The organism is Salinicola endophyticus (genome assembly GCF_040536835.1).
Classification (GTDB): Bacteria; Pseudomonadota; Gammaproteobacteria; order Pseudomonadales; family Halomonadaceae; genus Salinicola; species Salinicola endophyticus_A.
This window is the reverse complement of sequence record NZ_CP159578.1, coordinates 115,343-171,197: the sequence shown is the minus strand read 5'-3', so window position 1 is coordinate 171,197 and position 55,855 is coordinate 115,343. Positions and strand designations below refer to the sequence as shown.

At 66.9% G+C, this 55,855-nt stretch carries 53 protein-coding genes (2 of these 53 cut by a window edge); 26 read left to right on the top strand and 27 right to left on the bottom strand.

The window, feature by feature from the left end:
* The 3 genes in view from ABV408_RS00750 to ABV408_RS00740 are tightly spaced (at most 18 nt apart) and all read right to left on the bottom strand, a layout consistent with a single transcriptional unit that may run on beyond the window.
* Positions 1 to 1,949 carry the 5' portion of a 1-deoxy-D-xylulose-5-phosphate synthase gene (locus ABV408_RS00750; RefSeq protein WP_353980653.1) on the bottom strand. It extends 64 nt beyond the left edge of the window, so 1,949 of the gene's 2,013 nt are visible here — the first part of the coding sequence; its start codon is at positions 1,947 to 1,949; its stop codon lies beyond the left edge, outside the window.
* Positions 1,950 to 1,967: 18 nt separating this feature from the next.
* On the bottom strand, positions 1,968 to 2,870 hold the full coding sequence (locus tag ABV408_RS00745) for a farnesyl diphosphate synthase (protein ID WP_353980652.1): 903 nt from the start codon (positions 2,868 to 2,870) through the stop codon (positions 1,968 to 1,970).
* Positions 2,860 to 3,129, bottom strand: coding sequence for an exodeoxyribonuclease VII small subunit (locus ABV408_RS00740; RefSeq protein ID WP_353980651.1), 270 nt, complete (start codon positions 3,127 to 3,129; stop codon positions 2,860 to 2,862). The genes ABV408_RS00745 and ABV408_RS00740 overlap by 11 nt, the downstream gene beginning before the upstream one ends.
* Positions 3,130 to 3,536: 407 nt before the next feature.
* Between ABV408_RS00740 and serA the strand changes: the two genes are divergently transcribed.
* Positions 3,537 to 4,787, top strand: coding sequence for a phosphoglycerate dehydrogenase (gene serA / locus ABV408_RS00735; protein ID WP_353980649.1), 1,251 nt, complete (start codon positions 3,537 to 3,539; stop codon positions 4,785 to 4,787).
* Positions 4,788 to 4,917: 130 nt separating this feature from the next.
* Here the strand turns inward: serA and ABV408_RS00730 are convergent, their stop codons facing one another.
* From ABV408_RS00730 to ABV408_RS00705, 6 genes are all read right to left on the bottom strand, one after another.
* Positions 4,918 to 5,364 carry a group 1 truncated hemoglobin gene (locus tag ABV408_RS00730; protein WP_353980648.1) on the bottom strand — a complete coding sequence of 149 codons (447 nt, stop codon included), beginning with the start codon at positions 5,362 to 5,364 and terminating at the stop codon, positions 4,918 to 4,920.
* Between the two features lie 13 nt (positions 5,365 to 5,377).
* On the bottom strand, positions 5,378 to 6,247 hold the full coding sequence (locus ABV408_RS00725) for a DUF3034 family protein (RefSeq protein WP_353980647.1): 870 nt from the start codon (positions 6,245 to 6,247) through the stop codon (positions 5,378 to 5,380).
* A 19-nt stretch (positions 6,248 to 6,266) separates the two neighbouring features.
* Complete coding sequence (locus ABV408_RS00720) at positions 6,267 to 8,660, bottom strand: EAL domain-containing protein (RefSeq protein WP_353980646.1); 2,394 nt, start codon at positions 8,658 to 8,660, stop codon at positions 6,267 to 6,269.
* Positions 8,661 to 9,359 carry a Cupredoxin gene (locus tag ABV408_RS00715; RefSeq protein ID WP_353980645.1) on the bottom strand — a complete coding sequence of 233 codons (699 nt, stop codon included), beginning with the start codon at positions 9,357 to 9,359 and terminating at the stop codon, positions 8,661 to 8,663.
* A gap of 327 nt (positions 9,360 to 9,686) precedes the next feature.
* Positions 9,687 to 9,866, bottom strand: coding sequence for a hypothetical protein (locus ABV408_RS00710; protein WP_106418905.1), 180 nt, complete (start codon positions 9,864 to 9,866; stop codon positions 9,687 to 9,689).
* Positions 9,867 to 9,990: 124 nt separating this feature from the next.
* Positions 9,991 to 12,057, bottom strand: coding sequence for a TonB-dependent receptor (locus tag ABV408_RS00705; protein WP_353980644.1), 2,067 nt, complete (start codon positions 12,055 to 12,057; stop codon positions 9,991 to 9,993).
* 265 nt (positions 12,058 to 12,322) lie between these two features.
* Between ABV408_RS00705 and ABV408_RS00700 the strand changes: the two genes are divergently transcribed.
* Entirely contained in the window at positions 12,323 to 13,120 is a 798-nt protein-coding gene (locus ABV408_RS00700; protein ID WP_353980642.1) for an SDR family oxidoreductase, read from the top strand.
* Positions 13,121 to 13,334: 214 nt separating this feature from the next.
* On the opposite strand, the gene ABV408_RS00695 is transcribed toward ABV408_RS00700, so the two are convergent.
* The 3 genes from ABV408_RS00695 to ABV408_RS00685 all read right to left on the bottom strand — a co-directional run bounded on the left by ABV408_RS00695 (position 13,335) and on the right by ABV408_RS00685 (position 16,687).
* Positions 13,335 to 14,114: a DUF481 domain-containing protein gene (locus ABV408_RS00695; RefSeq protein ID WP_353980641.1), complete on the bottom strand. Its 780-nt coding sequence runs from the start codon at positions 14,112 to 14,114 to the stop codon at positions 13,335 to 13,337.
* Positions 14,115 to 14,595: 481 nt separating this feature from the next.
* Positions 14,596 to 15,834: an amino acid deaminase gene (locus tag ABV408_RS00690; protein WP_353980640.1), complete on the bottom strand. Its 1,239-nt coding sequence runs from the start codon at positions 15,832 to 15,834 to the stop codon at positions 14,596 to 14,598.
* Positions 15,835 to 15,928: 94 nt separating this feature from the next.
* Positions 15,929 to 16,687 (bottom strand): IclR family transcriptional regulator, encoded by a 759-nt coding sequence (locus ABV408_RS00685; RefSeq protein ID WP_035476299.1) that lies wholly within the window; start codon positions 16,685 to 16,687, stop codon positions 15,929 to 15,931.
* A 272-nt stretch (positions 16,688 to 16,959) separates the two neighbouring features.
* Here ABV408_RS00685 and ABV408_RS00680 point away from each other — a divergent pair, with 272 nt between their 5' ends.
* From ABV408_RS00680 to ABV408_RS00645, 8 genes are all read left to right on the top strand, one after another.
* Complete coding sequence (locus ABV408_RS00680; protein ID WP_207036388.1) at positions 16,960 to 17,796, top strand: transporter substrate-binding domain-containing protein; 837 nt, start codon at positions 16,960 to 16,962, stop codon at positions 17,794 to 17,796.
* Positions 17,797 to 17,867: 71 nt separating this feature from the next.
* Positions 17,868 to 18,533, top strand: a complete 666-nt coding sequence (locus ABV408_RS00675) for an amino acid ABC transporter permease (RefSeq protein ID WP_353980639.1) — start codon at positions 17,868 to 17,870, stop codon at positions 18,531 to 18,533.
* 1 nt (position 18,534) lies between these two features.
* The gene (locus ABV408_RS00670) at positions 18,535 to 19,209 is read left to right on the top strand and encodes an amino acid ABC transporter permease (protein ID WP_353980638.1); all 675 of its coding nucleotides are present in this window, start codon (positions 18,535 to 18,537) and stop codon (positions 19,207 to 19,209) included.
* Positions 19,206 to 19,970 (top strand): amino acid ABC transporter ATP-binding protein, encoded by a 765-nt coding sequence (locus tag ABV408_RS00665; protein ID WP_353980637.1) that lies wholly within the window; start codon positions 19,206 to 19,208, stop codon positions 19,968 to 19,970. Before ABV408_RS00670 ends, ABV408_RS00665 begins: the two co-directional genes overlap by 4 nt.
* Positions 19,971 to 20,120: 150 nt before the next feature.
* Positions 20,121 to 20,984, top strand: coding sequence for a MurR/RpiR family transcriptional regulator (locus ABV408_RS00660; protein ID WP_353980636.1), 864 nt, complete (start codon positions 20,121 to 20,123; stop codon positions 20,982 to 20,984).
* A gap of 16 nt (positions 20,985 to 21,000) precedes the next feature.
* Positions 21,001 to 22,476, top strand: a complete 1,476-nt coding sequence (locus ABV408_RS00655; protein ID WP_353980635.1) for a D-aminoacylase — start codon at positions 21,001 to 21,003, stop codon at positions 22,474 to 22,476.
* A gap of 61 nt (positions 22,477 to 22,537) precedes the next feature.
* Entirely contained in the window at positions 22,538 to 22,930 is a 393-nt protein-coding gene (locus tag ABV408_RS00650; protein ID WP_110650929.1) for a RidA family protein, read from the top strand.
* A gap of 174 nt (positions 22,931 to 23,104) precedes the next feature.
* A complete protein-coding gene (locus tag ABV408_RS00645; RefSeq protein WP_353980634.1) occupies positions 23,105 to 24,595 on the top strand; it encodes a sodium:solute symporter family protein in 1,491 nt (496 codons plus the stop codon).
* Positions 24,596 to 24,649: 54 nt separating this feature from the next.
* Here ABV408_RS00645 and ABV408_RS00640 read toward each other — a convergent pair whose 3' ends face one another.
* Positions 24,650 to 25,132 carry an ureidoglycolate lyase gene (locus tag ABV408_RS00640; protein ID WP_353980633.1) on the bottom strand — a complete coding sequence of 161 codons (483 nt, stop codon included), beginning with the start codon at positions 25,130 to 25,132 and terminating at the stop codon, positions 24,650 to 24,652.
* Positions 25,133 to 25,435: 303 nt separating this feature from the next.
* On the opposite strand from ABV408_RS00640, the gene ABV408_RS00635 reads away from it, so the two are divergent.
* The 8 genes from ABV408_RS00635 to ABV408_RS00600 all read left to right on the top strand — a co-directional run bounded on the left by ABV408_RS00635 (position 25,436) and on the right by ABV408_RS00600 (position 35,006).
* Positions 25,436 to 26,380, top strand: coding sequence for a 4-hydroxyproline epimerase (locus ABV408_RS00635; RefSeq protein WP_353980632.1), 945 nt, complete (start codon positions 25,436 to 25,438; stop codon positions 26,378 to 26,380).
* Between the two features lie 200 nt (positions 26,381 to 26,580).
* Positions 26,581 to 27,525, top strand: a complete 945-nt coding sequence (locus ABV408_RS00630) for a dihydrodipicolinate synthase family protein (RefSeq protein WP_353980631.1) — start codon at positions 26,581 to 26,583, stop codon at positions 27,523 to 27,525.
* A gap of 543 nt (positions 27,526 to 28,068) precedes the next feature.
* Entirely contained in the window at positions 28,069 to 29,019 is a 951-nt protein-coding gene (gene ytfQ / locus ABV408_RS00625; RefSeq protein ID WP_353980630.1) for a galactofuranose ABC transporter, galactofuranose-binding protein YtfQ, read from the top strand.
* Between the two features lie 97 nt (positions 29,020 to 29,116).
* Positions 29,117 to 30,655, top strand: a complete 1,539-nt coding sequence (locus ABV408_RS00620) for a sugar ABC transporter ATP-binding protein (RefSeq protein WP_353980629.1) — start codon at positions 29,117 to 29,119, stop codon at positions 30,653 to 30,655.
* Positions 30,652 to 31,686, top strand: coding sequence for an ABC transporter permease (locus ABV408_RS00615; protein WP_353980628.1), 1,035 nt, complete (start codon positions 30,652 to 30,654; stop codon positions 31,684 to 31,686). The genes ABV408_RS00620 and ABV408_RS00615 overlap by 4 nt, the downstream gene beginning before the upstream one ends.
* Positions 31,683 to 32,657 carry a galactofuranose ABC transporter, permease protein YjfF gene (gene yjfF, locus ABV408_RS00610; protein ID WP_353980627.1) on the top strand — a complete coding sequence of 325 codons (975 nt, stop codon included), beginning with the start codon at positions 31,683 to 31,685 and terminating at the stop codon, positions 32,655 to 32,657. Before ABV408_RS00615 ends, yjfF begins: the two co-directional genes overlap by 4 nt.
* Positions 32,658 to 32,793: 136 nt before the next feature.
* Positions 32,794 to 33,456, top strand: coding sequence for a GntR family transcriptional regulator (locus ABV408_RS00605; RefSeq protein ID WP_353980626.1), 663 nt, complete (start codon positions 32,794 to 32,796; stop codon positions 33,454 to 33,456).
* A gap of 215 nt (positions 33,457 to 33,671) precedes the next feature.
* Positions 33,672 to 35,006, top strand: a complete 1,335-nt coding sequence (locus ABV408_RS00600; RefSeq protein WP_353980625.1) for an FAD-dependent oxidoreductase — start codon at positions 33,672 to 33,674, stop codon at positions 35,004 to 35,006.
* Positions 35,007 to 35,093: 87 nt separating this feature from the next.
* Here ABV408_RS00600 and ABV408_RS00595 read toward each other — a convergent pair whose 3' ends face one another.
* Positions 35,094 to 35,957, bottom strand: coding sequence for a bifunctional allantoicase/(S)-ureidoglycine aminohydrolase (locus ABV408_RS00595; RefSeq protein ID WP_353980623.1), 864 nt, complete (start codon positions 35,955 to 35,957; stop codon positions 35,094 to 35,096).
* Positions 35,958 to 36,266: 309 nt separating this feature from the next.
* On the opposite strand from ABV408_RS00595, the gene ABV408_RS00590 reads away from it, so the two are divergent.
* Positions 36,267 to 37,706 (top strand): TIGR00366 family protein, encoded by a 1,440-nt coding sequence (locus tag ABV408_RS00590; RefSeq protein WP_353980622.1) that lies wholly within the window; start codon positions 36,267 to 36,269, stop codon positions 37,704 to 37,706.
* Positions 37,707 to 37,755: 49 nt separating this feature from the next.
* Here the strand turns inward: ABV408_RS00590 and ABV408_RS00585 are convergent, their stop codons facing one another.
* The 6 genes from ABV408_RS00585 to puuE all read right to left on the bottom strand — a co-directional run bounded on the left by ABV408_RS00585 (position 37,756) and on the right by puuE (position 42,864).
* Positions 37,756 to 38,598, bottom strand: a complete 843-nt coding sequence (locus tag ABV408_RS00585) for a MurR/RpiR family transcriptional regulator (protein ID WP_353980621.1) — start codon at positions 38,596 to 38,598, stop codon at positions 37,756 to 37,758.
* Between the two features lie 138 nt (positions 38,599 to 38,736).
* Positions 38,737 to 39,465 carry an amino acid ABC transporter ATP-binding protein gene (locus ABV408_RS00580; RefSeq protein WP_353980620.1) on the bottom strand — a complete coding sequence of 243 codons (729 nt, stop codon included), beginning with the start codon at positions 39,463 to 39,465 and terminating at the stop codon, positions 38,737 to 38,739.
* A complete protein-coding gene (locus ABV408_RS00575) occupies positions 39,446 to 40,102 on the bottom strand; it encodes an amino acid ABC transporter permease (protein WP_353980619.1) in 657 nt (218 codons plus the stop codon). The genes ABV408_RS00580 and ABV408_RS00575 overlap by 20 nt, the downstream gene beginning before the upstream one ends.
* The gene (locus ABV408_RS00570) at positions 40,099 to 40,782 is read right to left on the bottom strand and encodes an amino acid ABC transporter permease (protein WP_353980618.1); all 684 of its coding nucleotides are present in this window, start codon (positions 40,780 to 40,782) and stop codon (positions 40,099 to 40,101) included. Before ABV408_RS00570 ends, ABV408_RS00575 begins: the two co-directional genes overlap by 4 nt.
* A 14-nt stretch (positions 40,783 to 40,796) precedes the next feature.
* Positions 40,797 to 41,612 (bottom strand): transporter substrate-binding domain-containing protein, encoded by an 816-nt coding sequence (locus tag ABV408_RS00565; RefSeq protein ID WP_353980617.1) that lies wholly within the window; start codon positions 41,610 to 41,612, stop codon positions 40,797 to 40,799.
* Positions 41,613 to 41,931: 319 nt separating this feature from the next.
* Complete coding sequence (puuE, locus tag ABV408_RS00560; RefSeq protein ID WP_353980616.1) at positions 41,932 to 42,864, bottom strand: allantoinase PuuE; 933 nt, start codon at positions 42,862 to 42,864, stop codon at positions 41,932 to 41,934.
* Positions 42,865 to 43,308: 444 nt separating this feature from the next.
* Here puuE and ABV408_RS00555 point away from each other — a divergent pair, with 444 nt between their 5' ends.
* From ABV408_RS00555 to ABV408_RS00545, 3 genes are all read left to right on the top strand, one after another.
* Complete coding sequence (locus ABV408_RS00555; RefSeq protein WP_353980614.1) at positions 43,309 to 44,052, top strand: aspartate/glutamate racemase family protein; 744 nt, start codon at positions 43,309 to 43,311, stop codon at positions 44,050 to 44,052.
* A gap of 255 nt (positions 44,053 to 44,307) precedes the next feature.
* The gene (locus ABV408_RS00550) at positions 44,308 to 45,672 is read left to right on the top strand and encodes an NCS1 family transporter (RefSeq protein ID WP_353980612.1); all 1,365 of its coding nucleotides are present in this window, start codon (positions 44,308 to 44,310) and stop codon (positions 45,670 to 45,672) included.
* A gap of 107 nt (positions 45,673 to 45,779) precedes the next feature.
* Positions 45,780 to 47,231 carry an NCS1 family nucleobase:cation symporter-1 gene (locus ABV408_RS00545; protein WP_353980611.1) on the top strand — a complete coding sequence of 484 codons (1,452 nt, stop codon included), beginning with the start codon at positions 45,780 to 45,782 and terminating at the stop codon, positions 47,229 to 47,231.
* Between the two features lie 108 nt (positions 47,232 to 47,339).
* Here the strand turns inward: ABV408_RS00545 and ABV408_RS00540 are convergent, their stop codons facing one another.
* Positions 47,340 to 48,098, bottom strand: a complete 759-nt coding sequence (locus ABV408_RS00540; protein WP_353980610.1) for a GntR family transcriptional regulator — start codon at positions 48,096 to 48,098, stop codon at positions 47,340 to 47,342.
* Between the two features lie 71 nt (positions 48,099 to 48,169).
* Positions 48,170 to 48,529 (bottom strand): hydroxyisourate hydrolase, encoded by a 360-nt coding sequence (uraH, locus tag ABV408_RS00535; RefSeq protein ID WP_353980609.1) that lies wholly within the window; start codon positions 48,527 to 48,529, stop codon positions 48,170 to 48,172.
* A gap of 193 nt (positions 48,530 to 48,722) precedes the next feature.
* On the opposite strand from uraH, the gene uraD reads away from it, so the two are divergent.
* The 3 genes from uraD (at position 48,723) to pyrB (ending at position 51,517) form a co-directional block, all read left to right on the top strand.
* A complete protein-coding gene (uraD, locus tag ABV408_RS00530; RefSeq protein ID WP_353980608.1) occupies positions 48,723 to 49,250 on the top strand; it encodes a 2-oxo-4-hydroxy-4-carboxy-5-ureidoimidazoline decarboxylase in 528 nt (175 codons plus the stop codon).
* 173 nt (positions 49,251 to 49,423) lie between these two features.
* Positions 49,424 to 50,359, top strand: coding sequence for an IclR family transcriptional regulator (locus ABV408_RS00525; protein ID WP_353980607.1), 936 nt, complete (start codon positions 49,424 to 49,426; stop codon positions 50,357 to 50,359).
* 126 nt (positions 50,360 to 50,485) lie between these two features.
* Positions 50,486 to 51,517, top strand: coding sequence for an aspartate carbamoyltransferase (pyrB, locus tag ABV408_RS00520; protein ID WP_353980606.1), 1,032 nt, complete (start codon positions 50,486 to 50,488; stop codon positions 51,515 to 51,517).
* Positions 51,518 to 51,827: 310 nt separating this feature from the next.
* Here the strand turns inward: pyrB and ABV408_RS00515 are convergent, their stop codons facing one another.
* The 5 genes from ABV408_RS00515 to ABV408_RS00495 all read right to left on the bottom strand — a co-directional run bounded on the left by ABV408_RS00515 (position 51,828) and on the right by ABV408_RS00495 (position 55,676).
* Positions 51,828 to 52,262, bottom strand: a complete 435-nt coding sequence (locus ABV408_RS00515) for a DUF3617 domain-containing protein (RefSeq protein ID WP_353980604.1) — start codon at positions 52,260 to 52,262, stop codon at positions 51,828 to 51,830.
* 230 nt (positions 52,263 to 52,492) lie between these two features.
* Positions 52,493 to 52,945: a Holliday junction resolvase RuvX gene (gene ruvX, locus ABV408_RS00510; RefSeq protein ID WP_353980603.1), complete on the bottom strand. Its 453-nt coding sequence runs from the start codon at positions 52,943 to 52,945 to the stop codon at positions 52,493 to 52,495.
* Complete coding sequence (locus ABV408_RS00505) at positions 52,945 to 53,502, bottom strand: YqgE/AlgH family protein (RefSeq protein ID WP_353980602.1); 558 nt, start codon at positions 53,500 to 53,502, stop codon at positions 52,945 to 52,947. The genes ruvX and ABV408_RS00505 overlap by 1 nt, the downstream gene beginning before the upstream one ends.
* Before the next feature lie 190 nt (positions 53,503 to 53,692).
* Complete coding sequence (gene gshB / locus ABV408_RS00500; RefSeq protein ID WP_353980601.1) at positions 53,693 to 54,649, bottom strand: glutathione synthase; 957 nt, start codon at positions 54,647 to 54,649, stop codon at positions 53,693 to 53,695.
* A gap of 121 nt (positions 54,650 to 54,770) precedes the next feature.
* A complete protein-coding gene (locus ABV408_RS00495) occupies positions 54,771 to 55,676 on the bottom strand; it encodes a LysR family transcriptional regulator (RefSeq protein WP_353980600.1) in 906 nt (301 codons plus the stop codon).
* Between the two features lie 110 nt (positions 55,677 to 55,786).
* Between ABV408_RS00495 and ABV408_RS00490 the strand changes: the two genes are divergently transcribed.
* On the top strand, positions 55,787 to 55,855 hold the start of the coding sequence (locus ABV408_RS00490) for a 5-oxoprolinase subunit PxpA (RefSeq protein WP_353980599.1). Its footprint extends 687 nt past the window's final position; only the first 69 of its 756 coding nucleotides appear in the window; the start codon lies at positions 55,787 to 55,789; its stop codon lies off the right edge, out of view.

Here is a 55,855-nt window from a genome sequence, read left to right as displayed (position 1 = left end):
CAGTCACGCAGCAGCTCGGCGGGCTTGCCGTGCTCGACGAAGGCATCGGGGATGCCCAGATTGAGCACCGCCGGCATCAGCCCCTCCGCCGCCAGCAGCTCGTTGACCCCGCTGCCGGCGCCGCCGGCGACCACGTTCTCCTCCAGGGTGACCAGCAGCTCGTGGGTCTGCGCCGCGGCGACGATGGCGTCGCGATCCAGCGGCTTGACCGAGCGCATGTTGAGGTGTGTCGCCCCGAGTCGCTCGGCGACCTCGGCCGCCGGCGTGTTCAGGCTGCCGAAGGCGAGCAGCGCCACGCGCTCGCCCTCGCGCCGGGTCTGCGCGCGGCCGATCGGCACCTGCGCCTCGAGATCCTGGGGCAGTTCGCTGCCGGGGCCGGTGCCCCGGGGATAGCGCACCGCCGCCGGGCCGGGGTGGTGGTAGGCGGTGGTGAGCATGGCGCGGCACTCGGCCTCGTCCGCCGGCGCCAGAATCACCAGACCGGGCACACAGCGCAGATAGGAGAGATCCAGCGCGCCGTGGTGGGTCGGGCCGTCTTCGCCCACCAGCCCGGCACGGTCGATGGCGAAAGTGACATCCAGGTGCTGCACCGCGACGTCGTGCACCAGCTGATCATAGCCGCGCTGCAGGAAGGTCGAGTAGATCGCCACCACCGGCTTCATCGCCTCGCAGGCCATGCCGGCAGCCAGGGTCACCGCGTGCTGCTCGGCGATCGCCACGTCGTAGTAGCGCTCGGGATAGGTCTGCGAGAAACGGATCAGGTCGGAGCCTTCGCGCATCGCCGGCGTGATACCGATCAGGCGCGTGTCCGCCGCCGCCATGTCGCACAGCCAGTCGCCGAAGACGTTGCAATACTTGCGCGGTTTCGGGCGCAACATCTCTTCGCTGCGCGGTTTCGGGCGCAAAATGTCCTCGCTGCGCGGCTGCGGGCGCGATGCATCGTCGGGCTTGGACGTCGAGGCTGCCGCGGCGGGCGGGCGCTCGGCGTCGACCCGCGGCGGCGCCGGCGGCTTGCGCTCGAGCTTGGTGATGGCATGAAAGCCGATCGGGTCGGCCTCGGCGGGCCGGAAGCCACGCCCCTTGCGCGTGCGCACATGAAGAAACTGCGGCCCCTCCTGATCACGCAGCGCCTCCAGCGCCTGGTTGAGCGCCGCCAGGTCGTGGCCGTCGATGGGGCCGATGTAGTGAAAGCCCATCTCTTCGAACAGCGTGGCCGGGCTGATCATGCCCTTGACGTGCTCCTCGGTGCGCCGCGCCAGCTCCAGCGCCCCGGGCAGGTGCGAGAGTACCCGCTTGCCGTTCTCGCGCACCGCCGCATACGGCTTGCTGGTGAGAATGCGGGTCAAGTAGCTGGCCATGCCGCCGACATTCTCGGAGATCGACATCTCGTTGTCGTTGAGCACCACCAGCAGGTTGGCCTTGACGTGGCCGGCGTGCGCCAGCGCCTCGAAGGCCATACCGGCGGTCAGCGCGCCGTCGCCGATCACCGCGCAGGCGCGGCGCTTCTCGCCCTTGGCACGGGCGCTCAGGGCCATGCCCAGCGCGGCCGAGATCGAGGTGCTCGAGTGGCCCACGCCGAAGGTGTCGTAAGGCGACTCCTCGCGCCGCGGAAAGGCCGCCAGGCCGCCGTACTGACGAATCCCGGTGAGCGCGTCGCGGCGCCCGGTGAGGATCTTGTGCGGATAGGCCTGGTGGCCGACATCCCACACCAGGCGGTCGTGGGGGGTCTGCAGCGCGCGGTGCAGCGCCACCGTGAGTTCGACCACGCCGAGCCCGGCGCCGAAATGGCCGCCGCTGACACCGACGCTGTAGAGCAGGTAGGCGCGCAGCTCGTCGGCGACCTGGCGCAGCTGCGCCAGCGTCATCCGGCGCAGCCCGGCCGGCGCATCGAGCGTGTCGAGCAGCGGCGTCAACGGGCGCTGCGTGGGGATCTCGTCGAACAGCTTCATAGAATAGGTCGTTACCGGTCAGTGATCGCGATCGATCATGAAACGGGCCAGCCACGCCAGCGGCGCGCCCGCGTCACCCAGCGGCGCCAGCGCCGCGAGGGCTTCGTCGAGGAGCTCGCGGGCCCGCGCCTGGGCGCGCTCCAGCCCCAGCAGCGCAGGATAGGTCGGCTTGTCGCGGTGCGCATCGGCGCCCGAGGTCTTGCCCAGGGTCTGGGTATCGCCGGTGACGTCGAGCACGTCGTCGTGGATCTGAAACGCCAGCCCGATGGCCGCGGCGTAGCGGTCGAGCGCCGCTACCCGCGGGTCGCTCTCGGCCACCGCCACCAGCGCCCCCAGACGTACCCCGGCACGGATCAGCGCACCGGTCTTGTGCTGGTGCATCGCCTGCAGCGCGGCGAGGTCGAGCGGTGTGCCCACCGCGGCAAGATCGATCGCCTGCCCCGCCGCCATGCCGTCACGGCCGGCGGCCTGGGCCAGGGTAGTGACGAGCGCGGCGAGGCGCGGATGCTCGCGCGAGGCGAGCACCTCGAAGGCCAGCGTCTGCAGGGCGTCGCCGGCGAGGATCGCCAGCGGCTCGTCGAAGGCGCGGTGCACCGTGGGCCGGCCGCGGCGCAGGTCATCGTCGTCCATCGCCGGCAGATCGTCGTGAACCAGCGAGTAGGCGTGGATCATTTCCAGCGCGGCGGCGGCGGGGTCGAGCGCATCGGTCTGCGCCCCCAGCGCCTGTCCGGCGAGATAGACCAGCACCGGGCGCAGCCGCTTGCCACTGCCGAGCACGCTGTAGCGCAGCGCCTCGTCGAGTGCCGCCGACACCCCCGGCGAGCGCTCCAGCCAGGCCGCCAGCACCTGCTCGCTGCGCGCCCGCGCGGCGGCGACGGCGGCTTCCGGCGGCGCCTGTTCGAGCACGCGCTCAGGGCTCATTCGGCGGCTCTCCAGTGGTCTCGAACGGTACCGACTGCAGCGTGCCGTCGGCCTGTTCGAGCAGCGCCTGCACCTTGAGCTCGGCGCCATCGAGGCGGCTCTGGGCGTCGCGGGTCAGACGGATGCCGCGCTCGAAGGCGGCCAGTGAGGCTTCCAGCGTCAGTTCGCCGGATTCGAGCTGCGCCACCAGCCGCTCCAGTTGAGTCAGCGTGGTGGCGAAGTCCTGGGGAACGTCCTGTTCGGCCATCTTGTCAGACATGGTGCACTCATAGCGTCGCTCCCAGAGCCTCGCGCGGGCGCGGGCGGGAGCCGGGTCGAGGGCGCGGCGGCCAAGCCACCGGCACCAAGCGAAAACGGTCTTCGAGTATACACCGCCGCCCCCGGGGGTCGTCTGCCCTCGGGGTGAAATCGTCGCGCTGCTTGCGCATTGTCGGCGTCGCTTCGGCCCCGTCTCGGGTGCCTGCCACGACACGCTCACGATTGCACGGCATTCATGTCTGCGTGCGTCATTTTCATCCTCACCCGCGACGTCTGTGTTACGCTATGCGCCCGCCGGCGGCGGCCTCCCGACAATGTGTGAGCTCGCGCGACGTCCGCTTTCGCCGACGGATTTCCCATCACCGCGACGCGCTCGCGACAAGCCGATGAAGAAAGGTTGATCCCCCAATGGCCAAGACGTCTCTGGACAAGAGCAAGATCAAGTTTCTGCTGCTCGAGGGCATTCATCAGTCCGCCGTGGATTCGCTGCTCAATGCGGGCTACACCAACATCGAAACGCTCTCCACGTCGCTCAGCGAAGAAGAGTTGATCGACAAGATCCGTGACGTCCACTTCATCGGCATCCGCTCGCGCACGCAGCTCACCGAGCGGGTCTTCGCTGCCGCCGAGAAGCTCACCGCGGTAGGCTGCTTCTGCATCGGCACCAACCAGGTCGACCTCGACGCCGCCCTGGCACGCGCGATCCCGGTATTCAACGCGCCCTTCTCCAATACCCGCTCGGTGGCCGAGCTGGTGCTGGCCGAGACCATCATGCTGCTGCGCGGCATCCCGGAGAAGAACGCCCGCGCCCATCAGGGCGGCTGGCTCAAGTCGGCCAAGAACTCCCACGAGGCGCGCGGCAAGACCCTGGGGATCGTCGGCTACGGCAGCATCGGCGCGCAGCTCTCGGTGCTCGCCGAATCCCTCGGCCTCGACGTGATCTACTACGACGTGGTCACCAAGCTGGCGCTGGGCAACGCCCGCCAGGTGGGTAGCCTCGAAGAGCTGCTGGCACGCGCCGACGTGGTCAGCCTGCACGTGCCAGACCTGCCCGCCACCCGCTGGATGATCGGCGCCGAGCAGATCGCGCTGATGAAGCAGGGTGGCATTCTGATCAACGCCTCGCGCGGCTCGGTAGTCGAGATCGAGCCGCTGGCACAAGCGCTCCAGAGCGGCAAGCTGCTGGGCGCGGCGATCGACGTCTTCCCGGTCGAGCCCAAGGGCAGCAACGAGGAGTTCGTCTCGCCGCTGCGCGGTCTGGAGAACGTGATCCTGACCCCGCACATCGGCGGCTCGACGCTGGAAGCCCAGGAGAACATCGGCATCGAAGTGGCCGAGAAGCTGGTCACCTACTCCGACAACGGCACCACCATCACCTCGGTCAACTTCCCCGAGGTGGCGCTGCCCTCGCACCCGGACAAGCATCGCCTGCTGCACATCCACGAGAACGTGCCCGGGGTGCTCTCGGAGATCAACCGCGTGCTGTCGGAGAACGGGATCAACATCGCCGGCCAGTTCCTGCAGACCAACGACAAGGTCGGCTACGTGGTGATCGACGTCGACAAGGCCTACGGCCCGCAGGCGCTCGACGCGCTCAAGCAGGTCAACCATACCGTGCGCCTGCGCGTGCTCTACTCCGAGACCGACTATCGCGCCTGATCCCGCTCATCGCGCCCGAGGCTCGGCGCTTGTTGCCAGACCTTCTGATGATGGGCGCAGGCTAAGTCCATCTCTTCAGATCCGAGGCCCGCGCCACCCGGCGCGGGCCTCGGTGCATCTGGCCGACGCTTCACTGATAGCGCATGATCGCGGCGTGCTGCGCCGCCAGCCGTTTGAGCAGCTGGTTGCGTGCAGAAGCGGAGATCGGCTGGTCGAGCAGCGTCGCCTGGAGCACATCGACCAGGCGGTTGAAGTCGGCCTCACGAATGCCCATGTGCTGGTGCGCCTTGTCCATCGGCGCGCCGCGGTAGACACAGGGGCCATCGCTGACCACGCACAGGTAGTCCTGCAGCGAGCCGACGAAGTAGTCGATGTTGGTGTTGGCGAAGAACGCCACCAGCTCGGGATCATCGGCGAGGCGATAGGTGAAGTCTTCGACGATGGCGTGAATGCCCTGCTCACCGCCGAGCTTTTGATAGAGGGTCGGCGCGGGCTGTGGCGGCGAGGCGGCACAGCCGCTCAGGAGCAGCGCCAGCAGCGCCGCTGCCCAGCGCCCACGTGAGTGAATGGGATACATCACAGGCTCCCCGTCAAAGCGCCAATTGCAGCGAGAGATAGCCGCCGCGCTGGTTCTCGAGCCCGGCGATATCACCGAGATCGAGCCAGGCACCGGTCAGCGAGAGGTGGCGGGTCAAGAACAGCGCGGTGAAGACATCCTGCCACGCCTGCTCCTCGGCAAAGCCGAGGTTGTCCGGCTTCTGCCGATACTCCACCCCGACCAGCCAGGCCGGGGTCAGGAACACCCCCAGCGAGCCCTCGGCCACCAGCGAGCGCCCACTGTCGCGATCACCGCCGAAGCCGAGCAGCCCGCCCTGATTGGCGCGGGTCGAGCGCAGCGTCAGGTTGGCCAGCAGATTGCGCCCGGCCACCGCGTCGAAGAACAGCTTGCTGCCGGCCAGATAGAGATCGTTGCCCTGGGTCGCCTCGGCGCCCACGGCACGCGCCAGCGCCTGCCCCTGGTCGAGCCGCTTGTGCTGCACGCCAATGCTCCAGCTGCCCCAGGGGTGGTAGAGCGGATCACCGAACAGGCGCAGCTTGGCGCCGTAGATCTCCTGCTCGAGCACGCCGCCCAGGGTGTCGAGCGCCAGCCGCTGGCGGGCGTAGGAGACTTCCACCCGGTCGTGCCAGTTGAGCCCGATCCCGCGCACGCGCAGGCCGTAGTCGTCCAGCCACGCCTCGCTGGCAGCCACGCTCACCGCCACCTCGGTATCGCTGGCGGTGCCGACGAGCACGCCCCAGGGCGACAGCCCGCCACCGGCGGCCCCCTCGATCTGAGTCACGCCACCAGTGCCCAGCAGGCGGCTCCCGGCCTGTGCCGGCGTCGCCAGCGCGGTAGCAGCGGCCAGCGCAGTGGCACCCACCGACAGGCGCCGCAGCCAGCGGCGTAGGCGTCTCGCCATCAGGCGTCTCCTCGCAAGGTCATGGTGTCGAGGGCTCGGGCGGGCGCAGAGGCCGGCGCACGCCGGGCGGATAGGCGGCGATCCACTCGGCCACGGCGGCCGCGGGCAGCGGACGCGAGATGCCGTAGCCCTGCAGATAGTCGCAACCCAGCTCGACCAGCAGCGCCCTTGCGGCGTCGGTCTCGACACCCTCGGCGACCACCTCGAGCCCCAGGTTGTGGCCGAGCTCGATCGTCGAGTGCACGATGATGCGGTCGTCGGAGTGCTGATCGAGCTTGAGAATGAAGGATTTATCGATCTTGAGCTGGCGTACCGCCAGGTGCTTGAGCTGGCCCAGCGAGGAGTAGCCGGTGCCGAAATCGTCGATCGCGGTGCTGGCGCCGCGCCGCGACAGCTCGGCCAGCACCCGGCGCGACACCTCCGGGTCGGAGATGATCGCACTCTCGGTCACTTCCAGCCCCAGCCGGGCCGGGTCCAGACCATACGCGGCCAGCGCCTGATCGAGCCGCTGCGGCAGCGCCGGATCGATGACGTCCTGCGCCGACAGGTTCACCGCCACCGCCAGGCACAACCCCTCCTCGGCTTCCCAGGCGGCCAGCTGTCGACACACCGTGCTCAACATCCAGCCGGTCAGCTGGGAGATGATCCCGGCGCTCTCGGCCAGGGTGATGAACTCGTCCGGCGGAATGAAGCCGAACTCCGGATGCTGCCAGCGCATCAGCGCCTCGAGCTCGACCAGCGCGCCGTCGGCAGCGGCGATCTTGGGCTGGTAGGCCATGCTCAGCTGCCCCCGCTCGGCCGCCAATTGCAGATCGCGCACCAGCGTCAGCTCACGCAGACGCTTCTCGTCCTGCCCTTCCACATAGCGCAGATAGCCGAGCCGTTGCTGCTTGGCCATGTCCATGGCCACCTCGGCCCGCCGCAGCAACAGAAGGGCATTGCACCCGTGCTCGGGGAAGTTGACCTTACCGTAGACGAGCTGCAGGCGCAGCGGCGATTGCTCGAGCTCGATCGGCTGCGCCAGCCCCTCGCGCAGCGAGGTCAGCCAGTGGGCATCGACGGCCGCCGAGTCGACCAGCAGCAGGAACTCATCGCCCCCAAGGCGATAGGCGTGGCGCACCGGTGCCGGATAGGTGGCAAGACGCTTCGCCAGTTGGCAAAGCGCCTGATCGCCGACAGCGTAACCGAAGGTGTCGTTGATATGGCGGAAACCGCAGATCGACATTCGCAGCAGCGTGAACGGGTATCCCGCCGCGACCGCCTCGGTGATGTCCTGCTGCGCCGAGTGGCGGTTGGCCAGCCCGGTGAGCTGATCGCGACGCGCCTGATTGCGCTGCTGGCGCTCGCGGTCATCGATATCGTTCTGCATCGCCGCCAGGGTGCGCCCGAGCAGGCCGATCTCGCCGCCGCTGTCGGTCGGGACGTCGGCGACCCGCTCGCCGCGGCCGATCCCTTGGGCCACTCGGGCCAGCCGTATCAATGGCCGTGACATGCTGCGCGCACTGAAGGCGGCGACCAGCGCGGTCAGCGCCAGCGTCACGGCAAAGATCGCCGCTAGCCGCCAACCGAGCGCCTGGAATACCGCCAGCAGATCCGCACGCGAGTGCTCTACCACGGCATAGACCTGGCCCCGACCTGCGTCAGTGGCGATCTCGGAGGTCATCAGCGGCGAGGCGCGCACCAGCGCGTCCAGCCCGGTGTCGACGCCGCTGTGGTGAAGATATTCGCCGCGCGCCAGATCCGCGCGCAGCGCGCTCACCGCCGCGGGTGGCGCCTGGGACAGCGCGCCGGCGACATAGCCCTTCATATCGCCCGCCGCATCCGGCGCCTGATCCGCGCTGCTCACCAGAAAACTGACCTGCAGCCGGGTCAAGCGGCCGATCTCCTCGGCCAGCGGCGTGTCGAGCAAGAACCCCATGCCGACCCAGCCGATCAGGTTGGGCGCCCGCACCGGCAGCATGACGAACTGATAGGGTCGCTGGTCCTGCAGCACCACACCGGTCGCTTCGCCGGCCTGGCGCACCTGGCGCCATAGCCGCGGGAACGGCATCGGCGTGCCCGGGGCGTGGTGGCTGCTGACCACGATGGTGCCGTCCGGCGCCGCCAGCAGCACCATATTGGCCCCCACCCGCTCGCCGTGATTGGCCAGTACGCTGGCCAGCGTGCCTTGGTCCTGGGAGGCGATCGCACTCCTGAAACCGAAGTCCGAGGTCAGAATACCGACGCTGTCGCGCAGCTGCTTGCCGCGCTCGTCGAGCAGCTGGCGCATCACCCCGAGCCCCACCTCCAGCTCGCGCCCGCCCTTGTGCATGACATCGCGATGGATGGTGCCCAGGGTGGCGACGGCGGCGACCAGCTGGGCTACGGCCATCACCGCCAGCATGATCAGCAACAAGCGCCGACGGAATGACATTCAGTGAGCCTGCGTCTGTTCGAGCGCGCGCTGGAAGCGTTGCTGCAGCGCCGAGGGCTCGGGTACCGAGGGCAGACTCGCCGCGAGGGTAAGCGCTACCTGGCGCGTTTCCTCGGCGCCGATCTCGCCCTCCCACCATGCGAGATGCGTATCCTCCAGGCGGGGGTGCCACACGCGCAGTCGGTGCCGCCCCGGGGGCAGCGTGAACGCGGCGCGGCCATCTTCAGCGGTCAGCGCGCGATAGGGGGCCTCGCTGACCACGATGAAGGCCTCCATCGCATCATGGATATTGCAGCCGAGCACGACCACGCCTGCGCGATCGAAACGCACTGGCGGCGGCGTCTCCTGCAGATAGAGATCGAGGCTGAACGGGTGCGCCGGCGAGAAGGAGTAGACCTGATGGCGGGTGGTGTCGCGATTGGGAAAGCTGACCTCGGCACCCACCGGTACCAGCAGCACGTGCGGGATGAACGTGGCATGGCGCTGCACGACCTGGTGGCCACTGGCGGCCGTGCGAACCGCCCCCGTCGTGGACGGCGCGTAGATCTCGATCACCGCCTGGCTGAGCGTTGCGCCGGTGGCAGCATCGGTGACTTGCAACTGGGCGCTGGCGGCGGGGGCCGCCCACGCCAGCAGCACCAGCCACAGGGCCGCCAAGGGCGCGCTCAGGGTCCAGCGATGCGAAAAGGTCGGGCACATCTCGGCGCTCTCGATCGGCCGCGACACGCGGGCGTCGCGGCCAGCCGCCGATCATGCCCGCGCATCGCCAGCCTCAAGGGGGTGGCAGTACGTAGAACGTCTATCGGCGACTCGATCTTGAACTTTACTTCGCCCCCATCGCGTGCCGCGCAAGCACGCGCGCTATGAGGGTGTTTACAAATTCGGCGAGCGAAGGCAAGACAAGGCAAAATCGGTCGAAAAAGCGGAATTTACACGGGGTAAATGAGCATTTTGAGGCCGATTTTAACGCCGTATTGCCGAGCGCAGGCATTTTGTAAACACCCTCTAACACGGCGTGACAGGCGATCAGGGCAGCTCGCCGCTCCCCTCCTGCCCGCGGGTGGCATCCGCCGGATTGGCGGTGGGGCCATCCTGGGGTACGCCGGGCTGGACCTCGCGCTGGCCATCGGCGTAGGTGTTGACGGTACAGCCGGCCAGCAGCGACAAGAGCAGCGCAGCCAAGGCGAAAGAGAGTAGATGACGCATGATGAGTTCCTCGTGATCCCGCCGGGCACAGCCAGGGCGGCCCGGTGTCGTTATGATGGCGCTCGAGAAGCGCTGGGTGAATCGCCGAACGGGACGCCATTCACGGCGCCCGTGCCGTTGTGCCTCAGAAATCCAGGCCAATACCAGCATAGACCGTTCGCCCTGGCGCCGGCTCGAAGTAGCGCGCGTTGCTGGCGTTGATGCGCACGTTGGCATAGTGCTCCACCGCGAACAGGTTGCGCACACCGACATAGGTCTTGAGCCAGGTGTCGCCACCGAGATGCCAGCCGTCGCCGCCGCGCAGATTGACCAGCCAGTAGTCGCCGACCGTCACATCGCCGGCGTTATCCGCCACCATATCGCCCACGTACTGGGTCTCGACGCTGGCGAAACGCTTGCCTACCCCCTCCCAGCTCAAACGGTTGACCCAGGTCTGCTGCGGCAGGCCGGGGATGCGCTTGCCGTCGTAGCGACCCTGGGTATCGGAGAAATGGTCGAAGTGGTAGCGCGCCAGCGTCAGGGCGCTGTCGAGGCGCCAGTCAGGGGTGAACTGCCAGCCGAGCGCGACTTCGAGGCCATCGCGCTCGCTGTCACCGGCGTTCTGGTAGAAGGTACGCCCGGACTCGCCCTCGTAGGGCACCAGCTCGTCGCGCACCCGCACCGAGAACAGCGCGACGTCGTAGTCGACGCCGTTGGCGAAGCTGCCGCGCGCGCCCAGCTCGCGGCTCCATGCCTTCTGCGGCTCGATATCGCCGTTGAAGCCGCCGGCGCCGCTGGGGTTGGCGAACTCGGAGAAGGTCGGCGTCTCGTAGGCGGTGGCGGTGTTGGCATAGAGCTGATGGTTGGCACGGTAGCGGTAGCTGATACCCGCACTGGTGCTCCACTGATCGAAGGTCCGCTCGCCGCTGTCATCGCCGTCCTCGTTGGCGGGGTCGATATAGGCGTCGTCGATCTTCATCCGGACCCGGTCGTAGCGCCCGCCGAGGGAGAGCGTCCAGCGCTCGTCGAGGTCGAGATCGCCCTGCACGAAGGCCCCCAGCGAGGTCGCCGTCTGGGTCTCGTCGGCCGCCGTACCGGTGACCTCGCCGCTGAAGGCGACGTTCTTGCGTCCACGGTCGTCGCGCTGATGCGCGACATCGACCCCGGCGACATAGCGCAGCGGCATCTGCGCCAGATGCACGGTCTGGTGATACTCGGCGCTGCCGCCATAGTAGTCACGCTGATAGTCGATCAGGCTGTCGCCGGGATAGGGCAGCTGCTGCCCGAAGTCGCGGCGCAGATAGAAGCCCTTGAGATAGAGCGCCCCGGGCCCCGCCGAGAGATCCTCGTACTGCAGGCCGAGTACCTGCTGATCGACGTTCTGGCCGGTGTCGTACTTCTCGGTGAAGGCCCCGGCCTGATCGCGATCGGCATGCACCTGCGCCCGGGTCAGCCCGCCCGGATCCTCGGACTCGGGATTGTCGAGCAGATTGACGATGGCGGTGAGCGCACGGTCGCTACCCAGCTCGCGGCGCAGCTTGGCATTGAGCAGATACTTCTCGGTGGCGCTGTGGTCACGGTAGCCCGAATAGTCGAGGGCGGAGAGGCTGACATGGTGCGACCAGGGGCCATTGACCCCGCCGTTGCTCACCGCGTACTTGCGATAGCCGTGGCTGCCCCCCTCCATACGAATGTGGCTACCCGGATCGTCGCGCCCATCCGCCGTGGTCACGCTGATCACCCCACCGGCGGCATTGCCGTACTGCACTGCGGCCGGCCCGCGGATCACCTCGATGCGTTCGGCGCTGTCGAGATCGATGGCATCGAGCTGGGCCTGGCCGTCGGGCAGCGTATAGGGGATACCGTCGACCATCACGGTGATACCGCGCACACCGAAAGGCGCCCGCGCGCCGAAACCGCGGATGGCGATGCGCTGCCCCTGGGCGAAGTTGTTGCGGTTCTGCAGATAGAGCCCGGGGACGAGGTCGAGCGACTCGTCCAGCCTGACCCGCTGCTGGCCCTGCTGGATCGCTTCGCGGTCGACCACGGAGACGGCCGCCGGCGTGGCGTAGAGCTCCCGCGCCAGGCGCGGCGCGGTTACCTCGATGACCGGCCGGGCCTCGGACGCGGCACTGCCCGCCTGAGCCAGCGCCCCCAGCGGCACGAGCAGCACCCCGGCACCGAGCGTCCGGGAGAGAATTCGGATTGTCATGGCGTTCCCTGCGAGATCCCCCGTCATGGCGCGACGACGGCGCCGCCTGCAGACGATGCCTGGCGGCGACCACTGTGCGGGGGTGTCTGGTGATGATGGCGAGAAGCGCACACTATGCCGCAGCCAGCCAGGGCTGACAAAACCGGGTTGGCGCCGCACGCCAATCGTGACCATGCTCAAGGCTCGGGTGTCGTCGCCTGTGCGGCGGCGCCATCTTCTGCAAGTTCGTCGTCTACAAGTGCATGGTCTGCAAGGAGGCAAACACATGGATCTCGCCATCAGCGGCAAGACCGCACTGGTGACCGGCGCCCAGGGCGGTATCGGTCTGGCGACCGCGCGGCGGCTCGCCGCCGAGGGCGTCAACCTCGTTCTCAGTGATATCGACGCCGAGGCGCTCGAGGCGGCGGCCGCCGATCTCGACGGCGCAACGCTCTGCGTCACCGCCGATGTCACCGATCAGGCCCAGGTCGATGCCCTCGTCGCCCGCGGCCGCGAACGCTTCGGCCATATCGACATGGTGGTCCACGCCGCCGGCATCACCGGCGCCAAGGGCGACCCGCTGACCCTGCCGGACGCCGATTACGAAGAGGCGTGGCAGATCGACTTCTTCTCCGCGGTGCGTCTGGCACGCGCGACCATCCCGGCGATGCGCGAGCAGGGCTGGGGGCGCTTCATCTGTCTCACCTCGGAGAACACCGTACAGCCCTACTGGGAGGAGGCGGTCTACAACACCGCCAAGGCGGCGCTGAGCGCCTTCATCAAGAACCTCTCCTACCGCGAGGCGGCGCACGGGGTGCTGTGCAACACCGTGGCACCGGCGTTCATCGCCTCGCCGATGACCGATGGCATGATGCACCAGCGCGCCAAAGCGCTGAACTGCTCGTTCGACGAGGCGGTGGCGAGCTTTCTCGACGAGGAGCGCCCGGGCATCGTCGCCAAGCGCCGCGGCGAGGCGGACGAAGTCGCCTACATCATCGCCATGCTGCTCTCCCCCCACGCCTCCTTCGTCAACGGCAGCAATCTGCGCGTCGATGGCGGAGCGGTGATGTCGGTACAGAACTGACTTCCAAACCCTCTGACGATGGGCGCCGGATAAGCCCACGTCGCCTGGTGGTTGTGAAGGGCGTTCTTAGAGGGTGTTTACAAAGTCGGCGAGCGAAGGCAAGACAAGGCGAAATCGGCCGAAAAAGCGGAGTTTACGAGGAGTAAATGAGCATTTTGAGATCGATTTCAACGCCGTATTGTCGAGCGCAGACATTTTGTAAACACCCTCTCAGTCACATGTGGTAGACCAGCGACACCCCGGTGGTGGTGTCGGTCTGGCTGGAGGCCCCCGGCGGCGGGTTGTCGTTGAAGTCGGCCTCGTAGGAGAGCTTGAGCGCCAGGTCGTCGTTCATCGCCACGACCAGCGCCGTCTCGGAGCGCCCGATGATGTTCTCGCGCGACGACTCGGTGGCCAGCGTCTGAGTGAAGCGCGAGTTCTCGGAGAACTGCCAACCGTAGTCCAGTCCGGCATAGAACAGCGCCAGATCGTCACTGCCGTCGCCGGTGTATTCGTCGTGACGCACCCCGGGGCCGACCTCGACCGAGAGCGAATGCGGCGGTCCCTCGAGGAGTTGGCGGCCATAGCCACCGATCAGTGTGCTCTGCGAGTCATAACCTGAGAAACGGTCCTTGTCCCAGCGCGCCAGCCCGAACAGATAGTTGGCGCGGGAAAGGTTGTAGCGCGTGCGGCCCTGGACGAAATACTCCTCGGCGGAGGTCTCGTCATCGTCGCTGGCGCTCCTGGCCCCCAGCTTCAAGTTGTAGGACCAGGGCGCATCGAACCAGGTCATGTCGGCGCCGGCCCGCAGGCTCTCGCTGTGGCTGTTGCCGCTGATCTTGTGATAGCCCAGCTCGGCCTGCCCTTCGAATGGCTTCTCGGCCTCGGCCGGATTGTCCAGCGCGTCGAAATCCTCGAGCTGGGCCTGGGCGCCGCCGGCCAGTGCCAGCAGCCCGGCGCCCAGCAGCCACTGCCGGGCCCGCATCAGCGTCTTCGCTCGTCCTTGATGAATCACGTACGCCTCCTTATCTGACTGCCATGAACTCTCCTGCCGGCAAGCACCTGCTGCCCGGCAGGCAGATCGCCACTACCCACGCGCCCAGTGGCAGGGCGGGCGAAAACGGGAGATATAGACCACCAAAGTTGTAGAAGGTGCGGCAGAAACCAGGGTGTGTACGAAAAGGCGGCAAGCGTGAACAGTTTTCGTACAAAGCCGAGCGTGAACGGCGCGGCGAGCCGGCCGTGCGGCTGGGGCAAAAAAATGGCGAGCCGATGGCTCGCCAAGCTTCCGTCTGTGAATAAGGTCTCTTACCCGACGGAAGAGCGCTCGGGTGGGCCACCACCGCAGCGGGCGATGGCCCCAAGTAGAGAGGCGTCGACGTCGGGCAGGGGGCACCGGCATCGCTCGCCGTGTGCCAAGTTAAGCGAGCGGGATGCTGGCGTCAATATTTATGGAAAGGATTTCCAATTTTGTGATGCAGCATGTCGGCGTGGCATCAGAAGCAGGTTTCCAGAGCCCCCTCGACGTTCAGGTCGGCATCCACCAGCAGCAGGCGGCGCCACTTGTCGAAGGTCAGACAGGGGTGCGAGGTGCCGAAGGCGATCACGTCGCCCACCGCGATCTCGGCCCCGGCGGGCAGCTCGAGGAACAGGTGCTGATCCATGATGTGCACGCTGCGCCACCCCTCGATCTCGCACGGCGTCGCTTGGCCCTGCGGATAGCGGCGCAGGGCGATGGGCAGATCCGGCTCGTGACCGATGTCGCGCTTGCCCAGGGCGACGATCGCACGCCCCGGCTCGGGCAGCGACTGCACCTGGGCGAACACCTCCAGTGCCGGCTGCAGTTCGCCCGCCAGCCCCGGATGGCGCGACTTGATCTCGGCCATGGCGCCGGCATAGAGCTTGTGGTCGTGGACCACGTAGCAGCCGGGGCGCAGCACCGGGGTGTAGTGCTGGCGCAGCTCGGCGCGGTCGAAACCCTCGGCGATCAGGTCGAACCACTTGGAGCCCGAGGCGGTGACGATCGGTGCCTCCCGTGCCAGCGCACCACTCTCGCGCAGGCTGCGTACCGTCTCCACCAGTCGCGCGGCGTAGGCACGTACCGCCGCGACCTCGTCGACACCGTGGATCAGCCCCTCGTAGCCCTCGACCCCCACCAGCGCCAGCGCCGGCTCGGCCGCGATCGCCGCCACCACCGCCGCGACCTGGTCAGCGTCGCGACAGCCGCAGCGCCCGCCGGCCACGCCCAGCTCCACCAGCACCTGCAGACGCAGCCCACGGGCGGCGAAGAAGGCACCCAGCGCACGCACGTTGTCGACCCCGTCCACCACGCAGTAGTAATCCAGCCCCGCGGCGATGGCATCCGCCACCAGCGCCATATTGGGCTCACCGATCAGCTGATTGACCATCAGCACGCGCTCGATGCCGTGGGCGTGTGCCGCCGCCGTCTGCACCGCGGTGGCCAGGGTGATCCCCCAGGCCCCCGCCGCCAGCTGACGCTTGAACAGCTCAGGCGCCATGGTGGTCTTGCCGTGGGGCGCCAGCTCGGCGCCGTGGTCGGCGGCGAAGCGCTGCATCCAGGCGATGTTGTGGGCCAGCGCCGGCGCCAGCACGGCTGCCGCCGGCAGCGGTACGTCGCGCAGCAGCTTGGCCGGCGTCGACGCGCCGTAGGGCGTGCCCTTCTCGATCACGGGGACACTGCTGGTCACGGAAACAGGACTGGGCGAGTGGTGCATGACGGGCCTCCGGAGGCAGAGCGAAAGATGCCAGAGAAAAAGATGACAACACGGGAAGAGAACCAGCGGCGCCGGCGCACGCCGGCCCCCCGGTTCAGTCGCCGTGGGACAGCGTCGCGGCGGCCTCGCGCAGGGCCTCGACGAGGGTCTCACGGCGTGCCTGATCGGCATTGCGCCCCACGGTGAAGCAGAGCGTCGCCCGGGCGATGGTATCGCCCTCGTGAATCGGTACCGCCATGCAGCAGGCGAAGCTGTCCACCAGCCCTTCGGTGAGCGCATAGCCGCGCTGGCGCGTGTGTTCGATCTCGGCGAGGAAGGCATCGATATCGATCTGTTCACCGCTGGGCAGCACGAAATCGGCCTCTGGCACCAGCCCCAGGATCACCTCCCGCGACATGCCGCCGAGCAGCACGCGTCCCGATGCGGTCCACGGGATCGGCACCTTGACCCCGACCTCGGAACTGATCCGAAACGGCCGCGCCCCGTTCTCGTTGAGCATGACGGTGTACTTGTCGCCGTCGAGCATGCACAGCTGCGCGGTCTCGTCGAAGCGCGCCGAGAGCTGGCGCATCACCGGCCGCGCCCGGCGCAGCAGATCGTTGTGGTCGGCGTAGTCGAGACCGAAGTAGTGCATCGCCCGGCCGAAGAAGATACGCCCGTCGCTGCCGGTCTCCAGCCAGCCGGCCTCGCTGAGCAGATTGATCAGCTCGTAGACGCTGGAGCGCGGCGCGCCGGTGGCCGCCATCAGCTCCTTGGGCGTCATCGGTTCGCGATGCAGATGCAGCTGCTCGCACAGCGAGATGACGCGGTCGATGCCGCGCGCCCGGGACGTCGATGTCGTGGATTGACGCATATCACCTCTTCGTTGGCCGGCATGAAAGGCCAGGATACCCAGACGCTGATCGTCAGGATAAGCCCCTCTTGCGCGGCGGACTGGAATGCGCGCAGTATAGATTTATCCGGTAAACCAGACAACAGTCCGAAATATCGGACGATTGATCGTTTCAGACAGCCGATCATTTCAGACAAACAGGGACGCCGGATCGCAGCCGCACACAGCAGCCGCACACAGCAGCCGCAAACAACATCAGCCGCAAACAACAGCAACAACAGGTGAGCCTACCCATGACAACGATCCACAAGATGCTGGGCGCCATCTCGGTATTCGCCCTCTCCTCGATGAGCGTCGCCGACGTGCACGCCGACACCCTGCAGGACGTACTCGCGCGCGGTGAGCTGATCGTCGGCACCGGCAGCGCCAATCCGCCCTGGCACTTCACCCAGAATGGCCAGACCGTCGGCTTCGATGCCGATATCGGCCATATCCTGGCCCAGGGGCTGTTCAACGATCCCAGCAAGGTGCGCTTCGTCAATCAATCTTCCGATGCGCGCATCCCCAACCTGCTGACCAACAAGGTCGATATCTCCTGCCAGGCGATGACCGTGACCGCGGCGCGTGCCCAGCAGGTCGCGTTCACCGTGCCCTACTACCGCGAAGGCGTCGGCCTGTTGATGCTCGACGGCGGCGACTATGCCGACTTCGCCGCGCTCAAGGCGGCCGGCAGCGACATCACGGTGGCGGTGCTGCAGAACGTCTACGCCGAGCAGATGGTGCATCAGGCCCTCCCCGAGGCGAAGGTGGACCAGTACGAGAGCCAGAACCTGATCTATCAGGCGCTCAACTCGCACCGCGCCGACGCCGTGGCCACCGACCTCTCCACGCTGAAGTGGTACATGAAGAACAACAGCGGCCGCTATACCGACGCCGGCTACGCCTGGAATCCGCAGTCCTACGCCTGCGCGGTCTCGCCGGACGACGCGCGCTGGCTGCAGTTCGTCAACACCACCCTCGAGCAAGCGATGAACGGGGTCGAGTTCGAACGCTACGCTGCGGCTTTCGAGCAGTGGTTCGGCGAGCGCCCGCCGGCGCCCGAGACCGGTTTCCCCAGCGAGATGCGCTGAACTCCGGGACCCCCGCGCCAGCGTCTGGCGCGGGGGTCTGTCCTCGAATCGCCGCCGGTGAATGAACTGTCATGAGCTATCACTTCAACTTCGCCCCGATCCTGGCGCAGTGGCCGCTGCTGCTGAGCGGTATCGGGCTGGGCCTGCTGCTGGCGCTGGTCTCCATCGCGATCGGCTCGCTGCTGGGGCTGGTCGTCGCCTTCGCCACCCGGGCACCGAGCCGCTGGCTGGCAAGCCTCGCCTTCGCCTGGATTTCGGTCCTGCGCAATCTGCCGATCCTGGTCATCGTGCTGTTCCTGTTCTTCGGTATGCCCCAGCTGGGCCTGTCGCTGGACAAGATCAGCAGCTTCATCGTCGCGCTGTCGCTCTACACCAGCGCCTACATGGCCGAGGTCTTCCGCGCCGGGCTGCTGAGCGTGCCACCGGGTCTGATCGAGGCGGGCCAGGCGATCGGCCTGACCCGGTCGCGCATCCAGCGCGATATCGTGCTGCCGATCATGTTCCGCAACGCACTGCCGGCGTTCGGCAACAACTTCGTCTCGCTGTTCAAGGACACCTCGCTGGCCGCCACCATCGCGGTGCCGGAGCTGACCTACTATGCGCGCAAGATCAACTCCGAGACCTTCCGCGTGATCGAGGTGTGGCTGGTCGCCTCGCTGCTCTACATCGTCTGCTGCTACGCCATCACGCTGATTCTGCGAGCGCTCGAGAAGCGCCTGGTCCTGGAGGCGAACTGAGATGCAGTGGGACTACTTCCTCAACCAGGTGATCAGCCATCGGGATGCGCTGCTGCAGGGCACCGCGATCACTATCGGCGTCTCGCTGTCGGCCATCGTCGCGGGCACGCTGCTGGGCATCGCGATCGGGGTCGCCGTGACCTACGGCATCAAGCCGCTGCGCTGGCCGGCGCGCGTCTACATCGACATCATCCGCGGCACGCCGGTGCTGGTCCTGGTGCTCGCCACTTTCTATATCTCCTCCGCCGTGGGCCTCGACTTGGGCGCCTTCCAGGCCGGGGTGCTGGCACTGACGCTGTTCTGCGCCTCGCATGTCGGCGAGATCCTGCGCGGTGCTCTGCAGGCGCTGCCGCGTGGGCAGATCGAAGCCGGCCGCGCCATCGGTCTCACCTTCGCTGGCATCTTCCGCCACATCCTGTTCCCCCAGGCGCTGCGCTACGCGCTGCCAACCTGGATCACCGCCGCGGTGGAGATGGTCAAGGCGTCCACGCTGCTCTCCGTGATCGGCGTCGCCGAACTGCTGCTCACCACCCAGCAGATCATCAGCAACAATTTTCTCAACATGCAGTTCTACCTGCTCGCGGGGTTGATCTACTTCCTGATCGATTTCGCCATCGAGCAGGTCGGACGCTACGTCGGCCGGCGCCTCGACCGCCCCGCCAGGAGAACGACATGACTCCCATCGTGGAAGTGCGCGCGCTGCACAAGCGCTTCGGTGAACTCGAAGTGCTCAAAGGCATCGACCTCGTGGTGAACGAGGGCGACGTGGTCTCCATCATCGGCGCCAGCGGCTCGGGCAAGACGACTCTGCTGCGCTGCCTCAACCTGCTCGAGGAGTTTCACCAGGGCGAGGTGCGGATCGGCGGCGAGAGCATCGGCTATCGCCAGCGCAACGGCCAGCGCGTGCGCGCCAGCGAGCGCGAGATCGCCGGCCAGCGGGCGATGACCGGCATGGTGTTCCAGGCGTTCAACCTGTTTCCGCACATGAGCGCGCTGGACAACGTCACCCTCGGCCTCACCCGGGTGCGCGGCATGTCCCGGCGTCAGGCGGTGGAGCTGGCCGACCACTGGCTGGAGCGGGTGGGCATGCTGGAGCGCCGCGATCACCGCCCCGCCCAGCTCTCCGGCGGTCAGCAGCAGCGGGTCGCGATCGCCCGCGCCATCGCCATGAATCCGCGCGTGATGCTGTTCGACGAAGCGACCTCGGCGCTCGACCCGGAGCGGGTCGGCGAGGTGCTCGAGACCATTCGCAGTCTCGCCCAGGAGGGCATGACCATGGTGCTGGTCACCCATGAGATGCGCTTCGCCCGCGATGTCTCCGACAAGGTGGTGTTCATGGATGGCGGCCGCATCGCCGAGCAGGGCCCGCCCGCGACGCTGTTCTCGACCCCCGAGTCACCGCGACTGCAGGCGTTTCTCAAGACCTCGTCACTGTGACCGCGAGCGCGTCGCCCCGGCGGAAAGGGGCCGGCGCTGCACGTCGACCAAGGCCGCAAGAAAATAACTTTCACAGTTTCAGAAACTAGGATAGAAAATAACAAGCATGTTTTTCCCGCCCGCCACCGGCTGTCGCCAGAGGAGACCTCAGTGAGCCAGCAGATCGACATCCTGTCGTTGATCACCGCCCGTCTCCCCAGCCTGCGCGCTGCCGAGCGCAAGGTCGCCGGGCTGATCTTCGACGATATCGATTTCGTCGCCGAGGCGAGCATCGGCGAGATCGCCGCCCGCGCCGGGGTCAGCGACGCCACGGTGACACGCTTCGCCCGGGCCGTGGAGTGCCGCAACGTACGCGACCTCAAGACCCGCCTGACCCGCGCCCTGGCCGCAGGACGCCGCTTCATCCAGGAAGCGAACGAGGAGGATGGCCTCGGCGTGATCTACGACAGCGCCACTCAGACCCTGGCGCTCAACCGCACGCTGATGGAGCAGGCCGACGTCGAGGGTGCGGTGGCGATGCTGGATAGCGCGCGCCAGATCCTGGTCTTCGGCGCCGGCGGTGGCTCCACGGTGATGGCCCAGGAGCTGCAGTTCCGGCTGGTGCGGCTGGGCTATGCGATCAGCGCCTATCCGCAGGCGCTGCTGCCACGCATGGTCGCCGCCACCCTGGAGCCGGAAGACGTGGTGGTGGCGCTCTCGGCCAGCGGCTACACCCCCGAGATCAACGATGCCGCCGAGCTGGCCCACGAGTACGGCGCGCGGGTGGTCGCGATCACCGCGGTCGGCTCGCCGCTGGCCGGCATCGCCGACCTGGCGCTGCCGCTGGCCTCACGGGAGACCGACTTCATCTATTTTCCGTCGTCATCACGCTACGCCATGATGGCCGCCGTCGACATGCTGGCGCTGGGCCTGGCACTGCGCCACCGGGCGCGGACCCGCGACAAGCTGCGGCGGCTCAAGATCACCCTCGATGCCCATCGCGGCGGCGACGATCGCCAGCCGCTCGGCGACTGAGACGCCAGGAGCGCCCATGTCCCACCTGCACGACCTGCTGATCCGCCGCGCCAGCGTCATCGATGGCAGCGGCCGCGATGCCTTCGTCGCCGATGTCGCCATCGACGGCGCGCGCATCGCCGCCGTGGGCGATCTGGCCGACGCCCATGGCCGCGAGGAGATCGAGGCCGCGGGGCTGACCCTGACCCCCGGCTTCATCGACGTTCACACCCACGACGACACCAACGTCATCCGCACCCCGGAGATGCTGCCCAAGCTCTCCCAGGGGGTGACCACGGTGGTGGTCGGCAACTGCGGCATCAGCGCCAGCCCGGTCAGCCTCGATGGCGAGGTGCCGGACCCGATGAACCTGCTCGGGCGCGCCGAGGATTTCCGCTACCCCACCTTCGCCGCCTACGCCGAGGCGGTGGCCGCGGCGCGTCCCAGCGTCAACGTCGCCGCGCTGATCGGCCACACCAGCCTGCGCAGCCAGGTGATGGACCGCTTCGACCGCCCCGCCAGCCCGGCCGAGATCGCGGCCATGCGCGCCCAGCTCGAGCATGCTCTGGCCGAGGGCGCCCTGGGGCTCTCCTCGGGGCTCGCCTACCGCAACGCCTTCCACGCCCCCAGCGCCGAGATGAACGCGCTGGTCGAGGCGGTGGGCAACGCCGGCGGCGTCTATACCACGCATCTGCGTGACGAGTTCGCGGGGCTACCCGCGGCGATGGAGGAAGCCTTCGCCACCGCCGCCCACGGCCAGGCGCCGCTGGTGATCTCGCATCTCAAGTGCGCCGGTGCCGGCAACTGGGGCAATTCGCCCCTGGCGCTGGCCAGGCTCGACGATGCCGCGCGCCGCCACGGCGTGCACTGCGACTGCTACCCCTACACCGCCGGCTCCTCGACGCTGGACCTGGGCCAGGTCACCGACGAGATCGAGATCTTCATCACCTGGTCCGACCCGCACCCCGAGATGGCGCGTCAGCCGCTGAAGACGATCGCCGCACAGTGGCAGCTGTCGCTGGAGGACGCCGCGCGGCAGCTGCAGCCGGCCGGTGCGGTCTACCACAACATGAGCGAGGCGGACATGCGCCAGGTACTCGCGCATCCGCTATCGATGGTGGGCTCCGACGGCCTGCCCAACGATCCGCATCCGCACCCGCGCCTGTGGGGCGCCTTCCCGCGGGTGCTGGCGCACTACAGCCGCGATCTGCAACTGCTGCCGCTGGCCGCGGCGGTGCACAAGATGACCGGGCTTTCCGCCGCCAACTTCGGCCTCACAGACCGTGGCGAGATTCGCCCCGGCGCCTTTGCCGACCTGGTGCTGCTCGACCTCGACACCCTCGAGGACACCGCCACCTACAGCGCACCGATCGCCAAGGCCCGCGGCATCGAGCTGGTGGTGGTCAACGGTGCGATCGGCTATCGCCACGGCCAGGCTTGCGCTACCCGCGCCGGGCGCCTGCTGCGGCGCGAAGTGCGGCTGTCACCGCGCCCCTCGCGGCCCGCCGCCTGACATTCCGTATCGGCCCCGCGCGCCGCGTGGGGTCTTCCCTGACCCAGAGAGGAGATTTTGCATGAGCATCAAGCGTTATGGCGTCGAAGGCGGCGTCGGCACCGGCGGCCAGAAGCTGCCCTTCGCCCGCGCCACCGAAGCCGGTGGCTGGCTGTTCGTCTCCGGCCAGACGCCGATGACCGACGGCGAAGTGGTCGAAGGCAGCATCGTCGAGCAGTCGCGGCTGGCCTTCGCCAACTGTCTGAAGATCGCCGAGGAGGCCGGTTACGGCGTGGAGGACGTGGTCCATGTCACCGCCGTGCTCACCGACGCGCGCTACTTCAGCTCGTTCAACAAGGTGTTCAAGGAAGTGTTCGGCGACCACCCTCCGGCGCGGATCTGCAGCGTCCAGGACCTGGTGGTGGACTGCAAGGTGGAGGTGGATATCAAGTGCTATCGCGCCGACCGCGCCTGATAAGCGCCTAAGCGGAGACCTCTTTGGGCAAGCCTCCCGGCAATGAGAAAGCGGTAACGAAAGGTGGTCGCGCCCCGGCAAGGGCGCGACCGCAGTGAAAAACCCCACGGGACATGACATTTCACACTGCTCCGGTCGCGGCAACGACCGGGACGACAATTATAAGAGGTAGCCATGAACAGCCAAGTCTTCCTCGGCACCTTCGTCGCCTACGTGATCGTGATGATCGCCTTCGGCTGCTGGGTATCACGCCACAGCCGCGGTAACGGCGACGACTTCCTGCTCGGCGGGCGCAGCCTGCCGCTCTTTCTGACCATCGGCACTACCGTGGCGACCATGGTCGGCACCGGGTCGAGCATGGGCGCGGTCGGTTTCGGCTACGCCAACGGCTGGGCCGGCGCCCTCTACGGCATCGGCGGGGCGATCGGGGTGCTGCTGCTGGCGTTCTGGTTCGCCCCGGTGAGACGCCTGCGCTTCATGACCATGAGCGAGGAGCTCTCCTACTACGTCGGCGCCAACCGCCTGGTGCGCAACGTCGTCGCGGTGCTGATCTACATCGCCTGCATCGGCTGGCTAGGCGCGCATATCCTCGGCGGAGGCCTCTACCTGTCGTGGATGGCCGGGATCGACCTGACCACGGCGCGCATCCTGGTCGCGCTGGGCTTCGGCATCTACTGCGTGATCGGCGGCTACATGGCCGTGGTGTGGACCGACACCGTGCAGGCGGTGGTGCTGTTCGTCGGCTTCATCGTGATGGCGATCATCGCGCTGGTCGAGGTCGGTGGCTTCTCCGGCCTCGGCGCCAACATGGACGTCGCGGCCACCAGCTTTCTCGGTATCGGCAAGATCGGCCTGGTGCCGGCGCTGTCGCTGGCGGCGGTGATCGCGGTCGGCGTGCTGGCGACGCCCTCCTACCGCCAGCGCATCTACTCCGGCAGCTCGGTGGCCTCGGTACGCAAATCGTTCGTGATCACCGGCGTGCTCTATCTGTTGTTCTCGATCATTCCGGCGATCATCGGCATGGCGACCCATGCCCTCAACCCGAATCTGGACAACAGCAACTTCGCCTTCCCGTTCCTCGCCACCGAGATTCTGCCGCTGTGGCTGGGCCTGCTGCTGCTGGTGGCGGGGCTTTCGGCGACCATGTCGAGCGCCAGCTCCGACGCCATCGCCGGGGTGTCGATCCTGCTGCGCGATATCTATGTGCTGTTCACCGGCCACACGCCCTCGGCGCGCAGGGTCGTGGGGCTCTCCCGGCTGGCGCTGGTCGTCACCATCGGCCTGGCGCTGCTGTTCGCGCTCACCTCCAACAACGTCATCAGCTACATCACCAGCATGATCGCCACGGTGATGGCAGGGATGTTCGTCTGCGGCGTGCTCGGGCGCTTCTGGCCGCGCTACACCTGGCAAGGGGCCATCGCCACCCTGATCGCCGCGTCGGCGACCTCGCTTGCGGTGATCAACGTCGATGCCTGGGCCACGTTCTGGGGTAACCCCAGCATCCCCGCCGTGCTGGTAGCGCTGATCGTGGGTATCGTCGTCAGCCTGGTCACGCCCGCCTCGAAGGTGACACCGGAGCAGGCGCTCGAGATCATCGACGCCGAGCGCGAACGCATGGAGCGGGCAGAAGACCCCGCCAGCGCACTCAGCGGCAAGCCGGTCTGATAGAACCGCTGCGGCAAGCTTCTCGCTGCCCCGCCCTGGCGGGGCAGCGTCGCTTTAGGCGACGACCCGAATCCTCATCTCCCGCTCGTCGAGATTGTCGGCACCACCACGGTCGACGACCAGGAACTCCCCCTCGCGCTCCAGCACCGAGTGGATCGCATGCCAGGTCCCGGCCCGGTAGTTGACCCCCTGGCGGCCGTCGGTGACGAAGGCGCGAATCGCGCTCGGATCGATGTCGTCGCCCGGCGGCGCCACCACGACCACGAAGCGCTCCTCGTGCAGCGGCATGAACGCCTGGCTGCCCAGCGGATGACGCTCGAGCAGATCGACCTCCAGCGGCAGGGCCACCGGCTGGCTGACGAAGAGGCTGATCAGCGGCGGCGTCGCGGCATCGCGGATATCGACCTTGGCCAACGCATGGTGGCGCTGGGTGCGCCCCCCGTTGATCGCGAACGACTCGCCGATGCGCGCATCGATCACCTCACCGAAAGGCGCGAAGGCTGCTGCGGTCAGCGGCTGCGCGTTGAGTTCCTGCATCTGCTCTGCTCCTGTCATCGCTCAAGGTCATGTTCCGTCTTCGGTTTTACCCCATGAGACCGCGCGCGTCGCGCCGTTTCATGGTCCGCTGACGCGGTCATCGTATACAAACGAGGTCACTGCGCGTGCCATCGGGATGGCGTACTGATGATGCCGGGCATCCCGCCATCTATCGCCACGGCCAACCCATCCACTCCTAGCGACTCCTAGCCACCCCTTCCCTTATCCTTTCGGGGATTGTATAAAATATAAAATAATTCGGTCCTATCACCTCTTTTCTGCCCTCTCGGCACGGGAGCCCCCATGCAGCGTATCCACGTCATCGACTCCCACACCGGCGGCGAGCCGACCCGGCTGGTGATGTCGGGCTTCCCGGCGCTCACCGGCGACATGGCTGCCCAGCGCGAGCTGCTGCGACGCGAGCACGACCAGTGGCGGCGGGCGTGTCTGCTCGAACCGCGGGGCAACGATGTGCTGGTGGGGGCGCTCTACTGCGAGCCGGTCTCGCCGGACGCCAGCTGCGGGGTGATCTTCTTCAACAACACGGGCTATCTGGGCATGTGCGGCCACGGCACCATCGGGCTGGTGGCCTCGCTTTACCATCTTGGCAAGCTGGCGCCGGGTACCCACCGCATCGATACCCCGGTGGGGCAGGTCAGTGCCATTCTCCACGATGACGGCGCGGTCACCGTGGGCAACGTGCCCGCCTACCGCTACCGCCAGCGGGTGCCGGTCGAGGTGCCGGGCTACGGCGTGGTGCATGGCGATATCGCCTGGGGCGGCAACTGGTTCTTCCTGGTGGGCGAGCACGACCAGGCGCTGACGCTGGCCAACGAGGAGGCGCTGACGGCCTTCACCTGGGCCATTCGTCAGGCGCTGGACGCGCAGGCCATCACCGGCGAGAACGGTGGCCACATCGACCATATCGAGCTGTTCGCCGCGGATACCCACGGCAATCCGCCGGCCGACAGCCGCAACTTCGTGCTCTGCCCCGGCAAGGCCTACGACCGCTCCCCCTGCGGCACCGGCACCAGCGCCAAACTGGCCTGCCTGGCAGCGGACGGCAAGCTCGCCCCCGGCGAGACCTGGGTCCAGGCCAGCATCACCGGCAGCCGCTTCGAGGGGCGCTACGACTGGCAGGGCGATCGCATCCTGCCCTTCATCACCGGCACCGCCCACGTCACCGCCGATGCCACCTTGCTGATCGATGACAACGATCCGTTTGCCTGGGGCATCACCGCGTCCTAGGCACTGTCTGAAAAGTACTGCGCTCGCCCATGCGGCGTTAAAAATCGACTCAAAATGCTCATTTACACCCCGTAAACTCCGCGTTTTCGCCGATTTTTGCCTTGCCTGGCCTTCGCTCGTCGACTTTTCAGACAGCACCTAGATGCGCACGCATCGCTTCCAAAAACGCATGAATTCCGAAAACAATGCCAGAGGACACCATGACCGACTCCATTTTCAGCGGCTGCATTCCCGCACTGATGACCCCCTGCACCTCACAGCGCACCCCCGACTACGACGCCCTGGTCGCCAAAGGGCGCGAGCTGATCGATCTCGGTATGCGCGCGGTGGTCTACTGCGGCTCAATGGGCGATTGGCCGCTGCTCAGCGAGGCCCAGCGCCAGGAGGGCGTGGCCCGTCTAGTCGCTGCCGGCGTCCCTGTCATCGTCGGTACCGGTGCGGTCAATTCCAAAGAAGCGGTCGCCCACGCCGCGCATGCGGCCAAAGTCGGGGCTCAAGGCTTGATGGTAATTCCCCGCGTGCTATCCCGCGGTACCTCCAGCCAGGCCCAGCGCGCGCACTTCTCGGCGATTCTGGCAGCCGCACCCGAGCTGCCGGCGGTGATCTACAACAGCCCCTACTACGGCTTCGCCACCCGCGCCGAGCTGTTCTTCGCGCTGCGCGAGGCGTTTCCCAATCTGGTCGGTTTCAAGGAGTTCGGCGGCGCCGAGGATCTGCGCTATGCCGCCGAGTACATCACCTCCCAGGACGACGACGTCAGCCTGATGGTGGGGGTCGATACCCAGGTGGTGCACGGCTTCGTCAACTGCAACGCCAGCGGCGCCATCACCGGGGTCGGCAACGCTCTGCCACGGGAGGTTCTCAAGCTGGTCGAGCTCAGCCGCCAGGCCGCCAGCGGCGACCCCGAGGCGCGGCGCCTGGCGCTGGAGCTGGAGCGCGCGCTGGCGGTGCTCTCCTCATTCGACGAGGGCGCCGATCTGGTGCTCTATTACAAGCACCTAATGGTGCTCAACGGCGATAGTGAGTATCGCCTGCACTTCAATGAGAGCGATGACCTTACCCCAGCCCAGCAGCGCTACGCCGAGACCCAGTACGCCCAGTTCCGCGAGTGGTATACGCGCTGGTCGGCGGCACTCGATGCCTGAGCCACGGCCAGGCCGGGGCGACGCTCCTTTCCGGTGATGCTCTCCGACATTCGACACTTCAGCGGCCCCCTGCGGGGCCGCGCCCGCTTTCCCTCCCGCGCATCTCTTCCCCCACATTTCGTCCCCACAACTCATCCCCGACGCTCATTCAAAACGCGCCCGCCATATCAGTTCAGCGAGCGATAACCTTTTTAAAATCGACTCGACCAAAGCGTGATTGGTTTTCAATGGCTTTCGTCGCTCAATAAAAAAGCCAAGAGACGCCCAGTCAGAACGAGCGACGTATTTAAAACAGCACTAATCACGTACTAAAAAAAAGAGGCATACGAGCCTGCGTTTCATTCGCCACCGACAGTGTCGAAAAACCGAATAAACACCGCCGAAACAGGGTCGAAAATGGTCTTTGCGACAGCGACCTCAGGATCTGGATCCGGCAGACCGATAGCCTCACACCGACACACTCGCGGCCGATCAATCGCCTTATTGACGCGCATCGCCTGCCACGAAGACGGGCGCAACCGGCGCCATCACGGGAGACCACCGATGAAGAAATCACTCGCCCTCAGCCTCGCGTTGATGGGGTTCAGTGCCACCGCGTCCGCGGCGCAGGTCGTCGGCTTTTCGCAGATCGGTTCGGAGTCGGGCTGGCGCGCGGCGGAAACCACCATTACCCGCAAGCAGGCCGAGCAGCGCGGGATCGATCTCAAGTTCTCGGATGCCCAGCAGCGTCAGGAGAACCAGATCGCCGCGCTGCGTTCGTTCATTGCCCAGGGGGTGGATGCCATTCTGCTCGCCCCCGTAGTGGCCACCGGCTGGGACAACGTGCTCAAGGAGGCCAAGGAGAGCGAGATTCCGGTGATTCTGCTCGACCGCCAGATCGATGCGCCCAAGGATCTCTACATGACCGCGGTGGGCGCCGACAGCGTGCACGAGGGTGAAGTCGCCGGCCAGTGGCTGGTGGACAAGGTCGCCGACAAACCGTGCAACGTGGTGGAGTTGCAGGGCACCACCGGCTCGTCGGTGGCGATCGAACGCAAGCAGGGCTTCGAGAAGGCGATCGCCGACCACGCCAATCTCAAGATCGTGCGCAGCCAGACCGGTAATTTCACGCGCTCCGGCGGTAAGGAGGTCATGGAGAGTTTCATCCGCGCGGAAAACGGCGGGCGCGATATTTGCGCGCTGTTCTCGCACAACGACGACATGGCGATCGGCGCCATTCAGGCGATGAAGGAGGCCGGCCTGCACCCCGGCAAGGAGATTCTGACCATCTCCATCGACGCCGTGCCCGACTACTTCAAGGCGATGGCCAACGGCGACGCCAACGCCACGGTGGAGCTGACGCCCAACATGGCGGGCCCCGCCTTCGACGCGCTCGAAGCCTACTGGAAGGATGGCACCCAGCCACCCAAGTTCATCCAGACTGACTCCAAGCTCTACACCCAGAGCGACGACCCCGAGGGCGAGTACCAGCGGCGCAAGGATCTGGGCTACTGAGCCACGCCTGCGGCCGGCATCGCAAGCTGCCGGCCTTCCGCCCTCTTCCGGCGGCGCTCTCGACGCCGCCGGGGCCGCTCACCCGGGGTGACCGACCATGCTGCTTGCCATCCAGTCACTGACCAAGACCTTCATCGGCATGAAGGCGCTCGATGCGGTCGACTTCGAGCTCGCCCGCGGCGAGGTGCACGCGCTGCTGGGCGAGAACGGGGCCGGCAAGTCGACCCTGATCAAGTGCCTGACCGGTGCCTATCGTCGCGACGCCGGCACACTCTTGCTGGATGACGCGCCGATCTCACCGGATTCCACCGCTCAGGCCCAGGCGCTGGGCATCGGCACGGTCTATCAGGAGGTCAACCTGCTGCCCAACCTGACCGTGGCCCAGAACCTCACCTTCGGCCACGAACCGCGCCGCTTCGGCATCGTCGACACCCGAGCCCAGCGCCGCCAGGCGGCGGCGATGCTGGAAGGCTACGGGCTCGCCATCGACTTCGACCGCGATCTCGGCAGCTATTCGGTGGCGGTGCAGCAGCTCGTCGCGATTGCCCGCGCAGTGGCGCTGTCGGGCAAGGTGCTGATTCTCGACGAGCCCACCGCGAGTCTCGACGACCGCGAGGTGCAGATGCTGTTTGCGGTAGTGCGCCGGCTGCGCGACCAAGGCCTGGGCATCCTCTTCGTGTCGCACTTCCTGGACCAGGTGTATGCGCTGTGCGACCGCATCACGGTGTTGCGCAACGGCCGCAGGATCGTCACCGCGCGCTGTGACGAACTCGACCGGGTGCGGCTGATCGAGCACATGCTGGGGCGCGAGCTGGCGGCGGAGGAGCACGCCGCCAGGCGCGCCGAGGGCCGCACGGAAGCCGCCGGGGAGCCGCTCGTCACCTTCGAGCAGGTGGGCCGCCGCGGGCATATCGAGCCGTTCGATCTCAGCGTCCAGCGCGGCGAGGTGATCGGCATGGCCGGCCTGCTGGGCTCGGGGCGCACCGAGACCGCCGAGGTGATGTTCGGCATCAAGCGCGCCCACAGCGGCCGCGTTCGCGATGTCGAGGGCGGGGGCGAAGGCGCGGACGAGCTGCACTTGCGCGGCCCGCGCGACGCCATCGCCGCTGGCTTCGGCTTCGCCCCGGAAGACCGCAAGACCGAGGGTATCGTCGCCGAGCTGTCGATCCGCGAGAACATCATACTGGCGCTGCAGGCTCGCCGCGGCTGGATGCGGCCGATCCCCCGCGCCGAGCAGCAGCGCCTGGCCAACGACTACATCGCGCGGCTGGATATCCGCACCTCGGGGCCGGAGAAAGCGATCGGCGAGCTCTCCGGCGGCAACCAGCAAAAGGTGGTGCTGGCGCGCTGGCTGGCGATGAATCCGCGCTTTCTGATTCTCGACGAGCCGACCCGCGGCATCGATGTCGGCGCTCACGCCGAGATCCTGACCCTGATCCGCGAGCTGACCGCCAAGGGCATGGCCGTGCTGGTGATCTCCTCCGAGCTGGACGAACTGATCGCCGTGTCCGACCGCGTGATCGTGCTGCGCGACCGCCGCCAGGTCGCCACCCTGGTGGGCGAGGAGATCGGCCTGGAACCGGTGGTGCGGGCGATCGCCAGCACCGACACCCGCGCCGAGGGGGCCTGCGCATGATGCCCGCCGGCGTGAAACGCGTGCTGCCACAGCTGATCACCCTGGCCGTGCTGGTGGCGCTGGTCAGTGCGGTATTCCCCGACTTCCTGCAGCTGCACTACAGCGACGGGCGGCTGATCGGGCCGGTGATCGACGTGCTCAAGCGCGGTGCGCCGGTAGCGCTGCTGGCGATCGGCATGACCCTGGTGGTCGCCACCGGCGGTATCGATCTCTCGGTGGGCACGGTCATGGCGATCACCGGTGCGGTCGCCGCCGCGGCCATCGTCGCCGGCCACGGGCTGCTCTGGGCGCTGGGCCTGGCGCTGGCCGCCGGTCTGTGCGCGGGGCTGTTCAGCGGCTGTCTGATCGCCTTCCTCGGCATCCAGCCGATCGTCGCCACCCTGATCCTGATGATCTCCGGACGCGGTATCGCCCAGCTGATCACCGAAGGGCGCATCCTGACCTTCAACCTGCCGGGGTTCAGCTTTCTCGGTTCCGGCCACCTGCTCGGCATCCCGGTGCCGGTCTGGCTATGGCTGGCGGCGGCGACGCTGAGCGTGGTGGTGGTGCGGCGCACCGCGCTGGGGCTCTTGATCGAAGCGGTGGGCGTCAATCGCCGTGCCAGTGCGCTGACCGGGATCAATGCCCGCGTCATCCTGCTCGCGGTCTACATGATCTCGGGCCTGTGTGCGGCGCTGGCGGGGATCGTCACCACCGCCGACATTCGCGGGGCGGATGCCAACAACGCCGGGCTGTGGCTGGAGCTGGACGCCATCCTGGCCACGGTGATCGGCGGCAACTCGCTGCTCGGCGGGCGTTTCTCGATCCCGGCGGCGGTGATCGGCGCGCTGATCATCCAGACCATCAATACCGGCATCCTGCTGGCGGGCTTCCCCACCGAATACAATCTGGTCATCAAGGCCGCGCTGGTGGTCGCCATCCTGGTGCTGCAGTCGCCCCTGCTGGCGGGCGACCTGAAGCGGATGGCCGCGCGCCTGACACGCCAGCGCTACCCTGCCCCGGCGGCGAAAAAAGAGCGGGCGAGCTCATGATCAATCCCCGGCGCTATCCGCTGCTGGCAACCATCGCCATCTTCGTCATCGCCTACGCCATCTGCTACGTGCAGTTTCCCTACATGCTCTCCACCCGGGTGGCCGGCAATCTGCTGACCGACAACGCCTATCTGGGCATCGTCGCGGTCGGCATGACGGTAGTGATCCTGTCCGGCGGCATCGACCTCTCGGTGGGCGCGGTGATCGCCTTCTCCGGAGTCTTCATCGCGGTCATGCTGCGCGACACCGGGCTGCATCCGCTGGTCGTCTTCGCCCTGCTGCTGGCCCTGACCACCGCTTTCGGCGCGGCCATGGGCGCACTCATCCACCGCCTGGGCATGCCGCCGTTCATCGTCACCCTGGCCGGGATGTTCCTCGCCCGTGGCGCGGCCTACATGCTGACCATCGACTCGGTGGCGATCGATCACCCCTTCTTCGACACCCTGCAGGGCACCTACTGGCTGATGCCGGGCAAGGGGCGGCTGACGCTGATCGGGATAATCATGCTGCTGGCCTTCGTGGTGGGGCACGTGGTCGCCCACCGCACCCGCTTCGGCGCCAATGTGTTCGCCCTCGGTGGTGGCCAGCAGACCGCGCGGCTGATGGGCAGCCGGGTCGGGCGCACCACGGTGATGATCTACGCCTTCTCGGGGCTGATGGCGGGCCTCGGCGGTATCGTCTTCGCGCTCTACACCGGCTCCGGCTATCCGCTGGCGACGGTCGGCACCGAGCTGACCGCGATCGCCACCGTGGTGATCGGCGGCACCCTGCTCAGCGGCGGCGCCGGCTATGTGTTCGGAACCCTGTTCGGGGTGCTGACCATGGGTCTGATCCAGACCTATATCGTCTTCGACGGCACGCTCTCGAGCTGGTGGACCAAAATCGCCATCGGCGTGCTGCTGCTGGTCTTCATCGTGCTGCAGAAGGCGCTGCTGCGGCTGGGAACGCCGCGCGGCGCGGCAGCGGCCTGATCCCTCGCCGCGCGCCGGCGCTCGCGGCTTACACCTCGCACCGAGCCCCAAGTCCCGGGCCCTTGTCCCGGTAACGAATAGACGCCACCGGGGCATTTGTACACAATATGCAAAATCCCCACGTAGTCCCCATATCATGCCATTCAAGACCCGGGCCCAGTACGTCGCCGACGACCTGCGCCAACGCATTCTCGGCGGCGAGTTCAGCGGCGGTACCCAACTGCGCCAGGATGCCCTGGCCAAGGATTACGGCGTCAGCCGGATTCCGGTACGCGAGGCACTGCTGACCCTGGAAGCCGAAGGCCTGGTCGAGTTCCACGCCCACCGCGGCGCCTTCACCACCGAGCTGTCGGTGGCCAAGATCCGCGAGCTGTTCGACCTGCGCGTGCTGGTCGAGGGCTACGTGCTCGAACGTGCCATCCCGCGTCTGACCCCAGCGGATCTGGCACAGGCCGAGACCATCCTGAGCGACTACGACGCCGCCCTGAATGCCGGCCGCCAGATCGATCACTGGAGCGATTTCAACTTCGCCTTTCACCGCGCCCTCTACGCCCCCGCCGAGCTGCCCGAAGCGATGGCGATGATCGCGCAGCTCAACACCAAGTCGGATCGCTACATCCGCATGCAGCTGCTCTACACCCGCCAGATCGAGAAAGCCGAGCGCGAACACCACGCGCTGCTCGATCTCGCCCGTCGGGGAGACGCCGCGGGCGCTTGCCAGGTTCTCGAACGGCATATCCTCGATGCCTGCGAGGGCATCGTTGCGGTGCTCGAGCGCAATCTGGCCGGCGAGGCTTGAGCACAAGACGCCCCTGTCATCCGCTGGCGCTAGCGTCGACGACATCGCCCGCACTCTCTGCGCACCGCCCCGTGCCCCCTGCGCACCGCCGGCGATAGCCATCGACAAGCGCCCCGGCGGCGGGCATGATGGATTTTATACAATCTACAAAATCATTATCGTGATGTGCGCCGGGACGAGTCATCGGCGCGCTACCCACCGCGAGACGCCTGCCCATGCCCACGCTTCCCTCCGCCACTGCCTCGCTGGATGCCCCGGTCTCGGCGGATGCCGATATCGCCGTGATCGGCGCGGGCATCGTCGGCGTCTGCTGTGCGCTGGCGCTGGCACGCCAGGGCCAGCGCGTGCTGGTGCTCGATCCGCAGCCGCCGGGCATGGGGGCCTCCTTCGGCAATGCCAGCCATCTGGCCACCGAGCAGGTCTTCCCCATCGCCGATGCCGGTATCCTCAAGCGCCTGCCGTGCATGCTGCTCGACCCGCTGGGCCCGCTGCGCCTGGACTGGCGCCACCTGCCGCGCGGGTTGCCGTGGTTCGCGCGCCTGCTGTGGAACCTGCGCCCGGCGCCCTATCGCGCCAGCGTGGCCGGGCTCGGCGCGCTAAATGGCGCCAGCCTGGGCGCCTGGCAGCGGCTGCTGGCCTCGGTGGACGCCGCCACCCTGCTGCACCAGCAGGGCTCGGTACTGGCCTACGAGAAGCCGGATTCGCTGGCGCTGCTGACGGCGCTGGCCGAGCGCACCCGGGCGCAGGGGGTGCCGGTGGAGCCGTGGGACGCCACCAAGCTCCATGCCGCGGCGCCGACACTCTCGCCACGCCTGCGCGGCGGGCTCTTCTTTCCCGCCACCGGCCACTTCCTCAATCCGCTGCGGGTGGTGGAAACCCTGGCCGAGGCGGCGCGGCGCGAAGGCGTGAACTTCGTTCGCGAACGGGTGCAAGACGGTCGAACATCGGCGGATGGCGTGACGCTGACCACCGCGCAGCGCACGCTGCGGGCCGCCCGCGTGCTGATCGCCTGCGGCGCCCACTCGGCCACACTGACAGAGGCGCTGACCGGCGTCCGCGTACCGCTGGACACCGAGCGCGGCTACCACCTGATGCTGCCGCGGGAGTCGGCACGGCTGCCGTTCGCGGTCACCGCCTTCGAACGCCGCTTCATCATGACGCCGCTGCCCGACGGCCTGCGCCTGGCCGGCACGGTGGAGTTCGCCGGGCTCGAACGCCCGCCCAACCTGGAGCGGGCCTGGCAGTTGCACCGTCTCAGCAAGGGGCTGTTCAAGCAGGAGCTCGACATCACCGACGCCAGCACCTGGATGGGCTTTCGCCCCTCGCTGCCGGACTCCCTGCCGATCATCGACCGTGCCCGCGGCGGCCGCGTGCTGCTGGCGTTCGGCCACCAGCACCTGGGGCTGACCCAGGCGGCGATCAGCGCCGAGATGATCGCCGCGCTGGCGCGCTCAGGCGAGAACGACATCGCCACCGACAACCCGAGCGCAGCGCACGACCTGCCAGCGTTCGCGCCCTATCGCCTGACGCGCTTCGGCCGCGAGCGCTAGGGTCTGTACGAAAACTGCCTGCGCTCGGCAATACGGCGCTAAGTCAATCGGCGCTGAAGTGATGGACGCCAGGCCCGGGCCTTGGACTCAGCGGCGTGACAGCCGCAGCGGCATCTGCCGATTGACGTCCTTGTAGAGCAGATAGCGGAAGGGCCCCGGCCCGCCGGCATAGCAGGACTGCGGGCAGAAGGCGCGCAGCCACATGAAGTCTCCGGCCTCGACCTCGACCCAGTCCTGATTGAGGTGATAGACCGCGCGCCCCTCGAGCACATAGAGGCCATGCTCCATCACGTGGGTCTCGTCGAACGGAATCACCCCGCCCGGCTGGAAAGTGACGATGGTCACATGCATGTCGTGGCGCAGGTCGGCAGGGTCGACGAAGCGTGTGGTCGCCCAGCGGCCGTCGGTATCCGGCATCGGCGTCGGCGCGATCTCCTGCTCGTTGGTGACGAAGGCCGGCGGCACCTCCACCCCCTCGACGACCTCATAAGCCTTGCGGATCCAGTGAAAGCGCACCGCCTCGGCGGCGTGGTTGTGCAGCTGCCAGTCGCACCCCGGCGGCAGGTAGGCGTAGCCCCCCGGGGTCATGACATGCGCCTGGCCGGCCAGGGTCAGGGTCATCTCCCCTTCGACCACGAACAGCACGCCCTCGGCCTCCGGGTCCAGCTCGGGACGCTGACTGCCGCCGCCGGGGGCGACCTCCATGATCGACTGGGAGAAGGTTTCGGCGAAGCCGGAGAGCGGGCGCGCCAGCACCCACAGCCGGGTCTTCTCCCAGTGCGGCAGGTAGCTGGTAACGATATCGCTCATCACCCCCTTGGGGATGACCGCGTAGGCCTCGGTGAACACCGCGCGGTCATGGATCAGCTGGCTCTGCGGCGGCAGACCGCCATGCGGGGCGTAGTAGCGGCGTGGCGGCTGAGCGCCGCGGGGAGCATCGGATTGCGACATGGGTCCTCCTCGGTGAAGGCACGGTGTCACCCGGGCGACTCGCAACCGAGCCCCGGGCCGGCACAGGCCCGTGAAACATCAAGCAAACGCGCGTGAAACGCCAATGAAACCAGCGTAACGGAAGAGGGCTTTTCGCGGCCATCGAGTTGTGAAACTATCGATCGGGTCCGAACGGCCCCGCGTCTCGGGCACGCCCAGGGCGTCACCACAAGGATAAACCGGGGGCGGCATCATACGCCGCAGTCAACCGCTCTCCGCCGGTTAGACCGGACATCACAACAGCAACACGACAGAGAGGACGAAGCGTCCATGAGCCCATCATCCGAGGCGGATCTTGACCGCTCGCACAAGAAACGATCGTTTCATATACCGCATATCTACGCCATCCTTTTCCTCTTCATCGTCCTCGCGGCCATCGCCACCTATCTGATCCCCGCCGGCGTCTACGAGCGCGTACCAGGGCCAGCGGGACGCACCACCATCGACCCGGCCTCGTTCCACTACGTACCCGCCACGCCGACCGGGCTGACCGACTTCCTGCTGGCGATCCCCAACGGCCTGATGAGCGCCGGCCAGGTGGTCTTCTTCACCCTGATCATCGGCGGCATGTTCGCGGTGCTGCGGCGTACCGGCATCATCGAACTGGGTGTGGATAACCTGACCCGCCACTTCGCCGGCCGCAGCCTGTGGGTGATTCCGGTACTGATGACGCTGTTCGCCGTCATTGCCACGCTGATCGGCACCCAGGAGCTGTCGCTGGTCTACGTGCCGGTGATCCTGCCGCTGATGATCGCGCTGCGCTTCGACTCGGTGGTCGCCGCCGCGGTCGCGCTGTGTGCCACCACTGTCGGCTTCACCGCCGGCGTGCTCAACCCGATCAACACCGGGCTCGGCCAGCAGCTCTCCCATCTGCCGCTCTATTCGGGCTTCGGCCTGCGCCTGGTGGCGCTGGTCGCCATGCTCGCGGTGGCCGTGGTGTGGGTGCTGCGCTACGCCCGCCGCGTGCGTGACGACGCCAGCGCCAGCCTGCTCGACGACGACGCCGGAGAGCACGCCAAGCGGCACCACTACCAGCATGCGCTGGATGCCGACAAGCCGCGCGCCAGCGGACGTCAGAAAGCCGCCATCCTGGCCGCCCTCGGCTTCTTCGCGGCGCTGGTCTACGGCGTGCTCGGGCAGGGCTGGTTCATGCTCGAGATGGCGGGGCTGTTCATCGTCATGGGTATCGTCGTCGGCCTGATCGCCGGGCTCAAGGTCGATGCTATCTGCGAAGGCTTCAACGAGGGTTTCCGCGACGTGATGGTCGGCGCCATGATCGCCGGTATCGCCCGCGCCGTGGCCGTGGTGCTGGAAGATGGCCAGGTGCTCGACACCATGGTCCACGGCCTCGGGGTCGCGGTGGGCGGCCTGCCCACGCTGTTCTCGGCGCTGGGCATGTATCTGGCCCAGCTCGGCTTCAACTTCGTGGTCCCCTCCGGCAGCGGTCAGGCGCTGGTGACCATGCCGATCATGGCGCCGCTCTCGGACCTGCTCGGGGTGACCCGCCAGACCGCGGTCCTCGCCTATCAGCTGGGCGACGGCATCGGCAACATCCTCTACCCCACTTCCGGCTACTTCATGGCCACCCTGGCCCTGGCCGGCGTGCCGTGGCAGCGCTGGGTGCGCTTCTTCCTGCCGCTGTTCGGCGCCTGGGTGGCGATCGCCGTGGCCCTGTTGCTGTTCGCCCAGGCCAGCGGCTGGCAGGGTTAGGGTGGGTACGAAAACTGCCACCGCGTCGACGGCGCGGCGGCAGTCGGGTTCAGGGGCCCAGCTCGTCGAGCGACTCATACAGGTCGGTGATGCCGTCGATCCGTGCCCGCCCCGATGCCAGCCGGCGGTGCAGCAGGGCGTTGACCAGCAGGCAGATCAGGCTCATCGGCGCGGCGTAGCTGTCGAAGGCCGAGACGCTGTCCAGCGGACACTCGAGCCGCCAGGTGACACGCTCGGCGTAGCGCGCACTGGTGGCATCGCCGATCAGCAGACAGCGCTGCCCGCGCGCCGCCAGGGTCTCGATCAGCGCCTCGAACACCCGCGGCCGGCGGCGGAAGCCGAACAGCACCACCAGGGTCTCGGGATCGAGCTCGGCGAGCTCCTCGGCCAGCGACTGATTGGGCGCCGGCCACAGCGCCACCCCGGGGCGGCACTGCAGTAGCTGCTGGCGCAGATGCAGCGCCAGCGGGTAACTGTTGCGATAGCCCACTACTGCCAGCCGCGGCGCGGCGTCGAGCGCGTCGATCACGGCCTCGAAGCTGGCCGCCGAGAGCCCGTCGAGGCAGCGCTGCAGATTCTCCTGCTCGCGGGCCAGGTGCCGTGCACAGCGCTCGGCGCCCTCACCCAGGGCGTCGCTGCCCGCCGCCAGCGGCACGCCGAAGTGGCGCAGCTCTCGGGCGTGGGCCTTGACCGCCTTGAAGTCGGCGTAGCCCAGGCGCCGGAACAGCCGCGTCACGGTGGCCTTGGAGACCCCCGAGAGACGCGCCAGATCGGCGGCGCTGTAGATCGCGAGATCCTCGAAGTGATCCAGAATGAAGCTGGCGACACGCCGCTCCTGCGGTGCCAGTTCGCCGAAGCGCTGCTGGAGCTGACGTCCGATATGGCCCTGCATGGGTGCTTTCCCTGACTGTCGTTCCCTGACTCATCACTCCCTGGCGCATCATTTCCTGACCAGGGCTGTGGTCACTCTACCATCGAAATCCCCCGCCGCTGCGCCCGGTATCACGAGCCGTGACCACCGGACACCGGCTCATAGCACCGAGGCAATGAACTGGGCGAGCTCCGGCGTCTGCGGCCGGGTGAACAGCGTCTGCGGGTCGCCGGATTCATGGATCCGCCCCTGATGCATGAAGACGACGCGGTCACTGACGTCGCGGGCGAACTTCATCTCATGGGTGACCAGGATCAGCGTCATCCCTTCACTGGCCAGGTCTTCGAGCACGCGCAGCACTTCGCCCACCAGTTCAGGGTCGAGCGCCGAGGTCACCTCGTCGCACAGCAGTACCTTGGGATTCATCGCCAGTGCCCGGGCAATCGCCACGCGCTGCTGCTGGCCGCCGGAGAGCTGGGCCGGATAAGCGTCGACCTTCTCGGACATCCCCACCTTGGCGAGCACCGACTCGGCGATCCGGCGTGCCTCGTCCCGGGGCGTCTGCTTGACCACCAGCGGTGCCAGCATCACGTTCTCGACCACCGTCTTGTGCGGGAACAGGTTGAAGCTCTGGAACACCATGCCGACGTTCTGGCTCAGCTCGCCCGGCGACATCGCGGTGCCATCGAGACGCTGGTCGGCCAGCACGATCGTCCCCCAGTCGTGACGCTCGAGCTGGTTGAGACAACGCAGCAGGGTACTCTTGCCCGAACCGCTGCGACCGATGATCGATACCACCTCGCCGGCCTCGACCTCCAGATCGATGCCCTTGAGCACCTCCAGCTCGCCGAAGGATTTGTGCAGGTCTTTAACGGATACCAGCGCCATAGAGCTTTTTCTCCAGGTGACGGGCATAGCGGGACAGCGGATAGCAGAGGATGAAATATCCGAGCGCCACCAGCGCGAAGATGGTGAAGGGTGCAAACGCTGCGTTGTTGAGCATGGTGCCGGCCTTGGTCAGCTCGACGAAGCCGATCACCGATGCCAGCGCGGTGCCCTTGATGACCTGCACGGAAAAGCCGACGGTCGGTGGCACGGCCAGACGCAGCGCTTGAGGCAGGATGACGTGGCGCATCGACTGCAGATAGTCGAGTCCGAGTACCCGGGACGCCTGCCACTGGCCGCTGGGTACCGCCTCGACGCAGCCGCGCCAGATGTCGCACAGGAAAGCGCTGGTGAACAGCGTCAGCGCCACACTGGCCGCGGTCCAGGCAGAGACATCGAACCCCAGTGCCGCGGCACCGAAATAGGCCAGGAACAGCTGCATCAGCAGCGGCGTGCCCTGGAACAGATCGACGTAGAGCCGGATCGACCAGCGGATCGGCTTCAGCCCGCCCATGCGCAGCAGGGTCAACATCAGCCCGACGGCGGCTCCGCCGATGAAGGCGATCAACGACAGGACCACCGTCCAGCGCCCTGCCAGCAGCAGGTTGCGGACGATGTCCCACAGCGTGAAATCGGTCATGCCGAACCTCCCTGGCGAAACGCGAACAGGCGGCGCCCGGCGAACTCGAACGCCAGCCGCAGCCCCACCGCCAGCAGCAGATAGATCAGCGTCACCACCAGATAGACTTCGAAGCCGCGGAAGCTGCGCGACTGGATGAAGTTGGCGGCGTAGGTCAGGTCGAAGACCGAAATCTGGGATACCACCGCAGAGCCCAGCATCACGATGATGCACTGGCTGATCAGCGACGGGTAAACCCGCGAAAACGCCGGTACCAGAACCACGTGCCGGAAACTCTGCAGACGCGATAGCCCAAGCGCGCGGGCGGCTTCATGCTGGCCTCTCTGGGTCGAGTCGATCCCCGCACGCAGGATCTCGGCAGTATAGGCGCCGAGATTGAGGATCATCGCCAGCAGCGCCGCGACCGTCGCGCTGATCGGGATACCCAGCGCCGGCAGGCCGAAGAACAGAAAGAACAGCTGCACGATGAACGGGGTGTTGCGGATGACCTCGACATAGCCGCCCAGCAGGCGGCTGATGGGGCTCGGCCGTCCGTTGACGGCAGCGTCCCGCAGGTAGGCGACGACGATCGCCAACGCGATCCCGGCCATCGTCGTCACCGCAGTCAGCCAGATCGTCGTCATCAAGCCGTGGAGGATCTGCTCCGTGTAGGGCAGCAGCGTGGAGAAATCCAGCGTCATGACTGCTTACCCGCTCAAGCCGAGAGATCGTCGGGCAGCGCAGTGTGGAACCACTTCTGCGACATCGATTGCAGCGTGCCATCCTGCTTGGCCTGCTCGATCAACGCATTGACGCGCGCCTTGAGCGCCTCGTTGCCCTTGGCCAGGCCGATGTAGCAGGGGGAATTCTTGATCCGCAACACCATGGTCGGCGCCCGCGCGGTATTGCGCTCGGCAATCTGTGCCGCAACCACGTTGCCGGTGGCAATGTAGTCTACCTGGCCGGACAGGAAGGCAGAGATCGTGGTGGCATTGTCCTCGAAGCGCTGGACGGTGGTATCGCTCGGCACCAGATCGGAGAGTTCCATGTCCTCGACCGAGCCGCGGGTCACGCCGATGGTCTTGCCGGCGAGCCCTGCGGCATCTTCGACCGGTGCGGCATCGGGCGTGCCGAACACGCCGAGGAAGAACGGCGCATAGGCCTCAGTGAAGTCGATCACCGCAGCGCGCTCGGGGTTCTTGCCCAGGCTCGAGATCACCAGATCGACCTTGTCGGTCTGCAAGAACGGGATGCGATTGGCACTGGTGACGGTCACCAGCTTCAGATCGACATCCATTTGATCGGCCAGGTAGTGCGCCATATCGATATCGTATCCCTGCGGTTGCAGGTCGGTGCCCACCGACCCGAACGGCGGGAAGTCCTGCGGTACCGCGACCCGCAGTGTGCCGCGCTGTTCGATGGTTGCCAGGTCGCTGGCCTGGGCCGAGACAGCCGTGAAGCCGGCGACGACGGTGAAGCAGAGCGTCAGCACGAGCTGACGCGAGAATCGATTCTTGACGCAGGCGAACATGCCATACCTCCCGGAGAGAGCTTGTGAGTTGTTATGCCAATAGCGTGATGCCGATAGAGAAACGATTGGCGACTTCTCTACCGAATGAGAAACGTTGGTTTCACATCACGTCTTAGCAAGCTCGGCGCCAGACCGGTTATCTGCGCTGTCGATTCAGGGAGTTAGCCAATGCACAAAGCCCGACATCATTGTCTCGATGACCCGGACAGGAGGAGGGGTTGATCGAATCAGGGGCACGGGAGAGACCCCACGCACCATGAAGACGCGTGGGGGATGCCGGGTTCGATTCAGGTGATCCGAACCCGGCGAGACCGATCCGCTAGGCGGGCGGGTGCTGGCTGACCCAGTGGCGGGCAATATCCACACGCCGGGTGATCCACACCCGGTCGTGGGCCTCGAGGTGATCGAGGAAGCGCTGCAGCGCACGGAAGCGTCCGGGGCGCCCGATCAGCCGGCAGTGCAGGCCGATCGAGAGCATCTTGGGCGTCTCTGCCCCCTCTTCATAGAGCACGTCGAAGGCGTCGCGCAGATACTGGAAGAACGGCTCGCCGTGATCGAAACCGGTCGGCGAGGCGAAGCGCATGTCGTTGCTATCCAGGGTGTAGGGCACGATCAGGTGGCGCTGGCTGCGCCCCTGACTGTCGTCGACATCGCTCCAGAACGGCAGATCGTCGCCGTAGTAGTCGCTGTCGTAGAGGAAGCCGCCCTCGTCGACCAGCAGACGTCGCGTGTTGGGGCTGTCGCGGCCGGTGTACCAGCCCAGCGGGCGTTCGCCGTAGAGCGACTCGAAGATCGCCAGCGCGCGCTGCAGGTGCGCCCGCTCCACCGCCTCCGGCACGTTCTGGTAGTGGATCCAGCGATAGCCGTGGCAGGCCACCTCATGGCCCAGCTCGCGGAACGCCTGGGCGGCTTCAGGGTGGCGCTCCAGCGCCATCGCCACGCCGAACACCGTCAACGGCAGGCCGCGCCGTTCGAACTCCCGCAACACCCGCCACACCCCGGCGCGGGAGCCATATTCGTAGATCGACTCCATGCTCAGATGACGATCGGGGTAGGCCTCGGCCCCGGCGATCTCGGAGAGGAACTGCTCGGCGTGCGCATCGCCGTGCAGCACGCAGTTCTCCGCGCCCTCTTCGTAGTTGAGCACGAACTGCACCGCGACACGCGCCTGGCCGGGCCAGTTGGCCTGGGGCGGGTTACGGCCGTAGCCGATCAGATCGCGGGGATAGCCGTCATGCGCGGGAGACTTCATTGCAGAATTCCTTGTTCTAGTACCGGGTGCAGTGCCGGTATCCGCTGCCGGTGTCCACTGTCGGCGCGCGATCGGCGGCACGAAAATGCATGCATACAAGAGCAACATGAATTGTATCCATTCACGCTGCAAGCCTGCCCATGATGCGCCGACACGAGCCGACTGTCTCGCGCTCAGGCATCGCGCCAGATGCTGTATACGAAAGTGCCCGGCGAGAAATCATTAGATGGCAGATGCCAACCTACTGACATGGCTTGAAAAGCTCGATGGTGGCCGCGCAGACGACGTCTGCAGGGCGGCGTGGGCGAGGTCATCCTGCTTGCGTTGCGCCGCCATCTCGCTTAGATTTTTTGTATACAAAGACTATAGCTCACTACCCATGCCGCCAGACCTCGATGCCCTGCTGCTGCGCCGCGTCGAGCCTCGTTCAGGAGTCACTCCCCGATGCGGATTCGCGTCATCAATCCCAACACCACCGCCAGCATGACCACGACCATCGGCGAGGCGGCCTCACGCATCGCGGCGCCGGGCACCGAGATCGTGGCGACGACCCCCAAGAGCGGCCCGGTCTCCATCGAGAGCCACTTCGATGAAGCCATCAGCGCCGTCGGCGTGCTCGAAGAGGTCATGGCGGGGGAGCGCGAGGGCGTGGATGCCTACATCATCGCCTGCTTCGGCGACCCGGGGCTGCTGGCCGCCCGCGAGCTGACCCGCGCCCCGGTCATCGGCATCGCCGAGGCGGCCTTCCACATGGCCACGCTGATCAGCACCCGCTTCTCCATCGTCACCACCCTGGGCCGCACCGGCATCATCGCCGAGCACCTGCTCGACCAGTATGGCTTTCGCCACCACTGCCGCCGCGTGCGCGCGGCCGAGATCCCGGTGCTGGACCTGGAGAGTGACGGCGAGGGGGCGTTGACCCGCATCATCGAGGAGTGCCGGCGCGCCCGTGACGAGGACGGCATCGGCGCCATCGTACTGGGCTGTGGGGGCATGGCCGACCTGACCGCTGAGATCAGCGACGCCGTCGGCCTGCCGGTAGTCGAGGGTGTGACCGCCGCGGTCAAGCTCAGCGAGGCCCTGGTGGGGCTGGGGCTTGGCACCAGCAAGGTCGGCGATCTGGCCTTTCCCCGGCCCAAGGCCTTCACCGGGCGCTTCGAGCATCTGTCTCACATGACGCGCACCTGACGCTTCCACGACACTCACGAGACTCTCGCAAATCACTTTCGCAACTAACTTTCGCAACTAACTTTCGCAAGACCGCGAGCGAGTGACACGAGCCACGAGGGCCGAAGCCTGTTGGACAGGCCGCCCCGGTCAAACAGCCATCACCCAGGATAGCGCCACATGAAACCCTAAAGCCCGAGCAGCACGCCGCAAGAGTTCGCCCGGTTCACGGCCGGGACAACAACAACAGTGATCCCTTCTTGCGAGGACGACAGCATGCGTCATGACCCCAATGCGGCCCAGACCCTAACGACCGGGCCAACCGACACGGCCACCAAGGCCGCCGGCCAGGAGTCACTGGCCCCACAGAAGACCCGCATCATGGGTCGCACCTCCTATCTGCTGGCCTGGTTCGGCGGCTGCGTATCGATCGGCACCTTCACCATGGGCTCCAGCGTGGTCGGCACGCTGAACCTGGTCCAGGCGACGCTGGCGATCGCCATCGGCTGCTTCGTGATCGGTATCGCCCTGGCCCTGAACGGCGCCGCCGGCTACAAGTACGGCATCCCTTTCATGGTCCAGGCGCGCAGCGCCTTCGGCTTCAGCGGCACCCGCCTGCCGGGGCTGGTGCGCGCCGTACCCGCCATCGTCTGGTACGGTTTCCAGAGCTGGATCGGCGCCGGCGCCCTCAACATGGTCTCGGCGACCCTGTTCGGCTTCGACAACCTGATCTTCTACTTCATTGCCTTCCAGTTCCTGCAGATCGCCCTGTCGGTGACGGGCTTCCAGGGCATCAAATGGCTGGAGAACATCGGCAGCGCCTTCATCCTGGCCTCGCTGGTCTACATGTTCTTCAGCACCACGCAGCGCTACGGCGACGAGCTCTCGGCCAGCCTGCTGACCATGAAGGGCTCCTGGGGCATGCCCTTCTGGGGCGCGACCATGCTGTTCCTGGGCATCTACAGCACCATGATGCTCAACGTCAGCGACTATTCCCGTGAGCACAAGGAGGGCAGTGGCCCGGGGTTGTTGACCACCCTCTACGCCATGTCGATCCTGCCCTGCACCCTGTTCATGGGCCTGATCGGCTATATGGTCTCCGAAGCCACCGGCGTCGCCGATCCGATCAAGGTGTTCGCCAACGCGGTCGACAACACGCCACTATTGATGACCACGCTGCTGTTCATCGCTTTCGCCCAGGTCACCACCAACGTGCTCAACAACGTAGTGCCGCCGACCTATGTGCTGATGGATACCTTCAAGCTCAAGTACCGCACGGCCGCAGTGGTCGTCGGCCTGCTGGCCTTTGCCACCTTCCCCTGGGAGCTGGTCAAGGATGAGTCCGCCGCCGGCCTGCAGGTCTTCGTGCAGACCTACTCCGCCTTCCTCGGTCCCATCTTCGCCATCCTGGTGGTCGACTACTACCTGATCCGCCGCCGCACCCTGGATCTCGACAAGCTGTACGACGCCAGCGGGCCCTACCGCGGCGTGAACCTCGGAGCCGTGATCGCCACCCTGGTGGGCGTGGTCGCGGCCTTCAGTTTCTCCACCGTCTCCTGGTACGCCAGCCTGCTTCCGGCCGGGCTGACCTACTTCCTGTTGATGAAGTACTGGTCTCCGTGCCAGCGCTTTTGCCGCTGAGGCCACGGCATCGAGAACAACGACATGGCGGGCAAGGATGCTCTCCGAGAGCGGGCGCTGCGCAGCACAGGGCCTGGCATCAATCACAATGACAAATGGCCTTCATCATGACCGATCAAGAATTGAACATCCGGCATATCGACCGGACGCTCTTCAACGAAGACCTTGCCCCTCTGCCGAAGCACAAGCGCAGCTGGGGCTGGTTCGAGATATTCAATGTCTGGGCGAACGACATCCAGAGTCTGTTCGGCTACACCCTGGCCGCCTCGCTGTTCATCTCCTATGGCCTCAACGGCTGGGCGGTGATGGCGGCGATCATCCTTGCCGGCTTCGTGGTGATGTGGCTGGTCAACCTGAGCGGCAGGCCCAGCGTCAAATACGGTATCCCCTTTCCGGTAATGATCCGCGCCAGCATGGGCGTCCGCGGCGCCAACCTGCCGGCGATGCTGCGCGCGATCATCGGCATCTTCTGGTACGGGGTGCAGACGTACTTCGCCTCGACCGCGCTGACGCTGCTGTTGACGGCGCTGTTCGGCGACCCCGGTGGACAGTGGCTGGGCATGTCGGCCATCGGCTGGCTGTCGTTCGTGGTCGTCTGGCTGTTCCAGATCACCCTGTTCTGGCAGGGCGTCGACAAGATCAAGCACTTCCTCAACTGGGCGGGGCCGCTGGTCTATGCCGTCATGGTCCTGCTGATGCTCGTCGTCTGGTTCCAGGCCGGCAGCGACCTGCTGCCCGCCATCAGCACCGTCTTCAGCACCAGCAGCGACTATCAGGGCAGCGCCTTAGGCGCCTTCCTGACGATCACCGGCACCATGATCGCCTACTTCGCGGCGGTGGTGATCAACTTCGGCGACTTCTCGCGCTTCGTCAGAAGCGAACGCGACATGAAGCTCGGCAACCTGCTGGGCCTGCCGCTCAACGTGGCCATCTTCTCCTTCATCGCCCTGATCATCACCGCCGGTACCCTGGTGCTGTTCGGCGTACCGCTGACCAACCCCTCCGAGATCATCGAGCGGGTCGACTCGCTGCCACTGACGCTGCTCGCCGCGGTCACCTTCTTCGCCGCGACCATCGGCATCAATCTGGTGGCCAACTTCATTCCACCGGCCTATGACCTGGCCAACCTCTTCCCGCGCCGGATCAGCTTTCGCGTCGGCGGACTGATCACCGCGGTGATCGCTTTCTTCGTCGGTGCGCTGTGGGTCGCCGTGATCAGCCAGATCGGCATCCCCGGTTTCGTCAATGCGCTCGGCGCCGTGATCGCGCCCTTCTACGGCATCATCGTGGTCGACTACTACCTGGTGCGGCGCCAGCGGCTGGATATTCAGGACATGTTCTCGAGCGATCCCGGTGGCGCCTACCATTACGTCAAGGGCTGGAACCGACGTGCCCTGATCGCCTTCGGCCTGGCCGCGCTGTTCTCCATCTCCTCAGTGTGGGTACCGGCGCTGCAAGTGCTGGGCGGCTACGCCTGGCTGATCGGCGCCGCCTTGGGCGGCGTGCTCTACTACCTGCTGATGATGAAACAGCCCGAACGCAAGGCGATAGCCACCTGATCGGCGAGTGCGGCCCTGCCACGTTCCCCCACCACCTTTCCCCTGCCACAAAAAACCCCCGCCATCGGCGGGGGTTTTGGTGTTGACGAGGCCTCGGCGGGCCACCTTTCAGGACGAAAATATCGTGTAGAGATCCGGCGTCTCATCCGCTTCGTCATGAATGGAGAGCGAGGCCTCGATCGCCTTGAGATGGCGCTGCATGAAGGCCACCGCGCGCTCGCCACGACCGCTCTCGAGCAGCGTCACCAGCTCGTCGTGGTCATGGGATTCACAGCCCAGATGACCACGACCGCCGTAGACTGCCAGGATCAGCGACGAACGCGAGCAGAGCCGCTCGACGAACTCCGCCAGCGGGACGTTGCCGGCCAGCTCGGCGAGACGCTGATGGAAGCGCGCCGAGAGCTGGATCGCCTGGCTCTGCTCACCGGCGCGCAGCGCACGACGCTCGCTCGTCGCCAGCTCGCGCAACGTCTCGACGTCTGTCGGCGTCAGCCGCCGGGCGGCCCATGGCATCAGCTGACACTCCACCAGCTGGCGTGCGGCGAAGACATCGCGCGCCTCCTCGATGCTCGGCCGGGCGACGCTGGCGCCGCGGCGCGGGGTCAGCGTGACCAGATGCTCCAACGCCAGACGCTGCAGGATCTTGCGGATGCCGGTGCGGCTGACGCCGAAGACCTCGGCCAGGGCGTCCTCGCGCAGGCGCGCCCCAGGCTTGAGCCGATGTTCGACGATCGCCTCGCGGATACGCCGATAGATCTCCTGGTGCCGCTCGGCACCGTCGCCGGCCTTGCCCGCCCCGCGACGACGCGCAGGCTTGGCCGCAGGCGGCTGGCTCGCCGCCGTGGTGCCATCGGCGCGTTTCCCCATGCTGTCAGACTCCTTGAGTGCATCCCTGCAATTGTATTGGCCGGGCGGTGGGCTGCCCACGCCGCGGCAGATCAGCTGCCGCGGTAGGTCGAGTAGCCGAACGGCGACAGCAGCAGCGGCACGTGGTAATGCTCGCCGGGGGCATCGATCGTGAAGCGGATCGGGATGAGATCGAGAAAGCCCCCCGGAGCGCCGCTGGCGGCGAGATAGTCGCCGGCGTGAAAAATCAGCTCGTAGCAGCCGGCGCGGAACTCGGCGCCGGCCAGCAGCGGTTCGTCGCCACGCCCATCGGCATTGGTATGGAGCGTCACCAGCCGGGTGCGGCGTTCGCCGTCGAGGCGATAGAGCTCGATGCGCAGATCCGCGGCCGGGCAACCGCGGGCGGTATCCAGCACGTGGGTAGTCAGGTAACCAGAGTCGGTATCGCTCATGCACGCCTCGCGATCGAAAGCGGATAAAGGGGCACCAGCGCGCGTCGACAGCCCGCCGCCGGGAAAGGCTGGATCGACACGAGCGCTTGGCGGTAGCTTAGAGCCAGCCACATGGATCAGCCCCATGGATCAGCCTCATGGGTGGTGACTCTATTCAAAGCGCTTCATATACCAGATTCAAGGGACGGCCCCGATGTCGGATCATCTGCACCCACGCCCCAGCCAGCTCACGCGCGAGGCATTCGTCGCCAGCTACGGTGATATCTACGAACACTCGGCGTGGATCGCCGCCGCCGCCTGGGACAGCGGCCTCGATAGCCGCCACGATACCCCAGCCGGGCTCGCCGCGCGGCTGCGCGAACCGGTCGACGCCGCCTCCCCCGAAGCCCAGCTCGCGCTGATCCGCGCCCACCCGGACCTGGCCGCCAAGGCCGCCGTGGCTGCGACCCTGACCGCAGATTCGCGCCGCGAACAGGCCGGTGCCGGGCTCGACCAGTGCACCCCGGAGGAGTTCGCCCGCTTCGAGCAGCTCAATGCCGCCTACCGCGAGCGCTTCGGCTTCCCCTTCGTGATCGCCGTACGCGGCCTCGACCGCCACGCCATTCTCGACGCCTTCGAACAGCGCCTGGAACAGACGCCGGAGGCCGAACGCCACACCGCCATCGCCCAGATCCACCGGATCGCCCTGCTGCGCCTGGAGGCGCGCGCTACCTGCGCCTGACGCCCGCCAGTGCTGCGACCAGCCGCTCGCAAAGACAGCCGCTGAAGCAGACAGAAAGGACAGCCTACTGTCGCTCGGGTTATCCTGAACAATGCTCGGCGCCGCCCGCATGGCGCGCGTCGGACTCAGCCAAGGGTCTCAATCACGAATCTCAACCACGAGAGCGGCAGCGGGTGACGGAACGAAAGCGGCAGCGGGCCAGCGACACCAACCAGCAACGGGCAGCGGACACGACTCAGCAGCCGCCCGAGACAGCAGCGCAGCGGGCCGGCGAGAAGCGCCGAGCGGTCGGACGCCCTGCCGGTGGTGGCAAGAGTGGTGGCAAGAGCAGCGGTGGCCATAGCCAGTCGCTGGTGCGCGGTCTGACCATCCTCGAAGTGCTGGCCGCCGCGCCCAACGGGCTGGCGCTCTCGGAGGCCGCCGACGCCGTCGGCCTGGCCCCCTCCACCGCCCACCGGCTGCTGCAGGCGCTGCACCAGCAGGGCTTCATCACCCAGGATGGCACCAACGGGCTGTGGCGGATCGACGTCAAGACCTTCCGTATCGGCAACAGCTTCCTCGAGGCGCGCGATTTCGTCGCCACCGCGCGCCCCTTCCTGCGTCGGCTCACCGCGCTCAGCGGCGAGACCGCCAACCTGGGCATTCGTGACGACGGCATGGTGGTCTATCTGGCCCAGAGCGAGTCGCAGCAGATGATGCGCATGATCACCCGCCTGGGCTCGCGCGCGCCGCTGCACGCCTCCGGCGTGGGCAAGGCATTGCTGGCGTGGATGCCCGAGCCGGAGTTCGAGCGCATCATGGGCGGGCGCGTCCTCGAGGGCGAGACCCCCAATACCCTCACCGATCTGCCCACGCTACGCGCCCAGCTGGAGACGATCCGGCGTCAGGGCTATGCGGTCGACCGCGAGGAGCACGCCATCGGTCTCAACTGCGTCGCCGCCACCCTGCACGACGAGAGCGGCCTGCCGCTGGCGGCGATTTCGGTCTCCGGCCCGGTGGCGCGGATCGACGACTCGCGCCTGCCCGAGCTGGCCGCGCTGGTCGCCGATACCGCCCGCGAGATCACCGCCAGACTCGGCGGCAAGACCCCCAGCGAACCGCCGGCCTGAGGCGCGAGGCGCGGATCGCGACGAGCGACGGCTGATCGCGGGACGGATGATCCCGGCGAGCCTCGGCGCTACACTATCGCCCGGCCAGACCGGCCCCGATACCGCCACCCGCCAGTGAGGTCCGCCATGTCCCCGCACCTGCTCTCCGTCGACTCTCTCAACCGCGACGCCGTGGATCATCTGATACGCCTCGCCGAGCGCATGGAACCGATCGCCCAGCGGCGCCAGGTGACGCGGGTACTGGAGGGGGCGGTGCTCGGCAATCTGTTCTTCGAGGCCAGCACGCGCACGCGAATCAGCTTCAACGCCGCCTTCTGCCGCCTCGGCGGAAGCGTCTGCGACACCACCGGCTTCACCTTCTCGTCGATGGCCAAGGGCGAGTCGCTCTACGACACCAGCCGGGTGATGGGCGGCTACGTCGATGCCATCGTCATGCGTCACCCGGAGCAGGGCTCGGTGGCGGAGTTCGCCGAGGCGACCCGGGTGCCGGTGATCAACGGCGGCGACGGCCCCGGCGAGCACCCCAGCCAGGCGCTGCTCGACGTCTATACCATCAGCAAGGAGTTCGCGCGGCTGGGCAAGCCGCTGGCGGGGGCGCATCTGCTGCTGACCGGGGACCTCAAGTACGGGCGCACGGTGCACTCGCTGATCAAGCTGCTGTCGCTCTACGATCCCCTGCGCATCACCCTGGTGTCGCCGCCGGGGCTGGAGATGCCGCAGCACCTGATCGACCTGGTGGCCTCCCGCGGCCACCGTATCGAGACCCGGCCGAGCCTGGCCGAGGACTTCGCCGATGTCGACGTGATCTACGCCACGCGCATCCAGCGCGAGCGCTTCACCGCGGAGATGACCGAGAGCTTCACCGAGCTGACCGCCGATTTCGTCGTCAATCGCGGCTTCCTCGACCGCCGCTGCTCTCCCACCACCGTGGTCATGCACCCCCTGCCGCGGGACAGCCGCCCCGGCGCCAACGACCTCGATGTCGACCTCAACGGTGACCCGCGCCTGGCGATCTTCCGTCAGACCGACAACGGCATCCCCATGCGCATGGCGATCTTCGCCCATCTGCTCAAGGTGGAAGAGGAAATCACCCGCGACCTGCGCGAGGTGCGCTGGTTCGTGCCGGAGACCTTCGGCGTCGACGACCGCACGCTGTGAACGGAAACACCGCCGACGCCGAGTATGCCTGCAGCAGGTCCTCGTCAGGTCGTCACCACGCGAACCTAATGATCGCAGGCGGAGATCGAGATCACCTCGCCGCGCTTGTCCACCGGCAAGCGCCGCAGCAGTTCGGGGCATTCTCCGGTGTACGCCCCTCAGCCGGTTCGGCGGCAACGGCGGTGTGCTCGACGCGGGTCATCAGAGCCTTGTGAAAAGCGGTGCGCCGAGCAGGGCGGGCGTGCGGGCATGGAACTTGGCAAGGCGTGAGCCGGCGCCATCGCGTCATGGCAATGGGCCGGCGCGGGCGTCACTCCTGGCAGGTCTCGCCGACCCATTCACCCTCGGAGGCCATGACCAACTCGGTATCACTGCCAACATAGCTGGAAGTCATGTTGGAGTTCATGTGGCGCGAGTCCTCGATGGTCGTCGAGCCCTTGGCCTCCATAGCACCGCCCTGCCCCTGGCAACTGAAATGGTAGCTGATGGTGTCGCCGTCCCGGGATGTCTGCACGACCTCACACCCTTCACTGGTGAAGTTCTGGCGCACGGCCGCTTCCAGGTCCCGGGCCTCTTCGGCGGTGAAACACTCGGTATCGGTTCTCTCGCGCGGCATGCCCGGCGGTAGCTTGTCGCCCTGGAGGGTGGTGGTCGTCTTCCACTGGCCAGGCTCGATGTCGCCGGCCCAGACCGGGGCGGTCGTCATGCAAAACATGGAGGCAATCAGAAGGTGGCGCGTTTTCATGTCGTGTCTCCCTTGATGCGGAATATGGATCCCAGCCGCAGTCTAAGGAAACACGGTATGAATGTCTGCGCGGCGACAGGACTCGTCGCCATCGCGTGGCTGCTGTTCAGCCCCGATCACAGATGGCTACCGCCAGGGTGGAGCTGGCGGTGTGGCTGACCCGTGGCTTTCGCCGACCGAAGACGGAGCTGAAGCTCGACCCTTGAGCAGCCGTGTGACCGCAAACGGGTTCAGCCTTCGCGGGTGAACCAGTTCTCCAGAATCAGCTGCGCGGCGATACCGTCGACGCCGCGGTCACGGTAGTTGCCACGGTGGCCGCCCTGCGCGGCGATCTGCTTGGCCGCCTGGGTGGTGCCGCGCTCGTCGAACATCTCGATCGGCTTGCCGAAGCGCCCGTGCAGGCGATTGCCGAACTTGCGCGCGCGCACGCTCATCTCCGACTCGCTGCCGTCGTCGTGGATCGGCAGCCCCACCACCAGCAGGTCCGGCTGCCACTCCGCCAGCAACCGTTCGATCTGCGCCCAGTCGGGAATGCCGTCCCGCGCCGGCAGCGGATCGAGCCCGCTGGCCGAGCCCAGCATCTCGTTGCCCACCGCCACACCGATCCGCCGGGTGCCGTAGTCGAAAGCCATCACCAGACGCTGGCCCAACTTATCGCCAGCGCCGCCGCCGAGGCTTGCCATCAGGCGTGCCCGGCGTCGCGGGTCATCAGGTTGAGGTCGACCCCGAGCCGCCCGGCGGCGGCCGCCAGGCGCTGCTCCGGGGGCTGGCGGAACAGGATGTCGCCGTCACCCTCGACCGTCAGCCAGGTGTTCTGCTTGAGCTCGTCCTCGAGCTGCCCAGCCTTCCAGCCGGCGCAGCCCAGGGTGACCAGAAAGTGCTCCGGGCCGCGCCGCTGGGCGATCGCCTGGAGCATGTCCATCGAGGTCGTCAGGGCGATGTCCTCGGCCACCTGGATGCTGGAGTCCCACTCAGCGGCGCTACCGCGGTGCAGGATGAACCCGCGGTCGCGATAGGTCGGGCCACCGTCGTAGACCAGGATCTCGTTGTGCGGCCCCGGCTCGGACTCGATGTCGAGCTGCTCGAACAGCCCCTGCAGGGTGAGCTCGGAGGGCCGGTTGACGATCACCCCGAGGGTGCCATCGTCGTCGTGGTCGCACAGATAGGTCAGGGTGCCGGCGAAATTGGGATCTTCCAGGTGCGGCATCGCCATCAGGAAGTAGTGTTTCAGGCTTTGCATGAGACTCCGTCGAAATCGCAGCGCGCCGCCGGCCTGCCGGCACGCCTGAGGTCAGCTTGCAGTGTAACACCCGCGTATCCCGGCGTTGTCGTCGGGGCGACGGAAGTCGCAGCGCCACCGGGCGTCGCGCGCCATTCACTGGCGCGCAGCGTGACAGGACACGCCGAGATGGGGTCGTGTCGCGGCGGAATCAAGCCAGACGCGTCTCGATCGCGGCCATCAGCAGCCCGGGAATGTCGGTACCGCGCTGGTCGTCGATCTCGCGCACGCAGGTCGGGCTGGTGACGTTGATCTCGGTGATGTAATCGCCGATCACGTCGAGCCCGACGAACAGCAGGCCGCGCTCGCGGATCGCCGGCTTGACCTGCTCCACCAGCCAGTAGTCGCGCTCGGTCAGCTCACGGGAGACACCGCGCCCGCCGGCGGCCAGGTTGCCGCGGGTCTCGCCGGCGCTGGGAATGCGCGCCAGGCCGTAGGGCACCGGCTCGCCATCGACCAGCAGAATGCGGGTGTCGCCCTCCTTGATCTCCGGCAGATAGCGCTGGGCCATGATCTGGCGCTGGCCGCGCTCGGTGAGCTGCTCGATCACCGCGCCGAGGTTGCGCCCCTCGGGGCCGATATGAAAGATCCCGGTGCCGCCCATGCCATCGAGCGGCTTGAAGATGGTATCGCCATGCTCGGCCTGGAAGGCGCGCAGTACCGCCGCATTGGCGGAGACCACGCTGGGCGGGATGCACTGGGTGAACTGCTGGGCGAACAGCTTCTCGTTGCACTCGAACAGCGCCCGGGTCGGGTTGACCACCAGGGTACCCTCGCGCTCGGCGAACGCCAGCAGGTGAACGGCGTTAAGGAAGTGCCCGTCCACCGGCGGGTCCTTGCGCATCAGGATCACGTCGAGCTCACCCAGCGGCATCGCCTCGCGCTCGCCGAGATCGAACCAGTGGTCCGGGTCGCGGTGCACGTCGAGCGTGCGCACGCTGCCCATGGCGCGCCCCTCGTAGAGGTAGAGATCCTCCTGCTCGAGATAGTAAAGCGACCAGCCCTTGGCCTTGGCCGCCCACAGCAGTGCCAGGGTGGTGTCCTTCTTGTAGGCGATATCGGCGATGGGATCCATCACCACGCCCAGCTTGACGGTGTTCTGACTCATTGGTGAGGTCTTCCGTGTCGGTGTGTCCCGCCGGCCGAGCGGGCGGGAGAAGCGTGGCGCTCAGTATGCCCGAGCGCCACGCGCAGCACCAAGACGCGGCTCGGGAGACGAGCCGGTGCGCTTACTCGTGCACCGTGGCCTGGGCCAGGTCGTGAAAAGCCCGCGCCGTCGCCGAGAGAGGCGCCTCGCGCCCCCAGGCCAGCCCGATCTCCATGGTGGGAATGGGATCGTCGAGATCGATGTGCACGATCCGCCGGCCCTCCAGCGACCAGGGCCGGTAGACCATGTCCGACAGGATACTGATGCCGGTGCCGTTGGCGACCATGCTGCGGACCGCCTCCACCGAGGAGGTGCGAAAACGCACGTCGGGCGAGAGCCCCGTGGGGGCCCAGTAGCGCAGCGCAGTCTGATCGGCTTCATCCACCGTCAGCATGATGTAGGGCTCGTCGACCAGATCGCGCAGGCCGACGCGCTCACGCGCGAGTAGCGGATGGTGGCTGCTGACCCACAGCCGGCGGCGCGAATGCAAAAGCGGCAGCCGCTCGACCCGGGAGCTGTGATCGACGTTGGACGTCAGCACGATACCCAGATCGTAGGCCCCGCTCTGCAGCCCCTGCAGAATGGCGGGCCGCGGCACTTCGTGCAGACACAGTTCCACGCCAGGGTAGCGGCGCTGAAAGCGCGCCAGCAGCGGCGGCAAAAAGTAGCCGGCAACGGTATAGCTCATCGCCAGGTCGAGCCTGCCGCTCACGCTCGTGGGGTTCTCCTGCCTGCCCTCGAACGCCTCGTCGACGGCCTGAAATACATGCCGCACCTGGTTGAGAAAGCGGCTGCCCTGGTGCGTCAGCTGCATGCCTTGTGAGGTGCGCTGGAACAGCGCCACGCCGAGCTGCTCCTCGATTTCACGCACCCCGGTGGTGATCGAGGACTGCGAGACGTTGAGGTCGATCGCAGCCTGGGTGACCGTGCCGCTTTCGGCCACCGCCTGGAAGTAGCGTAGCTTGCGCAGGGAGGGATCACGGGACATGGCAGCACTCGGCTATCGGATTTTTTGAAAGTACAAAACAAGAATTAATAATTCCACCCGCTTCGGCACCGGGTTGTAAATGGGGCATGACGCTAACCGGAGGCCCTACCTTGACCACGATCGACCTCAACGCAGACATGGGCGAAGGCTTCGGCGCCTGGCGGATCGACAACGACATC

Bases quoted from the DNA above. Each gene is read 5' to 3' on its own strand.
- ABV408_RS00745 (WP_353980652.1), bottom strand. From the start codon at position 2,870: ATGAGCCCTGAGCGCGTGCTCGAACAGGCGCCGCCGGAAGCCGCCGTC.
- ABV408_RS00740 (WP_353980651.1), bottom strand. From the start codon at position 3,129: ATGTCTGACAAGATGGCCGAACAGGACGTTCCCCAGGACTTCGCCACC.
- serA (WP_353980649.1), top strand. From the start codon at position 3,537: ATGGCCAAGACGTCTCTGGACAAGAGCAAGATCAAGTTTCTGCTGCTC.
- ABV408_RS00730 (WP_353980648.1), bottom strand. From the start codon at position 5,364: ATGTATCCCATTCACTCACGTGGGCGCTGGGCAGCGGCGCTGCTGGCG.
- ABV408_RS00725 (WP_353980647.1), bottom strand. From the start codon at position 6,247: ATGGCGAGACGCCTACGCCGCTGGCTGCGGCGCCTGTCGGTGGGTGCC.
- ABV408_RS00720 (WP_353980646.1), bottom strand. From the start codon at position 8,660: ATGTCATTCCGTCGGCGCTTGTTGCTGATCATGCTGGCGGTGATGGCC.
- ABV408_RS00715 (WP_353980645.1), bottom strand. From the start codon at position 9,359: ATGTGCCCGACCTTTTCGCATCGCTGGACCCTGAGCGCGCCCTTGGCG.
- ABV408_RS00710 (WP_106418905.1), bottom strand. From the start codon at position 9,866: ATGCGTCATCTACTCTCTTTCGCCTTGGCTGCGCTGCTCTTGTCGCTG.
- ABV408_RS00705 (WP_353980644.1), bottom strand. From the start codon at position 12,057: ATGACAATCCGAATTCTCTCCCGGACGCTCGGTGCCGGGGTGCTGCTC.
- ABV408_RS00700 (WP_353980642.1), top strand. From the start codon at position 12,323: ATGGATCTCGCCATCAGCGGCAAGACCGCACTGGTGACCGGCGCCCAG.
- ABV408_RS00690 (WP_353980640.1), bottom strand. From the start codon at position 15,834: ATGCACCACTCGCCCAGTCCTGTTTCCGTGACCAGCAGTGTCCCCGTG.
- ABV408_RS00685 (WP_035476299.1), bottom strand. From the start codon at position 16,687: ATGCGTCAATCCACGACATCGACGTCCCGGGCGCGCGGCATCGACCGC.
- ABV408_RS00680 (WP_207036388.1), top strand. From the start codon at position 16,960: ATGACAACGATCCACAAGATGCTGGGCGCCATCTCGGTATTCGCCCTC.
- ABV408_RS00675 (WP_353980639.1), top strand. From the start codon at position 17,868: ATGAGCTATCACTTCAACTTCGCCCCGATCCTGGCGCAGTGGCCGCTG.
- ABV408_RS00670 (WP_353980638.1), top strand. From the start codon at position 18,535: ATGCAGTGGGACTACTTCCTCAACCAGGTGATCAGCCATCGGGATGCG.
- ABV408_RS00665 (WP_353980637.1), top strand. From the start codon at position 19,206: ATGACTCCCATCGTGGAAGTGCGCGCGCTGCACAAGCGCTTCGGTGAA.
- ABV408_RS00655 (WP_353980635.1), top strand. From the start codon at position 21,001: ATGTCCCACCTGCACGACCTGCTGATCCGCCGCGCCAGCGTCATCGAT.
- ABV408_RS00650 (WP_110650929.1), top strand. From the start codon at position 22,538: ATGAGCATCAAGCGTTATGGCGTCGAAGGCGGCGTCGGCACCGGCGGC.
- ABV408_RS00645 (WP_353980634.1), top strand. From the start codon at position 23,105: ATGAACAGCCAAGTCTTCCTCGGCACCTTCGTCGCCTACGTGATCGTG.
- ABV408_RS00640 (WP_353980633.1), bottom strand. From the start codon at position 25,132: ATGCAGGAACTCAACGCGCAGCCGCTGACCGCAGCAGCCTTCGCGCCT.
- ABV408_RS00635 (WP_353980632.1), top strand. From the start codon at position 25,436: ATGCAGCGTATCCACGTCATCGACTCCCACACCGGCGGCGAGCCGACC.
- ABV408_RS00630 (WP_353980631.1), top strand. From the start codon at position 26,581: ATGACCGACTCCATTTTCAGCGGCTGCATTCCCGCACTGATGACCCCC.
- ytfQ (WP_353980630.1), top strand. From the start codon at position 28,069: ATGAAGAAATCACTCGCCCTCAGCCTCGCGTTGATGGGGTTCAGTGCC.
- ABV408_RS00620 (WP_353980629.1), top strand. From the start codon at position 29,117: ATGCTGCTTGCCATCCAGTCACTGACCAAGACCTTCATCGGCATGAAG.
- ABV408_RS00615 (WP_353980628.1), top strand. From the start codon at position 30,652: ATGATGCCCGCCGGCGTGAAACGCGTGCTGCCACAGCTGATCACCCTG.
- yjfF (WP_353980627.1), top strand. From the start codon at position 31,683: ATGATCAATCCCCGGCGCTATCCGCTGCTGGCAACCATCGCCATCTTC.
- ABV408_RS00605 (WP_353980626.1), top strand. From the start codon at position 32,794: ATGCCATTCAAGACCCGGGCCCAGTACGTCGCCGACGACCTGCGCCAA.
- ABV408_RS00600 (WP_353980625.1), top strand. From the start codon at position 33,672: ATGCCCACGCTTCCCTCCGCCACTGCCTCGCTGGATGCCCCGGTCTCG.
- ABV408_RS00595 (WP_353980623.1), bottom strand. From the start codon at position 35,957: ATGTCGCAATCCGATGCTCCCCGCGGCGCTCAGCCGCCACGCCGCTAC.
- ABV408_RS00590 (WP_353980622.1), top strand. From the start codon at position 36,267: ATGAGCCCATCATCCGAGGCGGATCTTGACCGCTCGCACAAGAAACGA.
- ABV408_RS00585 (WP_353980621.1), bottom strand. From the start codon at position 38,598: ATGCAGGGCCATATCGGACGTCAGCTCCAGCAGCGCTTCGGCGAACTG.
- ABV408_RS00580 (WP_353980620.1), bottom strand. From the start codon at position 39,465: ATGGCGCTGGTATCCGTTAAAGACCTGCACAAATCCTTCGGCGAGCTG.
- ABV408_RS00575 (WP_353980619.1), bottom strand. From the start codon at position 40,102: ATGACCGATTTCACGCTGTGGGACATCGTCCGCAACCTGCTGCTGGCA.
- ABV408_RS00570 (WP_353980618.1), bottom strand. From the start codon at position 40,782: ATGACGCTGGATTTCTCCACGCTGCTGCCCTACACGGAGCAGATCCTC.
- ABV408_RS00565 (WP_353980617.1), bottom strand. From the start codon at position 41,612: ATGTTCGCCTGCGTCAAGAATCGATTCTCGCGTCAGCTCGTGCTGACG.
- puuE (WP_353980616.1), bottom strand. From the start codon at position 42,864: ATGAAGTCTCCCGCGCATGACGGCTATCCCCGCGATCTGATCGGCTAC.
- ABV408_RS00555 (WP_353980614.1), top strand. From the start codon at position 43,309: ATGCGGATTCGCGTCATCAATCCCAACACCACCGCCAGCATGACCACG.
- ABV408_RS00550 (WP_353980612.1), top strand. From the start codon at position 44,308: ATGCGTCATGACCCCAATGCGGCCCAGACCCTAACGACCGGGCCAACC.
- ABV408_RS00545 (WP_353980611.1), top strand. From the start codon at position 45,780: ATGACCGATCAAGAATTGAACATCCGGCATATCGACCGGACGCTCTTC.
- ABV408_RS00540 (WP_353980610.1), bottom strand. From the start codon at position 48,098: ATGGGGAAACGCGCCGATGGCACCACGGCGGCGAGCCAGCCGCCTGCG.
- uraH (WP_353980609.1), bottom strand. From the start codon at position 48,529: ATGAGCGATACCGACTCTGGTTACCTGACTACCCACGTGCTGGATACC.
- uraD (WP_353980608.1), top strand. From the start codon at position 48,723: ATGTCGGATCATCTGCACCCACGCCCCAGCCAGCTCACGCGCGAGGCA.
- pyrB (WP_353980606.1), top strand. From the start codon at position 50,486: ATGTCCCCGCACCTGCTCTCCGTCGACTCTCTCAACCGCGACGCCGTG.
- ABV408_RS00515 (WP_353980604.1), bottom strand. From the start codon at position 52,262: ATGAAAACGCGCCACCTTCTGATTGCCTCCATGTTTTGCATGACGACC.
- ruvX (WP_353980603.1), bottom strand. From the start codon at position 52,945: ATGGCAAGCCTCGGCGGCGGCGCTGGCGATAAGTTGGGCCAGCGTCTG.
- ABV408_RS00505 (WP_353980602.1), bottom strand. From the start codon at position 53,502: ATGCAAAGCCTGAAACACTACTTCCTGATGGCGATGCCGCACCTGGAA.
- gshB (WP_353980601.1), bottom strand. From the start codon at position 54,649: ATGAGTCAGAACACCGTCAAGCTGGGCGTGGTGATGGATCCCATCGCC.
- ABV408_RS00495 (WP_353980600.1), bottom strand. From the start codon at position 55,676: ATGTCCCGTGATCCCTCCCTGCGCAAGCTACGCTACTTCCAGGCGGTG.